This window comes from Anaeromyxobacter paludicola, assembly GCF_023169965.1.
In the GTDB taxonomy this organism is placed as follows: Bacteria; Myxococcota; Myxococcia; order Myxococcales; family Anaeromyxobacteraceae; genus Anaeromyxobacter_B; species Anaeromyxobacter_B paludicola.
Genome location: NZ_AP025592.1, coordinates 170699 through 228102, shown reverse-complemented (window position 1 = coordinate 228102; position 57404 = coordinate 170699). Strand labels below are relative to the sequence as shown.

Below are 57404 nucleotides of genomic sequence, written 5' to 3'. Positions count from 1 at the left end.
CAGCGCGATCTGGCCATCAAGGCGCAAGGTTCACCCCGCGAGCCGACAGGATGTCCCTCGCCTTCTGGAAGCTCGAGAGATCGAGCACCTCGCCGGTGTCGAGCATCAGGTCGAACGCCGCCTCGATTCCGTTGATGAGCTGCATGTGGGCCACCGAGTCCCACTCGGCGGCCACCCGGTAGGCGAGGTCGTCCACCGACCGCGACGGGGGCAGCATCAGGGCCTCGCGAAAGACGGCCCGGAGGACTTCGAGAGAGCCTGCGGATGCGTGGGTCATGGGGTCGCCTGGGAGCCGCCCATCGGGCGGGCGAGAGGGTTGCGGAGCTGGAGGTCGCTGGTCGGGCCCGGCACCGCCGGGCGAAGGGTTGGGGGGGGACCCATCAGCGCGCGGCCTCGGCCAGCCGGGGGGGAGGCCTGGCCGAGGCGGCCGCCGTGCCCCTGGGGCCCTGCGCGCGCGCCTTCCGCGCCAGGATCTCGGCCCCCTGCCCGACCGCCAGCCGGATGAGGTCGCAGACGCCGTCCACGTCCTCGACCGAGAGCCCGGTGCCGGTGGGGAGGATCATCGTCCTGGTCACGAGCCGCTCCGTGACCGGCAGGAGCAGGCCTGCGTTGGGGTAGAGCGAGCGGTAGGGCTCCATGCGATGCACCCCGGGGTAGAAGTACCGGCGGACGAGGACGTTCTCGGCGTGGAGGAGCTCGACCAGCGCGTCGCGGCCGATCCCGGCCGCGTCCTGATCCACCTCGACCACGACGTACTGGTGATTCTGCCGCTCCGCCGGGTCGTAGCCGTGCAGCTGGAGCCCCGGGATCCCGGCCAGCAGCTCGGCGTAGCGCGCGTGGTTGCGCCGGTTGCAGCCGATGAACTCGTCGAGCGACTCGAGCCCGACGAGCCCCATGGCCGCCGAGATCTCGGACATCTTGCCGTTGACGCCGATGTGATCGACCTGATCGTAGCCGGAGAAGCCGAAGTTCTGCATCCAGCGCAAGCGGCGAGCGAGCTGATCGTCGTTGGTGGCGATCGCCCCGCCCTCGAAGGTGTTGAACACCTTGGTCGCGTGGAAGCTGAACACCTCGCAGTCGCCGAAGTTGCCGATCATCCGACCGCGCCGGGAGACCGCGAAGGCATGCGCCGCGTCGAACAGCAGGGCCAGCCGGTGGCGACGCGCCACCTCGCTCAGCCCCTCCACGTCGCAGGCTCGCCCCCAGAGGTGGACGCCGAGGATCCCGGTGGTCCTCGAGGACACCATGCGCTCGACGCGCTCCGGGTCCAGCGTGTGCGTCCTCGGATCCACGTCGCAGAAGATGGGCGTGATCTCCTGCCACTGCAGCGCGTGCGCGGTCGCGGCGAAGGTGAAGCTCGGAACGATCACCTCGCCCTTCAGGCCCAGGGCGCGGATGGCGATCTCCAGGGCCACCGTGCCGTTGCAGACCGCGATGCAGTGGCGCACCCCCATGAGCCTGGCGAGCTTCGACTCGAGCTCCGTCACGAGCGGCCCGTGGTTGGTGAGCCAGCGCCGGTCGAGGATCTCGTCGAGGAGCCCGTGCAGGCGGTCCCGATCTCCGATGTTCGGCTGTCCGACGTGGAGGGGGCGCTCGAAGCTGGGCTTCCCTCCGAAGATCGCGAGCTCGCTGACGTCCTGCTTGGCGCGGCGCTGGGTCTGGCTCACGTGCCTCTTCTCCGTTCCGGCGCCAGTGACTTGGCGGCACGGACCCGCGATGCACGAGCGATGCCGGACGGGTCTTCTCGCCGAAGCGCCCGCCCCTGGCGCGACTTCCTGGCGATCGCCGAGGAGGCGAACGTCACGCATCTGACGCGCCGTCAGCGTCCGGGCGCCCGGGACGGCGGCGATTTGCGCCTGTTCTCGGGCGCTGGCGCGGCGGCAGGGTAGTTGCATTCCGTCCCGCCGTCATGAACGACAGGAGACCTCCCGTGTCCACTGCCCCGCTCGTCTCCTTCATCGTGCTCTCGTACAACTACGAGAAGTACATCGGCCAGACGATCCGGAGCATCCTCGGCCAGACGTTCCAGGACTTCGAGCTCCTGGTCGTGGACGACGTCTCCCAGGACGCCTCGCTCGACGTGATCCGTTCGTTCGACGATCCGCGCATCCGCGTCCACGTGAACGACCGGAACCTGGGCGCGACCGCCAGCTACAACCGCTCCGTATCGCTGGCGCGCGGCGAGTACCTGTCGCTGGTGGACGCGGACGACTGGATCGACCCGCGCAAGACCGAGAAGCAGCTGGCCGCCTTCCGACGCGACCCGTCGCTCGACATCGTCGGCAGCTACGTCTCGGTCGTGGACGTGGACGGCAAGCGCCACCCGCAGGCGGCCGAGATCGAGCAGCCCGGCAACCAGTCGCTCGACTTCAACCACGTCGCCACGTGGAACGTGCGCAACAGCCTGTGCCACTCCTCGACCATCCTGCGCCGCTCGGTGCACGAGAAGGTGGGGCTCAACGAGGAGTCGATGGTCCGCGCCCCGGACTACGAGCTCTGGGTGCGCGCGCTCGCCGGCGGCTGCCGGTTCGGGATGATCCCCGAGCCCCTGACCTTCTACCGGCTGCACGCGCTCGGGGCGACCCACGGCGACCCGCGCGCGACCTACTGGGAGATCTCCTACCTCCTGCTCAAGAACCTGGTGCCGCTCATCGAGCGCCGCGCCCTCCACTCCCAGCTCTCGCTGATGCTCAACTGGGTCTCGACGCACGACCAGTTCGCGCTCATGCCCCCCATCCAGCGCTACCGGCTGCTCGGGATGTTCCTCACCTCGCCGGCGCTCTCCTCCTACGCCGACTTCGAGCGCTTCGTCCTCTCCGACGAAGGCGAGCCGCTGCTCAGCACCGCAGGCCGCCGGCTCCTCTCGCTCTTCCGCGCGGCCCCGGCGCCGCGCCAGGCCCGGAGCCCGGAGCAGGAGCTGGAGCTCGACCTCTCGATGTTCAACCAGCGGGCGCGCGCCCTCGGGCGCTGAAGTCACGCTCCCCCGGAGATCCCCCATGTCGCACCGGACCATCCTCGCCCTGCTGCCCTACCTCGCCAAGGAGGCCCTCATCCTCCGGGTCCTCCGCGCCATGCGAGCCCGCGGCATCGAGGTCATCGTCGCCCACACCTGGCAGGCCCTGGCCTACAGGGTGACCCCGGAGCCGGCGAACGACTTCGCGGCCGCGCGCGCCCTGATGGACCTCACCGGCGTGCAGAACGTGGACTACTGCGACCACCTCGGGCACGCCATCCGGCACCGGAACGTCGGCCTGGTGCTGCAGGTGGGCGCGATCCCCCTCTACCCGTACCTGCCCTACCTCCGCGAGCGCTTCCCGCGCACGCCGATCTTCGACGTGCTCTACAACGAGTTCGGGCACACGGTGAACCACTTCCTGCACGAGCGGTGCATGACCGGCGTGATCGTCGAGAGCCAGTTCATGCGCCGTTACATCGAGCGCTGCTCGTCCAAGGCCGACCCGAACGTGAAGGTGGCGGAGAGCGGCATCGACCTGGAGGCCTTCGCCGTGGACACCCGCCCCCGGACCGGCGCGGGACTCACGATCGGCTACGTCGGCCGGATGTCGGGCGAGAAGAACCCCCTCGGCTTCGTCGAGCTGGCCGAGCGGCTTCACGCGAGCCACCCGTCGGTCTCCTTCCGCATGGTGGGGGGCGGCCCGCTCGCGGACGAGGTCCAGCGGACCATCGAGCGGAGCGGCGCGCGTCAGGCCATCGACTACCGCGGCTACGTGCCCGAGCTCGCCGACGCCTTCGCCGGCCTCGACGTGCTGGTGGTCCCGTCCAGCGGCGACGGCCGCCCCCAGATCGTGATGGAGGCAAACGCCTGCGGGATCCCGGTGATCGCCTCGCCGGTGGGCGGGATCCCGGAGCTGATCGAGGAGGGAAGGAACGGCTATCTCGTCCCGCCCAAGGAGGTCGGCCGCTTCGCGGAGCTGCTCGCCCGCTGGACGGCCGCGCCCGGAGAGCTCGCCGAGCTCAAGCGGTGCTCGCGCGCCATGGCCGAGAGCAAGTTCGACCAGCGGCTGACGCTGGATCGCTACGAGGCCATCTTCCGCGAGCAGCTCGCGGCCGGGTGAGCCGGGGCGTCAGCCTCCGTCCAGCAGCCGCGCCACCGCCCGTGGGAGCGAGAACCGCGGGGCCTCGCCCAGGGCGGCGCGCAGCCGGTCGTTCCTGCCGACGCTGACCGGGACGTCGAACGGGCCCCGGACGAGCCCGGGATCGGTCCGCACCTCGAGCGACACGCCGAGCTGGCGCTGGATCTCGGCCAGCACCTCGCCCGTCCGCACGCCCTCCCCCGAGCAGACGTTGACGATGGGGTCGGAGAGCGCCCCGTGCCCGAGGGCCCAGAGCGCCGCGGCCACGTCCTCGACGTCGAGGTAGTCGCGCACCGTCGAGAGATCCCCCACGGTGACGTGGCGCGCGCCCGAGGCGATGGCGGCCCGCACCTCGCGCGCGAAGCGTGCCGACGCGAGCGTGGGCGGCATCCCCGGGCCGATGGCGTTGAACACCCGCCCCACTACCGTCGGCAACCCGCCCCGCCGCGCCAGCGCGACGAGCCGGGCCTGGGCCAGCTTCGCCACCCCGTACTCGGTCACCGGCCGCTCCCGCGCCCCCTCGTCGATCGGGTCCGGCCCCAGGTCGCCGTACTCGGCCGCGGACCCGGCCGTCACCAGCCGCGGCAGGTAGCCGGGGATGGACCGGAGCGCCGCGAGCAGGTTCCGGAGCGGCGGCAGGTTGAGCGCGAACGGATCCCCCGCCGCGCCGCCGGCGAGGTGGAAGATCACCTGCGGCCGCTCGGCGCGGAGCAGCGCCGCCACCGCCTCGGGACCGGCCGCCAGGTCGAGCTGCCGGTACCCCTCCTCGGCCCGCGGCCGCCGCCCCACCGCGAGGCAGCGCGCGCCTTCGACCACCGCCCGGGAGCGCAGGGCCGCGCCCAGGTAGCCGGTCGCGCCGGTGAGGAGCACGGTCTCAGGCATGAGGCAGGAACTCGGCCCGGCGCTTCTGGAACTCCTCCGACGCCACCTGGAAGTCGTCCACCCGCCCGATGTCGAGCCAGTAGCAGGGCTCCCGGTAGCAGCTCACCCGCTCCCCGGCCGCCACGATCCGCGCCATGAGGTCCGGCATGTCGAGCCGCTTGCCCGGCTCGACGAAGCGCAGGGCGCTCCGGCTCAGCACGTTGATGCCCATGCTCACGTCGAAGTGGAACGTCGGCTTCTCGACGTAGCGGGCCAGCCGCCCCGGCTCGTCCTCCTCGATCACGCCGAAGTCGATCTTCACCTCGCGGCGGTAGACCCCGATCGACGCGGTCGCCCCGGAGGCGACGTGGGCGTCGTAGACCCGCCGGTAGCTCATGGTGGTGAGGAGGTCGCCGTTCATCACCAGGAAGTGATCCTCCAGCCGGTCGGCCAGCAGGGCCAGCGGCCCGGCCGTCCCGAGCGGCTCGTTCTCGAGCGAGTACTCGATGTGCAGCCCCCACCGGCTGCCGTCCCCGCAGAAGAGCCGGATCAGCTCGGCCAGGTGGCCGGTGGTGATGATCACGTCGGTGAAGCCGTGGTGCGCCAGCTGCCGGAGCACGATCTCCACGATGGGCAGATCGTCGAGCGGCATGAGCGGCTTCGGGAAGGTGGTGGTGTAGGGGCGGAGCCGCGTCCCCTTGCCGCCTGCCAGGATCACTGCCTGCATGAGGTCACCGGTTGTAGACGTCGGGCTTGAAGCGATCGAGGTGCGCGCGGACGAACTCCACCGTCTCCCGCAGTCCCTGTTCCAGGGTGTAGCGTGGCGTCCAGCCGGTCAGCGCCTCCGCCTTGCGCCGGTCGGCGAGCAGCGCCATGACCTCGCTCTTCTCGGGGCGCACCCGCGCCTGGTCGACCACGATCTCCTTCTCGATCCCCATGATGCGCAGGATCAGCGCCGCCAGCTCGCCGATGGTCACCGCCGAGCCGCTCCCGACGTTCACCACCTGCCCCACCGCCGCGTCGCTCTCGGCCACCGCGACGAAGCCGGCCACGGTGTCGAGCACGTAGTTGAGGTCCCTCACCGGCGTCAGCGAGCCGAGCCGGATCGCCGGAGACGCCAGGGCCTGCGCGATGATGGTCGGGATCACCGCCCGCGCCGACTGGCGCGGCCCGTAGGTGTTGAAGGGCCGCACGGTCGCCACCGGCAGCCCGAAGGACAGGTGGTAGCTCTCCGCCAGCTTGTCCGCGCCGATCTTGCTCGCCGAGTACGGCGACTGGCCCTGCAGCGGGTGCTGCTCGTCGATCGGGGTGTAGAGCGCGGTGCCGTAGGTCTCCGAGGTGGAGGTGTGCACCAGCCGGGACACCCCCTGCGTGCGGCACGCCTCGAGGACGTTGAGCGTGCCCTGCACGTTGGTCGCCACGAAGCTCGCCGGCGCCAGGTACGAGTACGGGATGGCGATCAGCGCCGCCAGGTGGAACACCGCCTCCTGCCCCTTCACCGCCGAGGCGACGAAGTACGGGTCCTCCACGTTGCCCGAGACCACCTCGAAGGCCCCCCGCACCTCTGGGGAGACCAGCTCGAGGTTCGACTGATCGGCGCGCGCGTCGTAGTGCACCATCGCGCGCACCTTCGCCCCCCGCCGCACCAGCAGCTCGACGAGATGGCTCCCGATGAAGCCGCCCGCCCCGGTGACGAGGACCTTCGCTCCCTGGACTCTCAAGTCAGCACCTCGGTCGCTCCGGCTCGCGCGCCGGCGAGCCCGTGAAATATAGCCCAGTACCGCTCGCGGACCGCCTCGATCCCGAAGCGGGCCACCACGTCGGCGCGGCAGCGCCGCGCCCGCTCGGGGTCGGGCGCGGCCGAGAGGATCGCGTCGATGGCCCGCGCGAAGCCGTCCACGTCGGCGGGGGCGACCACCGCCCCGTTCACGCCCGGCGCGATCACCTCCGGCAGCGCGCCGATCGCCGAGGCGACCACCGGCGTCCCGAGGGCGAGCGCCTCCAGGCAGACGAGCGGGAGCCCGTCGACGTCGGAGGGGATCACCACCACGTCGGCGCGGCGGAGGTAGGGGCGGGGGTCGTCCACGAAGCCGAGCCGCGCCACGGTCGCGCCGAGGCCGAGCTCGGCCGCGCGCGCCTCGACCGCTTGCCGCAGCGGGCCGTCGCCGGTCATGGCGAAGCGGACCCCGCCGCGGCCCCGCAGCCGGTGCGCGATCTCGAGGAAGCGCAGGCAGCCCTTCTCCTCGGAGAGGCGCCCCGCGAACAGGACCACCTGCTCCCCGGGCCGGGTGGCGAGCCCCGGCAGGTCGTCGCGCCGCGGGATCGCGTCCGGGTCGTGGCCGGCGGTGTCGATGCCGTGGTGGACCACCTGGATCCGCTCGGCCCGCTCGCCGCCCTGCAGGAGCGCGCGCCGCACCTCCTCGTTGGCGGCGATGTGGAAGTCGATGTAGCGCGCGAACTGCCGGTTGCTCACGAGGTGGCCGACCGGGTTGTAGAGGTGGTCCACGACCTTCATCTGCGGGAGCTCCGCCTTGATCCGGGGGAGCAGCTCGTAGGTGCGCCGAGAGCCGACCACCATCAGCACGTCGGTCCGGCGGCTCCGGAGCAGCTCCAGGATGGCGTCGGGGTGGGAGGCCGCGGGCAGAATCCTGGCGAGCTCGAAGACGTCGGGGGTGATGCGGGCGTAGCCCGGGGCCGAGGTCCCCATCGCCTCCGGCGCGCCCTGGGTCGAGAAGACCAGCAGGCCGGCGTCGCGGCGCGCGCGGTCGGCGAAGACCTGCTGCATCAGGTGATCGGAGCCGCCCGTCACGAGGTAGGGCATGGCGAGGGCGACGTTGAGCCCGGCGCGCCCGCGGGCCCGCTGCGGGGGCGGAGGCTCCGCTCCCAGCAGCCGGGCGGCGACCGTCTCCACCACCTCGAAGGCGCTGGGACGGCTCGCGCGGGGGACGAGCACGTCGCGGACGCCCGGGATCGGCTCCAGGAACCACTCCTCGCAGCCCGGCCAGGCCACGGCCTCGACCGGATCGAGCGCGTGGACCTGGAGCAGGAGGTTGCGCAGCACGCGGCGGGCGAAGTCTCCCTGCCCCTCCCCCGTGCCGGGCGGCCGGAACCGGTAGACCGCCACCCCGCGATCCGAGGCGAGGGCGTCGGCCCCTGCGAAGCCGACCACGCTGGCGCGATGGCCGGCGCCGACGAGCGCCTGGGCCAGCGCCTGGACCGCCGGGCCGAACCCGGCGCCGACGACCGGCGGATACTCGTGGCAGACGAAGGCGAAGTGCATGCGGGCGCTGCTCCCCTGGCCCGCGCTCGGGCGGGCGCTTCAGAGAGTGCACCGCACATGCCACCCCGGCGCGGCGCGGCCCGGGCCGCTTCCCGTGCCAGTCGGCCTGCGATTGACAGGCTTCTGGCGCAGGCGCGGCCGCCATCGTCAACGCGTTGGCGCGCCGGAAGGCCGCCGCGGCGCGCGCAAGCCCTGGAACGGCGGCCCTTCGGGGTGGCACGCACGCTGCACCGCCTGCGGGCCACGGACCATCGACCACGCCAGGAGAGCTCTCTGTCCCCCCATCCCATCGCCAGCGCCCCGGAGCGCGCCCCCGGGCCGCCGAAGGTGACGGTCGCCATCCGCTGCTACCGGCAGGCCGAGTACCTGGGCGGCGCGGTCGAGAGCGTGCTCCGCCAGTCCTTCCGGGACCACGAGATCGTGATCGTGGACGACGGCAGCCCGGACGACACCCGCGAGGTCGCCGCGGCGCTCGCGAGCGCCCACCCCGGCCGCGCCATCCGGCTCGTCTCGCAGGAGAACCGCGGGCTCTCGGGTGCGCTCGACGCCGGCGCCCGCGCCGCGCGGGGCGAGCTGCTCCTCTTCCTCGACGCCGACGACGAGCTCCTCCCGGACGTCCTCGCCAGGCTGGTCACCGCGCTCGAAGAGAGCCCGGAGTGCGCCATCGCCTACGGGGACGTCCTCCAGTTCGGCGGGCGCGAGGGGCTCCTGCGCGCCGGCACCTTCGAGCTGGGCGCCCTCTCGCGCGGCAACCAGCTTCCCTACTGCTCGCTCTACCGCAGGGAGCTCTGGGCCCGCGCCGGCGGCTACCAGCGCAACATGTCGCTCGGCTACGAGGACTGGGACTTCTGGCTCGCCTGCGCCGAGGCCGGGGCCCGCGCCCGGCGGATCCCCGAGCCGGTGCTCCGCTATCGGGTGAAGGCGGAGAGCGCCGTCACCACCGCCATGAAGCACCACGCGCTCCTCTGCTCCCGGCTGATGCTGAACCACCCGGCGCTCTACGACCCCGAGGAGCTGGCCGCCGCCCGCGCCCGGCTCGCCGCCGGCGCCGCGGCGCTGGAGCGCGAGGCCGCCAGCGGCGGCGACCCCGCCACCGCCCGGCGCGCCCGGGCGCTCCTCGAGGAGCCCGGCCCGGCCGAAGGCTCCCGTCCCACCCCCACCACCCCCGCCCCGCCCTCCCCCGAGGCCTCCGTGAACCCTGTGCACCGCGCCGCCCCGCCCCCCGCCGTCTCCCTCGTCGTGGCCGCGAACGGGCCCTGGGAACAGACCTTCCGGACGCTCATGGCGCTGCTCGAGGACCACGGCGGCGTCGGCGTCGAGATCATCGTGGTGGACAACGGCAGCACCGACGCGAGCCGCCTCGCCCTGCCGAGGCTCGAGAACGTCCGGGTGGTCCGCTGCGAGGCGGCCCAGGGACGCGCCCGCGCCTTCAACCTGGGCTCCTCGGTCGCGACGGGCCGCCACCTCGCCTTCCTGCAGGGCGGGGTCGAGCCGCGGGTCGGCTGGCTCTCCCCGCTGGTCTCGCTCCTCGATGGGAACGAGACGGTGGGCGTGGCGGGCGCCGTGCTGCTCGCGCAGGATGGGGCGGTGGTCTTCAACGGCTGCGCGCTCGCCTACGCCAAGCCCTTCCCGCTCACCCCGGTGGCGCTCGGCGACCGGGGCGGCGCCGTGCTGGAGGTCCCGGCGGTGTCGGACGAGGCCATGCTGGTGCGCGCCGACCTCTTCCGCTCGCTGGGTGGCTTCGACGACCAGTTCTGGGACGGCTGCGAGGACGTGGACCTCTGCCTGCGCGCCCGCGCTGCCGGCAAGGTGGTGCTCATCTCGGGCGAGAGCGCCGTGATCCGCCACGCCGCCCAGGCGGCCGACCCCGGAACCCGCAACCTCTCGCTCCTGAACCGCCGTTGGCTCGGACGCGCGCCCCTCGCCGACGTGGACGGCGTGCGCGGCGCCCCCTCGCGCCCCGCGCGCCCGGGCAGGCCACCGCTGTCGGTGATCATCCCGACCGCGAACTCGCTCACCACGGTGGCCCGCTGCGTGGAGGAGACCTGGGCCGAGCTCGCCCCCGACGACGAGCTCATCCTGGCCGACGCCGCGTCCGAGGACGGCACCCGCCAGTTCGCCGATCTGCTCGCCACCGAGCGTCCGGAGCGGCTGCGCGTCGTGCCGGCCCGGTCGGAGGCGGGGCTCGCCGGCGCGGTCCGCTCCGGCATGCTCGAGTGCTCGCGGGCGTGGGCGGTGCTGTTGCCTGCCCGGGTGAGCCCGCCGCCCGGGTTCCTCGACGAGCTGACGGCGCTGCTCGAGCAGCAGGCCGAGTACGCCGCCATCGCGGTCCAGATCCCGGAGCTGGGGCTCTGCGCGGCCGGCCGCTCCGACGTCCTCGCCGACATCGCCCGCAGCTCCCCCGAGGTCTTCCTCGACGTGAGCCCGGTCGCGCTCGACCTGGCCCTCAAGGCCCGCGGCGAGCGCGTGCTGGTGGCGGGGAGCTAGGCCGTCATGGCGGACACGGCTCGCGCCCCGGCGGTCTCGGTCGTCATCCCCTGCTACCAGCAGGCACAGTACCTCGAGCTCGCGGTGATGAGCGTCCTCGGCCAGACGTTCGCCGACCACGAGGTGATCGTGGTGGACGACGGCAGCCCGGACGAGAGCGCCGCGGTGGCGCGCTCCCTCGCGGCCCGCTTCCCGGCGTGCCGCATCTCCCTCCTCCGGCAGGAGAACGCCGGGCTGGCCGAGGCGCGAAACGCCGGCATCCGGATGGCCCGCGGCCGCTACGTCCTGCCGCTCGACGCCGACGACGCCATCGACGCCACCTTCCTCGAGAAGACGGTCGGCGCGCTGGAGGCCAACCCCGACTGCTCGGTCGCGTTCGTGGACGTGGTCCGCTTCGGCGCCGAGAGCGGCATCTGGAAGATGGGCCCCTGGGACGAGGACACGCTGCGCCGCCGCAACGTGGCGGTCTGCACCTCGCTCTTCCGGCGAGAGGTCTGGGAGACCCTCGGCGGCTACAACCCGAACATGGTGTTCGGGTACGAGGACTACGACTTCTGGGTCGGCTGCATCGAGCGCGGCATGAAGGCGGTGCACGTCCCCGAGCCGCTCTTCTTCTACCGCGTGAAGCAGTCGAGCATGGTCTCCGGAGCGATGCGGAACCACGTCCCGCTCTACTGCCGGGTGATCCTGAACCACCCGCGCTTCTTCCCGCAGGCCGCCGTGGACGAGGCGCGCCGCTACCTCGAGGCGAACCCGCTGCCGGCGCATCGCAGGCTGGTGAAGGCAGCGCCCCGCCCCGCGACGTAGCCCGTCAGGATCGCCACCCCGAGCCCGGTCCCGTCCTGCGCCGGCTCGTGCCCCCCGAGCACGCCGCCGGCCGCGAAGAGGCGCGGGTGGAACGGCCGCCCGTCCTCGCCGAGCGGCCGCAGCTCCGGATCCACCCGCAGCCCGGCCGCGAGGAGCGGCTGCGGCTCGAAGCAGCCGGCGCGCGTGAGCGCCGCGGGGGGGCGGGCGTGGAGCCGCGGCCCGGCCGGATCCTCGCCGCCGGCGTGCACCGGGAGCCCCAGCACCGGCTCGAGCAGGCGGCCGCGCCGGGCCACGCCGCCGCCGGTGTAGCGGCCGGTCGCGAGCACCCAGGCCCCCGCGACGAGCTCGCGCCCGCCGGCGAGGAGCGCGAGCCCCGGCGCCTCGGCGCGCTCCACCGGCCCCTCCACCAGCTCGACCCCGGCCTGCCGCAGCCGCCGCTCCATCGCGTCCTGCAGCCGGAGCCCGGGGACGCTCGGGACGTCGCCCAGGAGCTCGGCCACCGGCAGGCCCGCCGCCGCCGAGAGCCGCTCGGGCACGCGCGCCTCGAGCCGCAGCCCGAGCACCGGCGGGAGGAGCGCGGCGGCCGCGCCGGCGGGGAGCGCCTCGCGCAGCCGGCGGCCGGCCTCCTCCGCGGCCCCGGGCGGCTCGAGCGCCCGCGCCAGCTCGTGCGGGCGCAGGAGCCCCTCCCCCGGCCCGGCGAACAGGTCGAGCTCCACCGCGACCGGCTCGGGCCCGCCGAGCGGCGCGTAGCGCGCGAGCCCGCCGGCGACGAGCCGGGCGTCCCAGCCGAGGTGGCCGCGGAAGCCGGCCACGGCGAGCCGGCCGCGCACCTCGAGCAGGTCGCCCGCGGCCATCGAGCGCTGGCAGAGCGCGGCGCCCAGCGCGGCGCCGTGGGCGGTGGCGAGGAAGCGGTTCCGCTCGAGCGGCGGCGCGAGGAGCGCCTCGAGCTCGCTCGCCGCGAACGCCAGCGCCGCCGGGAGCTCGCGGAGCCCCTCCCCGACCACGGCGTAGGGGTGCTCCGGCCGGCGCGCCCCCAGCCGCCGCGCCGACTCGAGCCAGCCGCGGCGGGCGCGGAGCGGATCGCCCGGGAGGGCGTCGGCGTCCCAGGCCACCCCCACCGCGCCCGAGGAGAGGGCGCTCGCGCCGGGGCTGCGCCGCACCAGGGCCACCCGCGCCCCGCGCTCGCGCGCGGCCAGCGCGGCCACCGCCCCCGCCAGCCCCCCGCCGAGCACCAGGACGTCGAGCGGTGGCGCGGGCTCGCCCGGGCTCACCGGACCACCCCGAGCCCCGCCTGCACGCCGCGCAGGAGCTCCTCCTGCACGAGCTGGTGGGCGTCGAGCACCGGTCGCCGCTCGCGCCAGCCGGCCTCGAGCAGGTCGGCGAGCTCGGCCCGGACCTGGTCGGCGCTCCACCCGAGCTCGCGCCCGGCGAGCTGGGCCGCCACCCGGGCGCAGTCGCTCCCGGCGCAGCCGCCCACGGCGAGGCGGCAGCGGCGCCGCAGGTCCTGGAGCCGCCGCACCTGCTCCTCGCGCACGCAGTGGACCACCTCGGCGGCCAGGATCGCCTCGTCTCGGCAGAGCACCAGCCCGAGCCGCGGGTCGTCGCGCACGAGGGCCAGCACCTCGCGCGCGCGGCTCCCCTGCCGGTAGACGAGGCGGGCCGCGGCGGCGGGCGCGACCCCGTACTCCTCCGCGAGCCGCGCCGGGTCCGGGACCTCGTCGCCGCCCGGGAGCGGCTCCTCGTGCGTGCGGCACGGGCGCGCCGGCCTCCCCACCAGCGCCACCAGCCGGTCCGCCGCCTCCTGCGACTGGGCGCGGTAGCTCGCGAGCTTCCCGCCGGAGATGGAGAGGAGCCCGGCCGCGCCCTCGGCGGCGTGATCGTGGAAGGCGTGCTCGCGCGAGAGCGCGTCCTCGGTGGGACCGTAGGCGTGGATGGTGGTGCGCAGCCCGCACCAGGCCCGGGTCACGCGGGCGCGGCGCACGCCGGGGACGAGCGACTCCACCCCCTCGAGCAGGTACTCCACCTCGTCGTTGGTAGCCTCGAGGTCGTCGGGATCGCCGTAGTAGTCGTCGTCGGTGGTGCCGATGATCGACTCGGTCTCGTGCGGCATGAGGAACATCTGCCGGCCGTCCACGGCGCTGCAGATGACGCCGTAGTTGGAGAAGCGCCGGTCGAGCGAGAGGTGCACCCCCTTGCCCGGCCGCATCGGGACGCGGGCGCCGGCGTGGCGGCGGGCGAAGGCGGGGCTCCAGGCGCCGGTGGCGTTGTAGATCGCGGCCGCGCGCGCCTCGCCCCGCTCGCCGGTGAGGGCGTCCTGCCAGGTGACGCCCATCGCCCGGCCGCCCTCGCGCAGCACCTCGCGGGCCGCCGTCCAGGTGCGGACGACCGCGCCGTGGCGCCGCGCCGAGAGGGCGTTGAGCGCGCAGAGCCGGAAGGCGTCGATCCCCCACTCGTCGAGCGTGACCGCGCCGGCGAGCCCGGGGCGCAGCGAGGGCTCGAGCGCGTAGGTCTCCTCCGCCGAGAGCCGCACCGACGGCTTGCCGCGCTTGAGCGGCTGGTACTTGTCGTAGGTCCCGACGTAGACCTCGGTGGCGTACCAGGTGGCGCGCTCCACCAGCGTCGCCTCCTCGGCCCGCGCGGCGAGCGGCATGAGGAAGGGGATCCGGAACAGCAGGTGCGGCGCGATCCGCTGGATGTAGCCCGAGTCGCGGCAGGCGAGCTCGGTCACGTGCCGGTCGGAGAGCATGTAGCGGATGCCGCCGTGGATCATCCCCGAGCTGTTGCCGCTCGCGCCGACCCCGAAGTCGCGCTTCTCGAGGAGCAGCACCGAGAGGCCGCGCATGGCGAGGTCGCGGGCCGTGCCGGCGCCGTTGGCGCCGCCGCCCAGGACCACCACGTCGTAGCGCTCGGGGGTGCCGGGCACCCCGGAGAGATAGCGCCCGTCCGGTCGGCAGGCCGGACCCGTTCGGGATCAGCCGAGCGCGGCGCGCAGGTACTCCGACTCCGGGCGGGCCTCCATGAGTCGCCGGCCCGCCTCGGCGCGGTGGGCCCGCTCGGCGGGGTCGCCGAGGAGCCGCAGGCAGGTGGCCACCAGCGCCTCGTAGGGGGCGAACGCCACCGCGTCCTCGAAGGCGCGCTCCTCCACCGGGTCGGCGCCGCGCTCCGACACCACGCACCGCCCGTTCGCGAGCAGGTAGGAGACGCGCACCACCTCGAAGACCTTGGCCTCGAAGTAGTGGGGGTTCACCACCAGCTTCGAGCGGGCGATGAAGGCGTCGCGCTCCGGTCCGTAGACGCCGAAGAGCGCCTGCACCCGGGCGCCCGCCGCCGCGAGGGCGTCGAGCACGCGCTTCCGCCGCTCGTTCACCGAGCCGTAGAAGAGCACGTCGATGTCCTCCTCGCGGGCGGGGATGCGGACCAGCGCCGGGGCGAAGCCCACCGGGACCACCCGCGGCCGCGGCAGCCCCATCCGCGCGAGCTCGTCGGCGTTCTTCTCGCTGTAGTCCCAGACGGTGTGCCGCCGGAACAGGTCGAGGAGCGCCGGCGAGAGCCAGGTGCTCGCGCGGTCCACCTGCTCGAGGTTGTAGAGCACGGTGTCGGGCGCGAGCGGGATGGGGTGGCTCGGCAGGAGGTTCGAGCCGAGCAGGACGTGGCGGCGGCCGGGGAGGTCGGCGCGGTCGGTGAGCACGCAGTCGTGGCCGAGCGCGAGGAGCCCGTAGTGCAGGGTCTCGGCGATCTCCCGGAACGCCTGGCTGTGCGGGTAGCCGGGCGGGGAGACCACGGTCACGGCGAAGCGGGACGGAGCCGCTCCCGGCGCAGCGACGGGGCCATCCCCTCCCCCTCCGCGCGGGGGCGAGCCAGGGAGGGGGTGTCCCAGCGCCGCCGCGAGGGCCTCGCCCCGCTCCCGCCGCTCGGCGGCGATCCCCGCGCCCCAGCGGCGCCCCGCCTCGGCGAACAGCGCCCGTGCGTCGGAGGCCGCCCCGAGCGCCGCCGCCGCCGCCGCGGCGAGCAGCCAGCCGTCCGGTCGCGCGTCGAGCAGCGTCTCCAGGGCGGCGAGCGCCTCGGCGGGGCGACCCTCGTCGAGGAGCGCCTCGGCGCGCCCCAGGAGCGGCTCCGGCAGGCCGGGCGCGCGCGCCAGCGCGGCCTCGAAGGCCGCCCGCGCGTCGGCCGGGCGTCCGAGGAGGAGCAGCGCGGCGCCGAGCCGCGCCGCGGCGGCGTGCGAGGCCGAGCCGGGGAGGAAGCGCGAGGGGTCGGGGCGCCCCTCCTGCGCGAGCGCGCCGGAGCAGGCCTCGGCGGCGGCGCGGGCCCGGTCCCGGCGCTCGCCGCTCCCGGGCGGCGCGGCGCGCGCGAGCGCGAGGTGCGCGTCGGCCCGGAGCAGGAGCCCGTCGGAGCTGTCGCCGTCCCGCGCGGCGAGCCGGTCGAGGGTGTCGAGCGCCGCGCCCGGCGCGCCCCGCTGCAGCGCCGCGGCGGCCCGCGCCACCGCCAGCCGGTGCACCACCCGGCCCGGCGGCTGCGCGTCGAGGAGCGCCCAGCCGCGCTCGGCCACCGCCCAGGCGGCGTCGGGATCGCCGGTCTGGAGCAGCTCCACCGCGAGATAGCCGAACGGCGTCACCTCTCCGTCCGCCGCGTCGCACCAGCGGCGCAGGAGGTCCAGGTTCCGGTCCCGCTTGGCGCGCTCGGCGCGCAGGCCGGGCACGGCGCCGTAGTGCACGATGGGCGCGTCCACCACGGCGGCCCGGTGGCCGCGGGCGCCGAGCCAGTCGCCGACGCTCTCGTGGATGGGGCCCCGGTAGGCGATCCCGGGGAGGCGCCGGAAGGCCCGGAGGAGGAGCGCCGGCTCGCCGAGCCGGGCGCGGCCGGAGAGCACCTCCTCCGGCGGGGCGTCGAGCCGGCTCGCGTCGTGGAGCGGCAGGAGGAGCGCCGCCGACCGGTCGGCCTCCACGGCCGCGCGCAGCCGCGGCGCGGCGCCGGGCGCCAGCCGCTCGTCGGCGTCGAGCTGTAGCACCCAGTCGCCGGTGGCGGCGGCGAGCGCGGCGTTGCGCGCCGCCGAGAAGTCGTCGTCCCAGGGGCGCAGGATCACCTTCGCGCCGGCCTCCCGGGCGAGCTCGGCGGTCCGGTCGGCGCTGCCGGTGTCCACGACCACGACCTCGTCGGCGAGGCCGGCCACCGAGGCGAGGCAGCCGGGCAGGAGCCGCTCCTCGTCCCGGACGATGAGGCAGAGCGAGAGGCGTCGGCTCACGGCGAGGCTCCTTCCAGCGCGGCCCAGAGCGCGCGCGCCGCCTCGAGCCGGTGCGGCGAGAGGAAGCCGGCCCCGGCCCGCCGGTGGGCCTCGGCGAGCAGGCTGCGGGCGTCGGCGGCGGCGCCGAGCGCGTGCGCGGCGCGGGCCGCCAGCGCCCAGCCGTCGGGCCGGGCGCCGAGGAGGGGCGAGAGCGACGCGAGCGCGCCGGCCGGGTCGCCCCGCTCCAGGCGGCACTCGGCCAGCCCGAGCGCGGCCTCCGGGAGCCCGGGCCGCAGCCGCAGCGCGTCCTCGAAGGCGCCGGCCGCCTCCTCGGAGCGGCCGGAGAGGAGCAGCGCCAGCCCGAGCTGGGCGGCGGCGGTGTCGCCGCTCGACCCGCCGATCACCTGGTGCGGGTCGACGAGGTCGTGGCGCGCCCGCGCGGCGCGCAGGGCCGCGACCGCGGCGGCGAGGGGGGCCGCGCGGCCGGCCGCCGGGGCGGACAGGGCGAGCTGCAGCGAGGCCACCCCGCGCAGCAGCAGGGCGTCGGCGCCCAGGGCGGAGCGGGCCTCCAGGGCCGCCACGCTCTCGAGGGCCAGGGACGGCTCGCCGCGATCGAGCGCCAGCATGGCCCGCGCGACGAGGAAGTTGTGGAGCGACCGGGTCCGGGGCTGGCCGGGGACGAGGGCCCAGCCGCGGGCCGCCACCTGCCAGGCCTCCTCCCCGCGCCCCTCCGCGCGCAGCTCGAGGCAGAGGTAGCCGAAGGGCGTCACGTCGCCCGAGCCGTCGTCGCAGGCCCGGCGGAGGATGGCGGTGTTCCGCGCCCGCTTGCCGAGCGCCTCCCGGAGCTCCGGCACCGCGCCGAGGTGGACGAGGTCCACGTCCGAGAGCGCGAACCGGGCCCCCGCCTCGGCGAGGGCCTCGTCGATCCGCTCGTGGACCGCGCCGCGCCAGGCCAGGCCCGGCAGCCGCCGGAAGAGGCGCGGCAGGAGCGCGACGTCGCGCAGCCGGGCGGCGCCGGAGAGCACCTCCGCCTCCGGCGCGTCGAGCCGCGCGGCGTCGTGGAGCCGGACCAGGAAGGCGGCGGCGCCGCCCGGCTCGGCGACGGCGCGCCGCAGCGCCGCGGCGGCGCCGCCGGCGAGCCGCTCGTCGGCGTCGAGCTGCAGCACCCAGTCGCCGGTCGCGGCGGCGAGCCCCAGGTTGCGGGGCGCCGAGAAGTCGCCGGTCCAGGGGGCCTCGAGGACGCGGGCCCCCGCCGCCCGGGCGAGCGCCACCGTGCCGTCCCGGCTCCCCGTGTCCACGACGATCACCTCGTCCACCGCCGCCCGCGCCGAGGCGAGGCAGCCCGGGAGGAAGCGCTCCTCGTCCCTGGCGATGAGACAGAGCGAGACGCGGGGCGCGGTCGCCGGGCTCACCGGGACACCTCGCCGGCGAGCGCCTGGGCGCGCTCGCGCCGGTGCGGCGCGGAGAAGCCGGCCGACTGCCGGCGCGCCGCCTCGGCGAGGAGGGCCCGCGCGTCGTCCAGCGCGCCGAGGACCTGGGCCGCGCGGGCCGCCACCGCCCAGCCGTCGGGCGAGGCGTCGAGCAGCGGCTCGAGCTCGCGCAGCGCCTGCGCCGCCTCCCCGAGCTCGGCGCGGGCCTCGGCGAGGCCGAGCGCCGCCTCGCGGTCGCCGGGGCGATCGCCGAGGGCGGCGAGGAGCGCGTCGCGGGCGCCGGCCCAGTCGCGCCGCGCCAGGAGGACGAGGCCGAGCTGGCCGTTCGCCGCGTGCCCCGACGCGCCGCCGAGCGTCCGGCGCTCGTGCGGCGCGCCCGCGGTCGCGAGCGTCGCCTGGAGGGCCCGCGCCGCCTGCTCGAGGACGGCCTGCCGAACGGCGCCGGGCGGCTCGCGGAAGGCGAGCCGGAGCAGCGTGCTGCCCCGCAGGAACATGGCGTCGGGCGAGTCGCCCTCGCGCGCGACCAGCCGGTCCACCGTCTGGAGCGCCCGGTCGAGGTCGCCGTCGTTGTAGGCGAGCGTGGCCCGGGCGGCGCAGAGCTGGTGCGCCGAGATCCCGGGCGGCAGCGCGGCGAGGACCTGCCAGCCGCGCTCGGCGGCCTCCGCCGCCCCGGCCCGATCGCCCGCGCCGGCGAGCTCGAGCGCGAGGTAGCCCCAGAGCCGCACGTCGCCGGGCGCGTCCTCGAGCCGGCGCCGGAGCAGCGCCGCGTTCCGCGCCGACTTCGCGCGGGCGTCGCGGAGGCCGGGCACGGCGCCGAGGTGCACGATCTCGGCGTCGAGGAAGCGGGGGCGCGCCCCCGCCCGGACGAGCGACGGCAGGGGCGACTCGTGGATGGGGCTCTCGTAGCGCACGCCCGGGAGCCGCCGGAAGGCGCGCAGCAGCCACTGCGGCTCGCCCAGGCGGGCGCGGCCGGACAGGACCTCGGCGGGCGCCGCGTCGAGCCGCGAGGCGTTGTGGAGCCGCAGGAGCCCGCGCTCGAAGCCGCCGCCGCGCAGGGCCTGGCGCAGCGCCTCGCCCGAGCCGGGCGCCAGCCGCTCGTCGGCGTCGAGCTGCAGCACCCAGTCGCCGCGCGCCTCGGCCAGGGCGAGGTTCCGGGGGGCGGAGAAGTCGTCGGCCCAGGGCTGCTCGAGGACCCGGGCGCCGGCGGCGCGGGCGAGCGCGGCGGTGCGGTCGCGGCTGCCGGTGTCGACGAGGACGACCTCGTCGACCGCGTCCCGCGCCGAGGCGAGGCAGCCTTCGAGCATCGCCTCCTCGTCGCGGGCGATGACGCAGAGGGTGAGGAGCGGCACGCCCGGGGTGAAGCAAGCCCCAGGCCAGCGCCGGAAGCGCGGCCCAGGGGCGCCCGGGCGCGAGAAACGGCGCGGCCGCGTCAAGCGCCTGACGCGGCCGCGGAGTCAGCCGGGTGGCGTGACGCGCTACTTGGGCTCGACCGTGCTCTTCACGGCCAGCTCGCGGAGCTGCCGGCCGTCCACGTCGCCGGGGGCGCCGGTCATGAGGTCGGTGCCCTTCTGCGTCTTCGGCCAGGCCACCACGTCGCGCAGCGACTCGGCGCCGGTGAGGAGCATGACGAGCCGGTCCATGCCGAGCGCGATGCCGCCGTGCGGGGGCGCGCCCATCTTGAGGGCGTCGAGGAGGAACCCGAACTTGGCGCGGGCGTCCTCGTCGCTGATCCCCATGGCCTTGAAGACCCGCGCCTGCACCTGCGGGTCGTGGAGCCGGATCGAGCCGCCGCCGATCTCGAAGCCGTTGAGCACGAGGTCGTAGCGGTAGCAGTTCACCTTGCCGGGATCGCTCTCGAGGTACTGCAGATCCTCGTCGTGCGGCCGGGTGAAGGCGTGGTGCGCCGCGGCCCAGGTCTTGGACTCCTCGTCGTACTCGAAGAGCGGCGGGTTCACGACCCAGAGGAAGTTCCACTTGCCGCCCGAGCCGTACTCGGGGATGAGCCCGAGCCGCTTCGCGAGGTGGACGCGGAGGTTCGCCATGACGGTGTGGACCACCGCCGGCTTCCCGAACTGGAACAGGAGCAGGTCGCCCGGCTCGGCCTCGCAGGCGGCGTTGATGGCCTGGCGCAGCGCCGGGGTGATGGTCTTCGCGAGCGGCGACTGGGTCCACTCGCCGCCCTCGGCCAGCTTGGCCCGGGCGAGCCCCTTCGCCCCCATCCCCTTCACGTACTCCTCGAGCTTGTCGATCTCGGTGCGGCTGAGCGCCTTGTCGGCCGGGAGGCGCAGGGCCTTCACGATGCCGCCCGCGGCCACCGCGTCGGCCAGCATGGGCACGCCGCCGCCCTGGTTCTCCTTCACCAGCTCGGTGAGCTCGACGTGGTGCAGGTCGAAGCGGAGGTCGGGCTTGTCGTTGCCGTACTTGCCCATCGACTCCTCGAAGGGCATGCGCAGGAAGGGGCGCGGGATCTCGATCCCGAGGACCTCCTTCCAGAGCTTCACCACGAGCCCCTCCATCACGTCGAAGATGTCGTTCTGCTCGACGAAGCTCATCTCGACGTCGATCTGGGTGAACTCGGGCTGGCGGTCGAGCCGGAGGTCCTCGTCGCGGAAGCAGCGGACGATCTGGAAGTACTTGTCGAAGCCCGCCATCATGTAGAGCTGCTTGAAGAGCTGCGGGCTCTCGGCGAGGGCGTAGAACTTGCCGGGGTTGAGGCGGCTCGGGACGAGGAAGTTGCGCGCCCCGCCCGGCGTGTACTTCACCATGAACGGGGTCTCGAGCTCGAGGAAGCCGCGCTCGCTGAAGTAGTTGCGGGTGAGGTGGTTCACCCGCGCGCGGGTCATGAGGGTCTTCTGGAGCGGGGCGCGGCGCAGGTCGAGGTAGCGGTACTGGAGCCGCTTCTCCTCGCCGGTGTCGATGGCGTCCTCGATGGGGAACGGCGTCGGCTCGCAGCGGTTGAAGATCTCGAGCTCGGTGGCGTGGACCTCGATCTCGCCGGTGGCGAGCTTGGGGTTCACGTTGCCGCCGCGGCTCTGGACCACGCCCCGGATGCCCACCACGTACTCGAGCCGGAGCTGCCCGGCGAGCTCGTGCGCGGCGGCCCGGTCCGGGGCCGGCTCGAACACCACCTGGGTGAGCCCCTCGCGATCGCGCAGGTCGATGAAGACCGCGCCGCCGTGGTCGCGGCGGTTCGAGACCCATCCGAAGAGCACCACCTCGCGGCCGATGTCTTCCCGACGGAGTTGACCGCAAGTGTGCGTGCGCTTGAGCTCGGTGATGAAGCGGGGCAAGGCCGTCCCTCCGTGAGATGAGCAGGTCAGCTAACACTCGCTCTCGCGGCCCGTCAAGGAGCTGTGGGCGCGGCTCGGGTGGCCCGTCCGACCGTCAGGCGACTTATTTTCCGGATCGTGCCACGAACATTTACAGCCCGGCCCGTGCGGGCGCTCGTAAACCGGCCCCCCGGGCCCTCCGCCGCTGGCCCCGAGGTTGCACCTCCGCCTCGGCGGGTGGCGAGGGCGAGCGGCGGAAGGAGGCGGCCATGAGGGCGCGGACCGACGGGGTTTCGCTGGATCCGATCTGCGGGAAGCCGGTGGTGGAGCAGGACTCGGCCAGCAGCGAGTACAAGCGGCGCCGCTACTTCTTCTGCTCGAAGCGGTGCAAGGAGCGCTTCGAGAGGCGGGCCGAGCGGCTGCGGCTCCAGGACCTCGCCAGGATGGGGGCCCTCTTCAGCAAGGCCCAGGTCCAGTGGGGAGTCGCCTAGGCGGGGCGGCGCAGGTCCTTCAGCTTCAGCTGTAGCCGACGGCGGCCGTCCCACTCGTCGAAGCCCAGCGAGGCCGCGACCTCCACCTCGCCGTCGCAGAGGGGGAGCCGGTCGCCCATCGAGAAGCCGACCGCGTCCACGCCCCCGAACGCGAGCTTGAGGTGCGCTCCGCCAGCCCCCATGCTCCGGGCCCGGGTGGGACGCGCCCTGAGCGCGAAGAGCGGCTCGGGATGGCCGGCGCCGAAGGGCGCGAGCCGCTCCAGCGCCTCGGCCGCGCGCTCGGTGGCCTCGCCGGCGGCGAGCCGGCCCTCGATGCGGCAGCGGGCCACGAGATCGTCCTCCCCGAGCGCGCCGGCCGCGTGGGCCTCGAAGGCGGCGCGGAAGGCCGGGATCGCTTCCGGCGCCACGGTGACCCCGGCGGCGTGCTTGTGCCCCCCGAAGCGGGCGAGGTGTCGCTCGCAGGAGGCGAGCGCGTCGTAGAGGTGGAAGCCCTCGATGCTGCGGCCGCTCCCCTTCCCCACCCCGTCGTTCACGCCGATGAGGAGGGTGGGCCGGTGGAAGCGCTCCACCACCCGCGAGGCCACGATGCCGATGACGCCCGGGTGCCAGCCCTCGCGCGCCAGCACGAGCCCGCGCGCCCCCTCCGCCACCCGCGCCGCCGCCTCGGTGAGCGCCTCGTCGAGGATCTGCCGCTCGATCTCCTGCCGCGCCCGGTTCTCGTCGTCCAGCTCGCGGGCGAGGGCCGCCGCCTCGGCCGGATCCTCACAGAGGAGCAGCCGCACGCCCCGCCCCGCGTCGTCGAGCCGGCCCGCGGCGTTCACCCTCGGCCCGAGCCGGAACCCGACCTGGCCGGCGGTGACCGGCGCGCCCTCCGGCACCCCGGCCACCTGCTTCAGGGCGCGCAGCCCGGGGCGGCCGGTCTTCGCCAGCGCCTCGAGCCCGTGGCGCACCAGCACCCGGTTGGCGCCGGTGAGCGGGACCACGTCGGCCACCGTGCCGAGGGCGACGAGATCGAGGTACTCGCGCAGGTTCGGCTCGGGCCGCGCCGCCCCGAACCAGCCCGCCTCGCGCAGCCGCTTGCGGAGCGCCATGAGGAGGCAGAAGGTGACGCCCACCGCGGCGAGCACCTTGGACGGGTAGCCGCAGCCGGGCTGGTGCGGGTTCAGGATCGCCGCCGCGGCCGGGAGCGCCACCGGGACGGTGTGGTGATCCACCACCACCACCTCGAGCCCCAGCGCCGCCGCCGCGCGCACCTCCTCCACGCTGGTGATGCCGCAGTCCACCGTGACGAGCAGCTTCACCCCATCGGCGGCGAGCTTCGCCACCGCGCCGGCGTTGAGCCCGTAGCCCTCCACCAGCCGGTGCGGCGTGTAGGTCACCACCTCGCCCCCGGCCGCCCGGAGGAACCGGGTGAGGATCACGGTGGAGGTGACGCCGTCCACGTCGTAGTCGCCGTAGACGCAGACCCGCTCGCGGTCGGCGAGGGCGCGCCGGATGCGGCCGACGGCCTCCTCCATGCCCCGCATCAGGAAGGGGTCGGGCAGGTCGGCGAGCCGCGCGGCGAGGAAGCGCTCGGCCTCCGCCGGATCGGCGAGCCCCCGGCAGGCCAGGGTCCGCGCCGCGAGCGGGTGGAGCGAGAGGGCCCGCTCCAGCCCCTGCGCCGCCGCCTCGTCACAGGGGACCTCCACCCACCGCCGCCGCGCCGGAACGTTCACGGCGCGGGACGCTAGCACGCCTACCTGACAGGGGGCCCCTCCGTCGGAGGGCCGGGGGGCGCTCAGTCGTAGATCCGCAGCTGGACCAGCCCGCCGATCGCGGTCGCGCCGTAGTCGCTCCGGAGCTGGCCGCCCCGGGGCCCTTCGCCGAACGGCAGGTAGGCGTTGGCCGCCACGGTCGCGCTCTGGCCGAGGGTGAAGACCGCGCCGGGCGACAGCACGCCCGAGCCGTCCGACGGGCTCGCGAGCGCGAGCAGGCTCACCGAGAGCTCCTCGGAGAGCTCGGAGGAGGCGAGCAGCGCGACGGCGTGGCGCCCCAGGATCTGGGTGTCGCCGCGCGCGACGCGGGCGGCGAAGGCGGGCGACGCGAGGCGCGCGAGGAGCGTGCGCGGATCGGACACCCCGAACCCGGAGCGGTGGTACTCGCCGAGGAGCGTCACCCCGCGCCAGACGTCGAACCGGTAGGAGGCGCCGGCCACCGCCTTCCAGACGGCCCGCCCGCTCCCGGGCTCGAGCGGCTCGCGCAACTGGAACACGGCCGCCTCGCCGTGCACCTCCGCCTTCGCGACCGCGGCCGAGCTGCTGGCCCCGACGAAGAGGTCGCCGGCGAGCCGGCCGGCGGCGAGCTCGGCGTCCACGTCGCCCAGGTAGCCGCGGAGCCTCCCCGCCACGGCGGTGCCGTCCCAGCTCTCCGCGCCGGCGGCGACCAGCTCGAGCGACGAGCGATCACCGAGCCGGAGCTCGGCCCGCAGCGCGTCCACGCCGCGCCGCCACTCGCGGTCGATCTCGAGCGGCGTGAAGGGCGCGAAGACGTCGATGGCGCTGAAGAGGACGCCCCGCCCCCACCCGATCGCCTGGCGCCCCGCGGTCAGCTCCAGGCCCGGGAGGTGGAGGGCGAGCGCGGCCCGGTCGAGCTCCTGCCAGAGCAGGAAGCCGTCGGAGCGCGACAGCGAGCCCTGGAGCTGCCGGAGCCGGTAGGGCGCGGGCCCCTCCGGAGGCAGGATCCCGGCCCCGCTCGCGCCCGGAGAGGCGACGTCGAGCCGCAGCTCCCATGCGGCGAGCGCGGTGAGCCGCTCCCCCTCGCTCGCCTTGAGCTCGAGCCGGAGCCGCCAGGTGGAGCGGGCGCCCTCGGGCTCGGGATACAGGAGCGGATCGTCCGGCAGGCGGGCGGCGAGGACGGTGGAGCGCAGGGCGGTGCCGAGCTGCAGCCCCTCCGCGAGGTCGCGGGCGCCGGCCGGAGCGGCGGCGAGCAGCGCCAGCGCGAGGGCCGCCCGCGCCGGGGTGAGTCCCGGCGGGCCCCCGCTCACGACCGGCTCCCCTGCCGGCCCGCGACCGGCCCGCTCCCGGCCGGCAGCTCGTACTCCTGCTCAACCTCGTGCGGCTCGTCCCGCGCCACCCGGCCGTCCACCAGCGTGACCACCCGGCCGGCGTGCTTCACCACCCGCGGGTCGTGGGTGGAGAAGACGAAGGTCATCCCGTGGGCGTCCCGCAGGGCGCGCATGAGGTGCATGAGCGACTCGGCGTTCTCGCCGTCGAGGTTGGCGGTCGGCTCGTCGGCCAGCACCAGCCGGGGCCGGGCCGCCACCGCCCGCGCCACGGCCACCCGCTGCTGCTGCCCGCCCGAGAGCTCGCCGGGGCGCCGGTGGGAGAGCTCGGCGAGGCCGAGCTCGGCCAGCACCGCCTCGGCGCGGGCGCGCCGCTCCGCCCCGGGGACGCCCTGCAGCTCGAGCACGAACTCCACGTTCTCGCGGGCGGTGAGCACCGGGACGAGGTTGTAGGCCTGGAACACGAACCCGAGCGCGTGCAGCCGCAGCTCGGCGCGCTCCCTTCGGCTCAGGGCGGCCACCCGCCGGCCGAGCACCCGCAGCTCGCCCTCGGTGGGCACGTCGAGGGCGCCGGCGAGGTTGAGGAAGGTGGTCTTGCCCGAGCCGGAGGGGCCCACGAGCGCGAGGAACTCGCCCTCGGACACCTCCAGGTCCACGCCGCGCAGCGCGCGCACCTCCACCCTCCCCTGGGCGAAGACCTTCGAGACGCCGCGGGCGAGCAGGACGGGCTCGGTCATCGGGCGACCCTCAGGGCGGCGGCGGGATCGGTGCGGGCGGCGAACCAGGCCGGGTAGAGCGACGCCGCCAGGGTCGCGCCCAGCGAGACCAGCAGCGCCTCGGGCAGGATCCAGGGGCCGAGGTCGCCCCGGACCACCGGCTCCACGATCACCCCCTGGAAGGCGTAGGACGCGCCCATCCAGCGGCTGAAGTCGAGCCCGCGCGCGGCGAAGCGCCAGCAGAGCGGGAGCGCCAGCGCGAGCCCCGCCACCGCCCCGGCGACCCCCAGCGCCAGCGCCTCCAGCACCACCAGCCGCACCATCCGGGCCGCGCTCATCCCCATGGCCGAGAGCACCGCGAACTCCCGCCGGCGCTCGAGCACCGCCGCGAGCTGCGCGCTCGCGACGCCGAGCAGCACCACCAGGAGCACCACCCCGGTCACCAGGCGCGAGGTGGCGGCGTCCTGCCGGAGGTGGTCGCGGAACTCGGGCGAGAGCTCGCCCCAGGTGAGCACCTCGTCCCCCGGCGCCACCGCGGCCGCCAGCGCCGGCCGGAGCGGCTCGGAGGCCTTCCAGTCCCGCAGCAGCAAGGTCACCTCGCTCGCGCCGGGGAGCCCGGTCAGCCGCTCCACGTCGGCGAGCGCCACCTGGCAGATGCCGGCGTCGATCTCCTCGCTCCCGGTGGCGACCACGCCCACGATCCGGAGCATGAGCCCCTCGATGCGCCCGCCCCGGCCCACCGCGGTGGCGAGGACCTCGTCGCCCAGCCCGGCCCGGAGCCGCTCGGCGAGCGCCGCGCCGACCACCGCGGCGCCCTCCTCGCCCGGCGCGAGGTAGCGGCCGCGCGCGATCCGGCGGACGAAGCGGTAGGTGGCGGGCTCGGTCTCGGCGTCCACCCCTGCGAGCTCCACCGGGGCGACGTGGGTGCCCATGGCGAGCAGCGCCTCGGCCCGGGCCCGCGGGGTGGCGGCGGCGACGCCGGGCAGCCCGCGGGCGGCGGCGAGGTCCCGGCGCCAGTCGGCGAGCCGCAGCCGCGGGTCGCGCGCCAGCCGCCAGCCGGCCGGGGCGACGCGCAGGTGGCCTGCGCCGCTCTCGGCGCCGGCGCGGGCGTACATCTCGCGGGTGCCGCGGTTGAAGCTGTCGGTGAGGATGGCGAGCGCGCAGCCGACGGCGACCCCGAGCACCGACAGCGCGGTGCGCCGGAGGTTGCGGCGGACGCTGCGGACGGCGTAGCGGCCGGCGACCCAGGCCATCCCGTCACCCCCTCATGGCCCGCGCCGGCTCGAGCCGGGCGGCCCGGGCGGCCGGCCAGCCGGCCGCGAGCAGCGAGGTGACCGCCACCGCGCCGAACGACTGGACCAGCTCGACCCAGCCCAGGCTCGGGTAGAAGCGCATCGACATCCGCAGGCCGGCGAACGAGAGCTGCGCGGGCCCGCCGCCCATGAGCCGGGCGAGATCGAAGCCGCGGGCGTGCGTGAGCGCCACCAGGGCGCCGCCGAGGGCCGTCCCCAGCGCGGCGCCGGTGAGCCCGAGGGCGAGCGCCTCGGCCACCACGAGGCCGACCACCCGCCGCGGCGTGACCCCGAGCGCGAGCAGCATCCCGAGCTCGTGGGTGCGCTCGAAGGTGGCCATCAGCATGGTGTTCGCCACCCCCGCGGCGGCGGCGACGAAGACCAGCAAGAGGATGAACAGCCCCGAGGCGCGCACCAGGGCCACGATCGACACCAGCCCCGGGTCGAGCGACTTCCAGTCGAGCACCTCCGCGCCGGCGAGCTCCGGCAGGCGGGCGGCGCGCGCGGCCACCTCGGGCGCCTTCGCCGGGTCGCGGGCGTGGATCACGAGCTCGTGGGCCGCGTCGCCCAGCGCGAAGAGCTCCTGCGCGGCCGGCAGCGACATCACCACCCCGAGCCGGTTCACCTCGTCCACCGAGGTGTCGAGCAGGCCGGCCACCCGGACCAGGTCGTTCGCCAGCGAGCCGTCGGCGGCCTGGCCCACCAGCGCCAGCGTGGCGCCGGGCCGGATCCCCATCTTCTCGGCCAGGAGCCGCCCCACCAGCACCTCCCGCCCGGCGAGCGCGCCGGGGGCCGCGCCGGCGAGGAGCCCGTGCCGGTGCGCCTCGGCGGCGGGATCGAGCCCCACCACCACCACCGCGTGCCCGTCCTCGCCCAGCGCCGCCAGGGCCGGCGCCCAGACCCGGGCCGAGGCCTGGGCCACCTCCGGCAGCCCGCGGATCGCCGCCAGGGCCCGGCCGGCGCGCGGCAGGACGAGGTCCACCGACCGCTCCCGCCGCCACCCGGGCGCGTGGGCCTGGGCGTGGCCGAGCATGGGGCCGGTGATCACCGCCACCATCCAGTCGCCGTAGCCGCGCATGATGCCGTCGTAGAAGAGCACCAGCGCCTGCGAGAGGCCGATGGCGGCCAGCGCCAGCGCGGTGCGGCGCCGGTTCCGCCAGAGGCTGCGCCACGCGATGCGGACGGTGCCGGGCACGAGGGGCTCCTAGCGGGTCCGCTCCAGGCGGGAGAGGCTGAAGGTCTCGGCGGCGACCGGGACGTCGAGCTCCAGCTCCAGGTAGCGCAGCTCGGTGCGCCGGCCGGGGTCGTCCTCCGGCAGCAGGGTGAGCCGCGCCGGGAGCCGCCGGCCCCCGAGCGCGCGGACGTCGTCGAAGGTGAGGGTGCGCGCGCGCCGGCCCTTGCGGTCGTAGAAGACCTCCCGCACCGGCAGCCGCTCGTCCGAGACGAAGGTCTCGATCCGCTGCCAGCGGCCGACCACCCCCGGGCGGACGTCGGAGACGAGCTTCCAGCCGGGCGGGTCGGCGGTGCGCGCCTCGATCCGGGTGGTGAAGTCCTTGCGCAGCGAGGACTCCTTCACGAGATCGTCGTTGGTGAAGTCGGTGCCCATCCAGGACCCGAGCATCATCGAGGGGGGCACGCGGATGGTGCGGGCGATGCGCGGCAGCCAGTTCCAGAGGTTCTCACCCACCTTGAGCGTGGCGGTGCCGGCCTCCCGCGGCGGCGCCTCGATGACCACCAGGGCCCGGTCCTCGCCGATGGTCCAGGCCTTGAGCCGCAGCGAGCGCTGGACGCGGGGGCCGGTCACCGAGAGCTCCATCCGCCCGATGGAGCTCCTCGAGCGGTAGAGGTCGTCGAGGTGGTGGAGCAGCGCGTCGAGGTCCGGAGGGGCCGGGGCCGGCGCCGCCAGCGCGACGGCGGGCAAGAACGCGGCGATCGCGCGCGCGAGCAGCAAGCCGGCTTCCCCCGGGCCGGCATGTTACGCCCCGCGACCTCCCGCGGGCGCGCCCAGGCAGGGCTCAAGCCGCTCCTCCCCTCCCCCGCAAGGCGGGGGAGGGACCGGGAGCGGGCCGCTACAGGCTCTTCGCGTCGATCACGAACCGGTAGCGGACGTCGCCCTTCATCATCCGCTCGTAGGCCTCGTTGATCTTCGCGGCGGGGATCACCTCCACGTCGGCGACGATCCCGTGCTGGCCGCAGTAGTCGAGCATCTCCTGCGTCTCGCGGATGCCGCCGATGAGCGAGCCGGCCAGGCTCTTGCGCCCGCCGATGAGCGAGAAGGCGTCCACCGGCTCGGGCGCGGGGGGCACGCCCACCACCACCATGGTGCCGTCCACCTTCACCATGCCGAGGTACTTGTTGTAGTCGTGCGGCGCCGAGATGGTGTCCACGATGAGGTCGAAGCGCCCGGCCAGCTTCGTGAAGGTCTCGTCGTCGCGGGTGAGGGCGAACTCGTGCGCGCCGAGGCGGCGGGCGTCGGCCTCCTTCGAGCGCGAGGTGCTGAGCATCGTGACCTCCGCGCCCAGGGAGGCGGCGAGCTTCACCGCCATGTGGCCGAGGCCGCCCAGGCCCACCACGCCGACCCGCTGACCCTTCTCCACCTTCCAGTGGCGAAGCGGCGACCAGGTGGTGATGCCGGCGCAGAGCAGCGGCGCGACCGCCGAGAGCTCGAGGCTCGATGGGACCCTCAGCGCGAACTTCTCCGTGACCACCACCTCCGACGAGTAGCCGCCGTAGGTGGGCGTCTTCCGGTCCATCTCGGTGCCGTTGTAGGTGAAGGCGGCGCCCTGCTCGCAGAACTGCTCGAGGTCCCTCCGGCAGCTCTGGCAGGTGCGGCAGGAGTCCACCATGCAGCCGACGCCGGCGAGGTCGCCCTCCTTGAACCGCTCCACGCGCCGGCCGACCTTCGTCACCCGCCCGACGATCTCGTGGCCGGGGACCATGGGGAAGACGGAGCCGCCCCACTCGTCGCGGACCTGGTGGAGGTCGGAGTGGCAGACGCCGCAGTAGGCGATCTCGATGCGGACGTCGTGATCCCCGACCTCGCGGCGGGCGATCTCCCAGGGTGCGAGCGGGGCCTTCGCGGCCTGGGCGGCGTAGCACTTCACCTTGGACATGGGTCTCTCCTCGTCAGGGGTCAGCGTTCGTTTGCCGGGGACCCAGGTCTAGGACGGTGCGGGGCGCGCCGCAATGGGTTCGCGCCCGCCCGGCGACGGCGGGAGGGGTCCCGGGCAGCCGGTCAGGTGCAAACTAAAAGGGCCGCCTCGTGGGAGGCGGCCCTCGGGAAGCGCGACGGGCGCTCGGCTAGACCGACTTCGCCTGCGCCTCGTGCGGCCGCGGCGCGGCGGCCTTCTTCTTCTCGGCCCGCTCCTCCAGCCAGATGGTCATCGGAGCGGCGATGAACCAGGTGGAGTAGGTGCCCGAGATGATGCCGATGAGCATGGCGGCGGAGAAGTCGAAGATGGTCCCGACGCCGTAGATGAGGAGGCCCACCAGCGAGAGCGCGGTCGCGAACGAGGTGAGGAAGGTTCGACCGAGCACCTCGTTGATCGAGAGGTTCACGAGGTCCGCCAGGTTCTTGCCCTTGAGCTTGGCCTGGTTCTCACGGATGCGGTCGTAGACCACCACGGTGTCGTTCACCGAGTAGCCCACCACCGTCAGGATCACGGCGACCGCGGTGAGGTTGAACTCGCGGCCGGAGAAGGCGAAGTAGCCGAGCGTGATGATGGCGTCGTGGAGGAGCGCGATGATCACGCCGGGGCTGAAGCGGAAGTCGAACCGCAGGCCCACGTAGATGACGATGAGCCCCATGGCGTAGAGGATCGCCTTGAAGCCCTGGTTGCGCAGCTCGCGGCCGACGGCCGGGCCGACGTACTCGACGCGCCGGACGTCCGGCTTGGCGTCGGAGAACTTGGCCTGGAGCTCGTTCTCCACCTTGTCGCGGATGCCCTGGGTGATCACCGCGAACGAGCGGGTACCGGCGGTGAGGCCGGCCTCCTCGCGCACCTCGCGCACCTTCACGCCGGTGGACTCGACCACCGCCCGGAGCTCGTCGGAGGTCGGGTTCCGCGTGAACTGGAAGTCGATCTTGTCGCCGACCTCCGAGTTGAAGTGCGGCTCGCCCGAGACCGGCAGCTTCGCCTTCACCGCCTGGATGACGCGGTTCACGTCGTCCTGGCTCATGAGGGCGATGCGGCCGACGCGGATGAGGTAGCTGTGCTCCGACTCGGGGCCGTAGGTCTGGACCGAGGCGTCCTTGAAGCCCAGCTCCTCCACGCTGCGGCGGATGTCGGCCGCATCGACGCCGCGGTCGAACTTGACCTCCATCTCGGTGCCGCCGGCGAAGTCCACGCCGAAGTTGAGGCCGTGGACGGCGTTCAGGGAGAACACGATCACCGCCAGGTTGGCGATGAGCGACAGCGCCACGGCGATGTGGCGCTTGCCGACGAAGTCGAACTTCGTGTCGTGCGGGATGATGTCGAAGGTCTTGAATTGCATCAGACGCTCAGCCTCGCCGTGTCGCGGCGGGTGAAGAAGTCCATGATGGCGCGCGTCACCACGATGGAGGTGAACATCGAGGCGACGAGGCCGATGATGAGGGTCACGGCGAAGCCGCGGACCGGGCCGGAGCCGTACTGCATCAGCACCACGGCGGCCACGAGCGTGGTCACGTGGCCATCGACGATGGTCCAGAAGACCTTGTCGTAGCCCTGGTCCACCGCCTGCCGCACGGTGCGGCCGGCGCGCAGCTCCTCGCGGATGCGCTCGTTGATGAGCACGTTCGCGTCCACCGCCATGCCGAGCGTGAGGACGAAGCCGGCGATGCCCGGCAGCGTGAGCGTGGTGCCGATGATGGCCATGATGGCGAGCACCAGCAGGCCGTTGAGCGCGAGCGCCACGTCGGCGATGAGGCCGGTGGCCCGGTAGTAGAGGATCATGAAGAAGATCACCAGGAGCAGCCCGACGAGCGCCGCGGTGGTGCCCTTGCGGATGAGCTCGGGCCCGAGGGTGGCGCCCACGGTGCGCTCCTCGAAGATGGTGACGGGGGCCGGGAGCGCGCCCGCCTTGAGCACGAGCGCGATCTCGTTGGCCTCCTCGAACATCTGCTGGTAGGGGCGGCCGGAGCCGAGGGTGATCTGGCCGTTGGTGGAGATCTTGCCCTGGATGTACGGCGCGGTCTCGACCTTGCCGTCGAGCACGGTGGCCATGCGCCGGTGCAGGTTGTTGGTGGTCAGCTTCTCCATGAGCCGCCCGCCCTCGGGCGACATCGTGAAGACCACCACCGGCTTGCCGGCCCCCTGCGAGTTGTCCACCGCGGCGCGAGCGTCGGCGATGTAGTCGCCGGTGAGCTCGGTCTTGGCGCGGAGCAGGTAGGTCCGGTAGTAACGGTCGCGGATCGGCCCCTGGCCGACGGTGCCCTCGCCGATGCCGAGCTCGTGGTCGTGGTCGAGCTTCGACTTGGCGTGCTTCTCGATGGCGGCGTCGAGCTCGCTGCGGTTGTTGGCGGCGAGGAAGGTGACCTGGCGGGTGCCGCCCGAGGGCAGCTCCACCGTCTCCACGCTCCAGCAGCCCTCGGCCGGCAGCGGCATCTTGAAGCCCGCCTCGCTGCCCTGGCAGGCCGGGAGCTCGGAGCGGACCGCGTCGAGCAGCGACGACTCGTCGTCGGCGATCTTGAACTCGAGCTGGGCGGTGCGGCCGAGCAGCTCCTTCGCCTTCTCGGGGTCCTTGAAGCCCGGGAGCTGGATCTGGATCTGGTTGTTCGACTTGCGCTTGATGTCGGGCTCGGAGACGCCCCACTTGTCCACGCGGTTGCGGATGGTCTTCTCGGCCTGCTCCACCGCCTTGGCCTGGAAGTCCTGCAGCACCTTGGTCTTGAACGCGAGCCAGGTCGCGCCCTGCGGCGCGCCGGAGGGCGCGTACATCTCCGAGTTGTACTGGTCGAGGACCGTCTTCTCGGCGCGGGCCGGCTCCGAGGTCTTCACCTCGATGACGCGGCCGTCGCCGGCGGGCTGGGCCGACTCCACCGGCACGCCCTTCTCCTTCAGGTACTCGGCGATCTCGTCGGCGCGGCGGGCCACCTTGGCCTTCACGGCGCGATCCACGTCCACGCCCATGGCGAGGTGGATGCCGCCCTGCAGGTCGAGGCCGAGGTTGAGGTGCCGGCGGGCGTTCGGCGCCCACTTCGGCACCGACTCCTCGTAGGCCGGGCCGTTGCGCTCGCCCGGCGGGAGCTTGAAGTAGAACCAGCTCGGGACCAGCTGGTAGACGGAGAAGAGCGCGACCGCGGCGATGAGCCCGATGCGCCAGAGCCAGGAGCGTTCCATCACTTCTTCGCCTCCCCCTTCGCCTCGACGGTCTTGGACGCCTCGGCCGCCGGCTTCTCCGCCCAGGCGCCCGCGATCTGCGGCTTGAGGACGCGCAGCTTGTTGCCGGCGCCCGTGTCGAGCGTCACGGTGCGGTCCTCGACCAGCACCACCCGCCCGATGATCCCTCCCTGGGTGACCACCTCGTCGCCCTTCTTGAGCTCCGCCAGGTACTGCTGGTGCTTCTTCTGCTGCTTGGCCTGGGGGCGGAAGAAGATGAAGTAGAAGACGACGATGATGGCGATGAAGGGCAGGAAGCTGACGATGGGGTTGGGCGCCGCCTCGGCCCCCGCGGTCTGCGAGAGGAACGCCCTGAAGATGGGGTGCATGGATTCTCCCGGTAAAACTTCAAAAAGCGCTGACATTTAGCAGGATTTCAGCGGCGCTCGCAAGCGGTTCGAGAGCGGTCGCCTCCCCGCCTACTCCGGCCCGCTCCGCCACGCGGCGAGCCGCTCCTGGCGGAAGGCCGCGAACCGCCCGGCCTCGATGGCGGCGCGCGCCTCCGCCATCAGGGTCAGGTAGTGGTGGACGTTGTGCAGCGTGTTGAGCCGGAGCCCGAGCAGCTCCCCGGCCCGGAACAGGTGGCGCAGGTAGGCGCGGCTGAAGTTCCGGCAGGTGTAGCAGCCGCAGGCGGGGTCGGGGGGGCGCGGGTCGTCGGCGTAGCGGGCGTTGCGGATGGTGAGCCGGCCGCGCGAGGTGAAGAGGAGCCCGTTCCGCGCGCAGCGGGTCGGCAGCACGCAGTCGAACATGTCCACGCCGGCGGCGATTCCGGCGAGGAGGTCCTCCGGCGTGCCGACGCCCATGAGGTAGCGGGGCTTGCCGGCCGGGAGGAGGGGCGCGTCGCGGGCGACCCCCTCCCACATCTGCTCCGGCTCCTCGCCCACGGCGTAGCCGCCGAGCGCGTAGCCCGGCAGCTCGAGCGCGGCCGCCTCCTCGATGGCGCGCCGCCGCAGGTCGGGGAAGAGGCCGCCCTGGGCGATGCCGAAGAGGGCGCAGGGGGTCCGCGCCTGCGGCCCCTCGTCGGCCTTGCGGGCCTCGGCCTCCGTCCAGGCGTCGCGGCAGCGCAGGAGCCAGCGCTGCGTCCGGGCGAGCGAGCGCTCGTGGTAGGCCCGGTCGGCGAGCGACGGCGGGCACTCGTCGAACGCCATGATCACGTCGGCCCCGAGCGCCTCCTGGATCTCGACGGCCCGCTCCGGCGAGAGGAAGTGCTTGCCGCCGTCGAGGTGGCTGCGGAACTCCACTCCCTCCTCGACGATCTTCACCAGGCTGCCCTTGCCGGCCCCCTCCTCGCCGCCCTTCCCCTCCCCCAGGCTGAACACCTGGAAGCCGCCGGAGTCGGTGAGGAGCGCCCCCTGCCAGCTCATGAACCGGTGCAGCCCGCCGAGCCGGGCGATCCGCTCGTGCCCGGGGCGCAGGTACAGGTGGTAGGTGTTGCCGAGGATGATCCCGGCGCCGAGCCCGGTGAGCTCGTCCGGCGAGAGGGTCTTCACGGTGGCGGCGGTGCCGACCGGCATGAACACCGGCGTCTCGAGCGTGCCGTGGGGCGTCTCGAGCCGGCCGCGGCGGGCCTCGCCGTCCTGGCGCAGGAGCTGGTAGCGGATCACGGGCACCTTCTACACCAGCAGCATGGCGTCGCCGTAGCTGAAGAACCGGTAGCGGGACTCCACCGCCGCCCGGTAGGCGCCGAGGACGCGCTCGCTCCCCGCGAAGGCGCAGACCAGCATGAGCAGCGTCGAGCGCGGCAGGTGGAGGTTGGTGACGAGCGCGTCCACCGCCCGGAAGCGGTGGCCGGGGGTGATGAAGATGGAGGTCCGCCCCGGCCCGGCCCGCAGGCCGTCCTCCGAGGCGGCGCTCTCGAGCGTCCGCACGCTGGTGGTGCCGACCGCCACCACCCGGCCGCCGCGGGCCCGGGCGGCGGCGAAGGCGCGCGCGGCCGCCTCGGGCACCTCGTACCGCTCCTCGTGCATCCGGTGCTCCTCGACGGTGTCGCTCCGGATGGGCAGGAAGGTGCCGGGGCCGACGTGCAGGGTGACGCAGGTCCGCTCCACGCCGCGCGCCGCGAGCCGCGCCAGGAGCTCGGGCGTGAAGTGGAGGCCGGCGGTGGGGGCGGCGGCGCTCCCCGGCACCCGCGCCACCACCGTCTGGTAGCGCTCGGCGTCGGCGGGGCCGGGCGCGCGCCGGATGTACGGCGGGAGCGGCAGCGAGCCCTCCCGCGCGATCGCCGCCTCGAGCGCGGCCCCCTCGCGGTCGAAGCGGACCCGGTAGAACCCGCCGCCGAGCACCTCCTCGAGCACCGCCGAGAAGGCCTGGAAGGCGATCCGCGCGCCGGGCCGGAGCGGCTTCGAGGCCTGCCCCATCGCCTTCCAGCGCGCGCTCCCCGGCGCGTCCGGCTCGAGGAGCAGCACCTCCACCTTGCCGCCGCTCTCCTTCGCCCCGGTGAGCCGGGCCGGGATGACGCGCGTGTCGTTCATCACGAGGAGGTCGCCCGGCGCGAGGAGCGCGTCGAGCTCGCGGAAGGCGCGGTGGGCGAGCGCCGCCGCCGGGTCGCGCGGGACCACCATCAGGCGCGAGGCGTCGCGCGGGGAGACCGGCTCCTGCGCGATGAGCTCCTCCGGGAGCGCGTAGTCGAAGTCGGAGACCTTCACGGCGTCATCCCTAGTACATCCTCAGGAGCTCGGTGCCGGGGTAGTACCAGGCGAGGATGTCCCGGTAGCCCGCCCCCTCTCGCGCCATGCCGGCGGCGCCCCACTGGCACATCCCTGCGCCGTGGCCGGAGCCCTTGCCGTCGAAGCGGAAGGCGCGCCCGTCCCGCTCCACCTCGAACCAGAGCGACGGGAGCCGCTCGTAGCCGAGCCGCTGCCGGAGCGCTACCGCCGCGAGCGCCACCCGCCGGCTCCCGGCCGAGACCTCCACCCGCGCGGCGCGGCCAGAGGCGGTCCGGGCCGTGATCCGCGCCTCGGTGGCCGGGCGCCCCAGGCCGGCGGCCCGCCCCAGCTCGGCGGCGTCGAACCGCGCGGTCCAGCGGGCCTTGGGCGCCTCCTTGCAGCGCCCGCACTCGACGGAGCGGAGGTAGGGCAGGTCGCGCCCGAGGGCGTCCTGGCCACGCTCGGTCCGCCCTCCGCAGGTCGAGTGGAAGTAGGCCTCGACCGGCAGGTGGTCCTTCGCGAGCACCTCGCCCGCGGTGGCCTGGGCCGCCCGCAGGGCGCGCGGATCGAGCGGGCCGCCCTTGTAGACCTGGTCGAGCACCGAGGCGCCGAGGTGCCAGAGGCGGCCCGCCTGCTCCGCCTCGATCTTCTTGCCGACGGCGTAGGTGCGCGCCGCCACCGCCTGCGCCTCGAGCGCCGCCGGCGGGAACGAGAGCGGCATCTCGCCGGCGAGCACCGCCGCCACGTAGCGCTCCATGGGCAGGTCGTGGATCACCTCCAGGCCGGCGGCGCCGCGGCGCACCTCCACCTCGGCCTCGACCGACGCCTCCCCGACCCGCAGCGGCCCCGCGGCCCGGAAGCGCACGCCCGGGGCGGCGAGCGGCGCCCGGTCGAGCCGGAGCTCCCCCTTCTCGAGCGCCACCCGCGCGCGGCCGTCCTTGACCGGCTGCGGCGCCGCCCCCTCGCGCAGCGGCTCGGCGGTGAGCCCCTCGCCCGAGATCTCGACCCGGGACAGGCCGGTCGCGACCGCGATGCGGACCATCTCCTCGGCGCGGGCGGGCAGCGCGAGGAGGACGAGCAGCGCGAGGAGGGGCCTCACCTTCCGCTACGCCCCGTTCCCTTCGGGGGTGGCCTTGGCGCCGCGCAGCTTGTGCCAGACGAAGAGCGCGACCGCGATGACGCCGGCCCCGACGATGGCGGCGTCGAAGCGGTGGAACATCGACTTGAGCCAGGGGCTCTTGTCCCACTGCTCGCCGAGCTTGTAGCCCACCCAGGCGAGCCCGTAGCACCAGGGGAACGAGCCGACGAAGGTGAAGGCGATGAACTTCGGCATGTTCATCCGCGACACGCCGGCCGGGAAGGCGATGAAGGTGCGGACCACCGGCAGGAGCCGCCCCACCAGCACCACCCACTGCCCCCAGCGCGCGAAGAGCCGGTCGGCGAGGTCGAGCTCGTGGTGGGAGAGGAGCACGTACTTGCCGTACTTCTCGATCACCGGCCGGCCGCCGTACTGACCGAGGTAGTAGGCCGGGACGGAGCCGAGCACGCAGCCGACCGCGCCCCAGAAGGCGGCGCCGAGGAGCGTCATCTTCCCGGTGAAGACCAGGTAGCCGGCGAACGGCATGATGATCTCGGACGGGAGCGGGATGCAGGCGCTCTCGATGGCCATGAGCAGGGCCACGCCCCAGTAGCCCATGCCGCCGATGACGCCGGTGGTGAACACGGCCAGCGCTTCGATGATCTTCTGGATCACGCGTCGTCTCCGTAGAACACGGCGTCGTACGGGCAGCCGCAGTCCGCCTCGGGGGGATCGGGGTAGAAGGCGCGCCGGCCCTCGTAGCTGCGGAACCAGTGGCCCCCGGCGTCCGCTCCGCCCGCGTCCGCACGCCCGAGCAGCCAGGAGGGCTGCACGGTGACCTTGCCGAGCCCGCCCGGCAGGTCCACCGCCAGGTGCGGGATCGCGAGCCCGCTCGTCCGGCCGCGGAGCTCCTCGAGGATGCCGAGGCCGCAGGAGAGCGGGGTGCGGAGGTGCCCCGTGCCCTCGGCGAGGTCGCCCTGGTGCAGGTAGTAGGGGCGGACCCGGAAGGTGAGGAGCTTCTCGTTGAGGGTCCGCACGTTCCGCGCCGTCGAGTTCACCCCGCGCAGGAGCACCGACTGGTTCTCGACCGGCACCCCCGCGTCCACGAGCAGCCCGCAGGCCTCCGCCGCGTCGGGGGTGCACTCCTTGGCGTGGTTGAAGTGGGTGACCACGAAGAGCGGGGCGAAGCGGCGCAGGAGCCGCGCGAGCTCGGGGGTCACGCGCATCGGGTTCGTGACCGGGGCCCGGGTGGCGAGCCGGAGGATCTGGACGTGCGGGACCTCGCGGAGCAGGCCGAGCAGCCACTCGAGCCGCTCGTCGGCGAGGACGAGGGGATCGCCGCCCGAGACGAGCACGTCGCGCACCTCGGGGTGGGCGCGCACGTAGGCCACCCCCTCCTCCATGGCGCTCCGGTCGAACCCGCCCTCCTCGCCGCCGGTGATGCGGCGCCGGGTGCAGTGGCGGCAGTAGACCGAGCAGGTGTCGCCGGCGAGGAAGAGGACGCGGTCGCGGTACTTGTGGACCACGGACCGCGCCGGGCGGTGCGCGTCCTCCCCGAGCGGATCGCGCAGGTCGCCGGGCGCGCCGGCCGCCTCGGCCGCGACCGGGATGGCCTGGCGGCGGATCGGGCAGGAGGGGTGGTCGGCGTCGATGAGCGAGGCGTAGTAGGGGGTGACGCCGAGCCGGAAGGAGGCCCGGGTGAGCTCGAGCCCGCGCCGCTCCGCCTCGGTGAGCGGGAACAGCCGGGCGAGCGCCTCGGGCGTGCGCAGGGCGTGGCGCTGCTGCCAGCGCCAATCGCGCCACTCGGCCTCGGCCACGCCGGGGAATCGTTCGCGCCAGTCGTTCATCGGGGGTCGCCGCGCGCCCGGGCCGCGAGGCCGGACGGGCGGCGGGAAGCTACTTGCCGGGGTCGGTGAAGTCAACGGAGCCGGCCGCCCGGCCGGCCGGGGTGGAGCGCTCCCTTGACCGCCGGGTGCCCCGTCTATATGTCAACGGAAGGATTGCCTCGCTCGTGGTGGGGACGGTGATGGCCAGCCTTCCGGTCGTGACGGACGCGCCGCTCCCGGCGCGGGAAGCCTCCAACTCGGCGGGCGAGATCTCGCCGGTCCCGCCCGTGCCGGCCGCCAGCCTCCGGCCGCCGCGCTCGGTCACGAGCCGCTTCCCTCCGGGCCCGCGCTCGATCTGGTCCGGCGTCCCCGAGACGCTCTGGAACGACTGGCACTGGCAGCAGCGCGAGCGCGTCACCCGGCTCGATCAGCTCGAGCGGGTGATCCGGGTGACCGACGGCGAGCGGCGCGCCTGCGTCGGCACCGAGCACGAGTTCCACATGGGCATCACGCCGTACTACGCGGCGCTGATGGATCCCGAGGATCCGGCCTGCCCGGTCCGCGCCCAGGCGGTGCCGGCCGAGGGGGAGCTGCACCTCGACCCCTCCGACCTCGCCGACCCGCTCGCCGAGGAGCGCGACATGCCGGTGCGGGGGCTCACGCACCGCTACCCGGACCGCGTGCTCTTCTACACGACGCACAACTGCCCGGTGTACTGCCGCCACTGCACGCGCAAGCGCAAGGTGGCCGACCCGACGAGCGCCGCGGCCAAGGCGCAGCACGAGGCCGCCTTCGCCTACATCGCGGCGCACCCCGAGATCCGGGACGTCGTCATCTCGGGCGGCGACCCGCTCTCCCTCTCGGACGAGCGGCTCGACTACATCCTCGGCCGGCTGCGGGCCATCCCGCACGTCGAGATCTTCCGGCTCGGCACGCGCAACCTCGTCACCCTGCCCCAGCGCGTCACCGACGACCTCTGCTACGTGCTGCGGCACCACCACCCGGTCTACGTGAACACGCACTTCAACCACCCCAAGGAGTGCACCGCCGAGGCCTTCGAGGCGGCGCGCCGGCTCGCCGACGCCGGCTGCGTCCTCGGGAACCAGATGGTGCTGCTCAAGGGCGTGAACGACGCGCCCGCCACCGTGAAGGAGCTCAACCACAAGCTCCTCCTCATGCGGATCCGCCCCTACTACATCTACCAGTGCGACCTCGCGCGCGGCATCAGCCACTTCCGCACGCCGGTGCAGGCCGGGCTCGACATCCTGCGGGCGCTGCGCGGGCACACCTCGGGCCTGGCGGTCCCGTACTTCGTGGTGGACGCGCCGAACGGCGGCGGGAAGATCCCGATGAACCCCGACTACGTGGTCTCCCACGACGGGAAGCGGTGGGTCCTGCGGAACTACGAGGGCAAGGACTTCACCTACGAGGAGCCGTAGGCGCGCGACCGCCGCGAGGTTCGCCTGGCCGCCCCTCCCCGACCCTCCCCGCCCGGCGGGAAGGGAGTCTCCCCCACGGCTCTCCTGAGCGTGCCCTGCCTTCCCCTCTCCCGCGGAGCGGGGGAGGGATAGGGAGGGGTCGGGACGCGGGGGGAAGTGGGGACCTACCCGACGGCGGTAACCTCGATCTCGAGCCGGGCGCCCTTCGGGAGCGCGGCCACCTGGACCGTGGAGCGGGCCGGGAACTCGCCGGGGAAGTGGCGCCCGTAGACCTCGTTCATCCGCGCGAAGTCGGCGAGGTCCACCATGAACACGGTGGTCTTCACCACGTTCGCGAAGCCCATCCCGGCCGCGGCGAGCACCGCCCCGACGTTCGCGAGCACGCGCTCGGCCTGGACGGCGATGTCGCCCTGCACGAGCTCGCCCGTGGCCGGGTCGAGCGGGATCTGGCCGGAGGCGTGGAGCACGCGGCCGGGCTGCTCCACGAGCACCGCCTGGCTGTAGGGGCCGATGGCCTTGGGGGCGGACGCCGAGGCGACGATGGTCTTTTTCATGGTCGCGCGAGGATAGCGCGCGGCGGCGGCCGGCGCAGCGGGAACGCGCCCGCGCGGGCGGCGGAAAGGCCCCGGCTAGACGCGCTCCACCGAGTAGACCCCGTCGATCCGCTCGATGCTGCGCATCACCTGGTTGAGCTGCTTCACGTCGCCGATCCCCACCTCGAACTCGTTCACCGCCCGGTCGCCGGTGGTGCGGCAGTTGGCCTGCGCGATGTTCACGCCGGCGTCGCTGAAGGTCTGCGAGATCTTGGCGAGCAGGCCGGGCTTGTCGCCGGTGATGACCCGGAGCGACACCGGCCGCTTCACGTCGGCGGCGCGGGCGTCCCAGGCCACGTCCACCCGGCGGAGCGGGTCCATGGTGAGGACCTTGTCGCAGCCGACGGTGTGCACCGTCACGCCGCGCCCGCGGGTGATGAAGCCCATGATGGCGTCGCCCGGCACCGGGTTGCAGCACTTGCCGTAGCGGACGAGCACGTCGTCGATGCCGCTGATGCGCACCCCGCCGGTGGGCGGCCGGCGCGCCACCTTGCGGAAGAGCTCGGTGAGCCGGTTCGCCGGCGTCTCCTCCGGCGGCGGTGCGGCCAGCTTCTCGGGTGGGAGGAGCTGGGCCAGGATCTGCTGCGAGCTCACCTTGCCGTAGCCGAGCGCCACGAGGAGGTCGTCGCCGGTGCGGTAGCCGAGCGCCTTCGCGGCCGCGTCGAGCTCGCCGCCCTTGGCGAGCTTGTTGAGCGTGAGGCCGAAGCGGCGCAGCTCGCGCTCCGCCACCTCCTTGCCGATCTCCTGGGAGCGCTGGTGCTCCGCCTGGCGGATGAAGCCGCGGATGCGGGTCTGGGCGCGGCTGGTCTTGACGAAGGTGAGCCAGTCCTTCGACGGGTGGGAGTTGGGCGAGGTGAGGATCTCGACCGTGTCGCCGTTCTTGAGCTTGTAGCGGAGCGGGACGATCTTCCCGTTCACCTTGGCGCCGACGCAGTGCTCGCCGACCTGCGAGTGGATCCCGAAGGCGAAGTCCACCGGGGTGGCGCCGCGCGGGAGGCTCTTCACGTCGCCCTTGGGAGTGAAGACGAACACCTCGTCGGCGAAGAGGTCCACCTTCACCGTCTCGAGGAACTCGGTCGGATCGGTGAGGTCGCGCTGCCACTCGAGGAGCTGCCTCAGCCACCCGAACTTCTGGGCGTCCTTGCCGCTCATCCCCTCCGCGCCCTTGCCCTCCTTGTAGGCCCAGTGGGCCGCGACGCCCTCCTCGGCGATGCGGTGCATCTCGCGGGTGCGGATCTGGATCTCGATGCGCTCCCCCTGCGGCCCGATCACCGTGGTGTGGAGCGACTGGTACATGTTCGGCTTGGGGATGGCGATGTAGTCCTTGAACCGCCCCGGCACCGGCTTCCAGAGGGCGTGGATCATCCCCAGCGTCTCGTAGCACTGGGCCACCGAGTCCACGATCACGCGGAAGGCGATGACGTCGTGGATCTGCGCGAAGTCCACGTCCTGCTGCCGCATCTTCCGGTAGATGGAGTGGATGTGCTTGATGCGGCCGTAGACCTCGGCCGGGATCCCCGCCTCGTCCACCTTCTGCCGGACGATCCCCACCACCTCGGCGATGAACTTGTCGCGCTCCCGGGCGCGGGCGGCGAGCTTCTGGGCCAGGTCCTGGTACTCGGTCGGCTTCAGGTACTTGAAGGAGAGGTCCTCGAGCTCGCTCTTCACCTGCTGCATGCCGAGCCGGTTCGCGAGCGGGGCGTAGATGTCGAGCGTCTCCTGCGCGATCCGCTCCTGCTTCTCCGGCTTCATGTGGTCGAGCGTCCGCATGTTGTGCGTGCGGTCGGCGAGCTTGACGAGGAGGACGCGGATGTCCTTCGCCATCGCCACCACCATCTTGCGGAAGTTCTCGGCCTGCTTCTCCTCCTGGGTGTTGCCGGCGGTGAACTGGGAGAGCTTCGTGACCCCGTCCACCAGCTCGGCGATCTCCCCGCCGAAGATGTCCGAGATCTCCTCCTTGGTCGCGAGGGTGTCCTCGATGGTGTCGTGGAGGAGCCCGGTGACGATGGAGGCCTCGTCGAGCCGGAGCTCGGCGAGGATGCCGGCCACCTCGAGCGGGTGGACGAGGTAGGGCTCGCCCGATTTCCGCAGCTGCCCCTGATGGACCTTCGCCGAGTAGACGTAGGCCTTCTTGATGAGGTCGAGGTCGGGGTCCGGGTGATACGCGCTCACCCGGTCGAGGATGTCGTTGAGGCGCAGCAAGAGTGGACGAGCCTATCCGCCGGGGGTTTGCCCGGGCAAGGGGCTTCCAGTGTGGTAACGCACCGCGACAGGGTGCGCCAGCGCCCGCCCGCCGCGATATCGCCGCGCGGCTACCCGACCATGCCGACGGCGCAGGACCGGGCGCCGTGCGCGCCGATGACGAGGGCCTGCTCGATGTCGGCGGTCTTGGAAGGGCCCGACACGAACACGCCGAAGCCCCTCCCGGAGAAGGAGATCCGCGCGTAGGCGTCCTGCATGGTGTGCACGAGGGCGCCGGCCGGGACCACGATCGCGAGGTGCTGGGGGACGACGAAGAGGCCGCGCAGCGGCAGCCTGTCGCCGGCCACCCAGACCGCGCCGTTCTCGGCCACCCCGAGCTCGCCGGGCAGGACGGCGTAGTCGAGCCCCTCGAGCGCGTGGGGGTCGGCCGCCTGCGAGAGGTCGAGGTCGGAGCGACCCACCCCCGGCACGAGCGAGACCATCCGCCGCGCGCTCGCGAAGGGCTCCAGGCCGGCGAGCTGGGCGGAGAGCCCGGCCGCGTCGGGGGCCCGGAAGAAGCGGCCGCCCACCGCGACGAGCGCCTCGGCGAACTGCCGCTCCGGGTCGGCGTAGCGGATGGGCGCCGGGTGCGGCGGGGCGGGCACGGCCGGCGCGCCGGCGCGCCGCAGGGCCTCGAGGATGGCGCGCCTGCTATCCATCGTCCCTCCCGTAGAGCTCGCGGAAGCTCTTCTTCGGGGCGGGCGGCAGCTCGCGCTGGCGGCCCCAGGCGTTCCAGCGGCCGTAGAGGAGCGCCCGCGGCAGGTGGCGCAGGAGGAACCGCCCCACCCGCCCGCCGAGCCGGTAGAGCGCCGGGTGGCGGAAGACGAAGCTCGCGAGCTTCATGGCGAGCCGCTTGCCGGCCGGGAGCCGCCCCTGCGCCACCAGCTCGCCGCGCCAGGCGAGGAGCTGGTGATGGAGGTCGATCCGCACCGGGCAGACGTCGGAGCAGGAGCCGCACAGGCTCGAGGCGAACGGGAGCGTGGCGTGGCGGGCCGGGTCCCGCGCCGGCGAGAGGATCGAGCCGATGGGGCCCGGGATGACCGCCCCGTAGCTGTAGCCGCCGCTGCGCCGGAACACCGGGCAGGTGTTCATGCAGGCGCCGCAGCGGATGCAGGAGAGCGCGCGGCGATGGGGCGGCGCGGCGAGGAGCGCGCTGCGCCCGTTGTCCACGACGACCACGTGCAGCTCGCCGCCCGCCATCGGCCCGTGGAAGTGGCTCGTGTAGGTGGTCACCGGCTGGCCGGTGGCCGAGCGCGCCAGGAGCCGCGTGAAGACGCCGAGGTCGGCGAGCCTCGGGACGAGCTTCTCCACGCCCATGCAGGCGATGTGGATGGGCGGGAGCGAGGTGCCCATGTCGGCGTTCCCCTCGTTGGTGCAGACCACCACCCCGCCCGTCTCCGCCACCGCGAAGTTCACGCCGGTGAGCCCGGCCTGCGCCGCGAGGAACTTCTCGCGCAGGTGGCCGCGGGCGGCCTCGGTGAGGTAGGCCGGGTCGCTCGCCCCGGCCGCGGTGCCGAGCTGCTCGTGGAAGAGGACGCCGATCTCCTCCTTCTTCTTGTGGATGGCCGGCAGCACGATGTGCGAGGGCCGCTCGTGGGCGAGCTGCACGATCCGCTCGCCCAGGTCGGTGTCCACCACCTCGATCCCGCGCGCCTCGAGGTACGGGTTGAGCTCGCACTCCTCGGTGAGCATCGACTTGCTCTTCACGAGCCGGGTGACCCCGCGCGCGGCGAGGATGCCGTGCACGATCCGGTTGTGCTCCTCGGCGTCGCGCGCCCAGTGGACCACCGCGCCGGCGGCGGTGGCGTTCCGCTCGAACTCCTCGAGGTAGTCGGCGAGCCGGGAGGCGGTGTGGGCCTTGATCTTCTCGGCGCAGGCGCGCAGCGCCTCCCACTCCGGCAGCGCGCGGGCCTGGCGATCGCGCTTCAGCCGCACGAACCAGAGGGCCTGGTCGTGCCAGTGGGCGCGGGCGTCGTCGGCGGCGAAGCGGGCGGCGGCCTCGGGGTGTCCGGCCTGTGCCATGGCGCTAGCCCTCCGCCCCGGCGAGGAGCTCCGCCACGTGCATCACCTTGACCGGCCGCCGGTCGCGCCGGATGAGCCCCTCGAGGTGCATGAGGCAGCTCGCGTCGGTGCCGGTGATCACCTCGGCCCCGGCCCGCTCGTGATCGGCGATCCGGTCGCGCCCCATCATGCAGGAGACGGCCTCCTCGTTCACGGCGAAGGTGCCGCCGAAGCCGCAGCACTCGTCCTGCCGCGTGAGGTCCACGAGGGTGATCCCGTCGAGCGAGGCGAGGAGCTGGCGGACCTTGTCGAACGGCGCCACCACCCGCTCGCTGCCCTGGGCCAGCCGGAGCTCCCGCAGCCCGTGGCAGCTCTGGTGCAGCCCCACCCGGTGCGGGAAGCGGCCGCCGGCCCGCTCCACCCCGAGCACGTCCACGAGGTACTCGCAGAGCTCGAAGGTGTTGCGGCGCAGGTGGTCGAAGCCGGGCTTCCCCTCGAGGAACCGGGCGTAGTGGTTGCGCACCATCGAGACGCAGCTCCCCGACGGCGCCACCACGTGCTCGTACCGGCCGAAGATGCGCAGGAAGCGCTCCGCCAGGGGCCGCGTCTCCTCGTCGCAGCCCGAGTTGGCCATCGGCTGGCCGCAGCAGGTCTGGTCGCGGGGGTAGTGGAGCTTCACGCCGTGGCGCTGGAGCAGCCGCACCGCCGCGAGCCCCACCTGCGGGTAGCTCTGGTCCACGTAGCACGGGATGAAGAGGCCCACCTCGGGCATGGCGCGCTCCCGTCAGCGCGCGGCCCGGGGGCGCGCGCAGCGATCGACCAGGTACACGATGGACTGGTAGGGGATGCCGGCGTGCAGCGTGAGGCCGATCTCGCAGGTGCGGCTGTTGGAGTAGCCGGCGCGGACGTCGGGCGGCAGCCCGGGGCGGAGCTGGGCCAGCGCGGAGGCGTTGAGCTCGGGGTGGCTGAGCCCGCGGTCGCCGGCGAAGGCGCAGCAGCCGACGCCCGGCGGCACCACCACCTCGGCGGCGCAGGCCCGCGCCACCGCCACCAGCTTCTCGGCGAGCCCCATCTTCTGGGCGCTGCAGGTGACGTGGACCGCCACCTTCTCCCGGCTGCGCGTGAGCTCGAGCCGCGGCAGGAGGTGGTCGTGGATGAGCTCCACCGGCTCGAGCAGCGTGAGCCCGGCGAGCCCCTTCCTCATCCGGTGGAGGCAGGGGCTCGTGTCGCAGAGCACCGGCAGCTCCCCTCCCCGGCTCGCCTCCTCGAGGGCGCGTCCGAGCTCGGAGAGCTTCTCGGCGCCGAGCGCGGGGTAGCCCTTGCTGTCGAAGGCCATGCCGCAGCAGAGCGCGTCGAGCCCCTTCGGGTAGACCGCCTCGTAGCCGGCCTTCTCGAGGAGCGAGCGCGTCGCCTCGTGCAGCGAGCGCTGGTCCGGGTCGGCCCGGGCCGGCCCCATGGTGCGGACCACGCAGGAGGGGAAGTAGACCACCTGCCGGTCCGCGGCGCGGGGCGCGGCGCGCCGGACGCGGCTCGACCGGCCGGGCAGGGCCGGGTTCCACTGCGGCAGGCGGCCGCCGGAGGCGGAGCGGAGCGCCCGGGTCACGCCGCCCATGAGCCGGTCGCCGAGCACCACCTGGCCCGCGGCGGCGAGGGAGAGCGTGGCGCGCCCGGCGGCGGTGGCGCCGGCGAGGTGGTGGGCCAGCACCGCGGCCGCGCCGCCCCCCGCCGCGTGGCGGGCCGCCCGGAGCGACTTGATCATCTCGCCGGTGTCGATCGAGACCGGGCAGGCGGTGGCGCAGAGGCCGTCGGTGGCGCAGGTCTCGTCGGCGTCGTAGCGGTAGTCCTCGAGGAGCCGGAGGCGGCGGGCCTCGTCGTCGCCGGTGGCCTCGAGCCGGGAGATCTCGCGGAGCACCGCGATGCGCTGGCGGGGCGTGGTGGTGAGCTCCCGCGACGGGCACTTCACCTCGCAGAAGCCGCACTCGATGCAGCGGTCCACGACGTCGTGCGCCTTCGGCAGCGGCTTCAGGCTGCGCAGGTGCGCCTGCGGGTCGGCGTTGAGGATGACGCCCGGGTTGAGGAGGCCGCGGGGGTCGAAGAGCGCCTTCACCGCCTTCATGATCCCGTAGGCGCGGGCGCCCCACTCCAGCTCCACGAAGGGGGCGATGTTGCGGCCGGTGCCGTGCTCGCCCTTGAGCGAGCCGCCGAAGTCGAGGGCCACCATCCGGCAGACCTCGTCCATGAAGGCGCGGTAGCGCTCCACCTCGGCCGCGGTGGCGAAGTCCTGGGTGAAGACGAAGTGGAGGTTCCCGTCGAGGGCGTGGCCGAAGATGATCCCCTCGTCGTAGCCGTGGCGCCGCATCAGCGCCTGCAGCGAGAGCGTGCCCTCGGCGAGCCGCTCGATGGGGAAGACCACGTCCTCGATGACCACGGTGGTCCCGACCCGGCGGGCCGCGCCCACGGCCGGGAAGAGGCCCCGGCGCACGTCCCAGAGCCGCTCGAACTCGGCCTTCACCGAGGTGAACGCCACCTCGCCCACCCGGGCCACGCCGGCGAGCAGGGTGGTGGCGCGGCGCGCCTTCTCGGCCAGCTCCGCCGCGTCGGCGCCCCGCACCTCGACGAGGAGCGCGGCCGCGCCCGGCCCGAGCCCGGCCAGGCCGGGCGGCATCCCGGCCTTCGCCTCCACCGACCGGATCGAGGCCCGGTCCATCAGCTCCACCGCCGAGACCTGCCCGTCCTGCTTCAGGAGGGTGGTGGCCTCGCAGGCCGAGCCGATGTCCGGGAAGAGCACCAGCGCCGAGGCCCGGTGCGCCTGCTCCTCCACCGTGCGGTAGGTGATCTCGGCGAGGAACGCGAGCGTGCCCTCCGAGCCGATGAGGAGGTGCAGCAGGACGTCGAACGGGTCGTCGAAGTCCACGAAGCTGTTGAGCCCGTACCCGGTGGTGTTCTTCACCGCGTACTTGCGCCGGATGAGGGCGAGCAGCTGCGGGTCCTTGCGGATCGCGTCGCGGAGCTCGGCGAGCCCGCGCACGATCTCCGGGTGGGCCTCGGCGAAGGCGCGGCGCGAGGCCGGGTCGGCGGTGTCGAGCTCGGTGCCGTCGGCGAGGAGCAGCACCGCCGAGTCCACCGTGCGGTAGCTGTTCTGGGCCGTGCCGCAGCACATCCCGCTCGCGTTGTTGGCGGCGATCCCGCCCACCATGCAGGAGTGGATGGAGGCCGGGTCGGGGCCGAGCTTGCGCCCCAGCGGCGCGAGGAGCTGGTTCGCCTCGCCGCCGATGACCCCCGGCTCGAGCGCCACGCGGGCGCCGCCGTCGAGCACGCGGCGGCCGCGGAAGCCGCCCGCGAGCACCACCAGGATCGAGTCGCTCACCGCCTGCCCGGAGAGGCTGGTGCCGGCGGCGCGGAAGGTGACCGGGAGCCCGCGCGCCGAGGCGAGGGCGAGGATGCGCGCCACCTCGTCGCGGCTGCGCGCCTTCACCACCACCTTCGGCGTGAGCCGGTAGAAGCTGGCGTCGGTCCCGTAGGCCAGGACCCGCAGCGGATCGGTGAAGACGCGCTCCTCCGGCACGAACGCCCGGACGGCGTCGTGGAAGGAGCGGTAATCCGGAGAGAGGTCGAGGTGATCGGCGCGCCGAGGACGGACGCTCATGCGCGCGAGTCTAGCGGGGGGTGGCGACAGGCCACAAGCAGGGCGCTCATCCCCGCCGGGGGGCTACCCGAAGGACTTCTCCTTCTGCTCCTGCTCTTCCTTGCAGCGGATGCAGAGGGTGGTGACCGGGCGGGCCTCCAGCCGCTTCGCCGAGATCTCCTCCTCGCACTTCTCGCAGACGCCGAAGGTGCCGTTCTCGATGCGAGCCAGCGCCTTGTCGATCTTGGCGAGGAGGAACTTCTCCCGGTCGCGGAGCCGGAAGATCATCGACTGCGTGTACTCGCTCGAGGCGAGGTCGATCTCGTCCGGCAGATCGTCGGTGTCGAAGCTCGCCTCCTCCGTCAGGGTCTTCTTGGCCGAGACGAGGAGCTGGCGCTTCGACTCCTCGAGCATGGTCTTGAACCGCTTCAGATCCTTCTTGTTCAAGCGGCTACCCTCGCAATCGAAAAACCGGTGGTCCGAAAAAAAGGAACCGGCACCCTAGGCCAGGCGAAAGGGCCCTGTCAAGGTGCGGTCCGACCCCCCGGCTCCTCGCCAGCGGCGAGTGGACAACAGTCTACTCCTGCCCCATTCTCGCGCCCATGGCCGAGTCGAGGTTGGACCGCGCGTTCGTCCGGGCGGCGCTGCAGCTCACGGCCGGGCCCGAGGTCGACAAGCTGCTGGTCATCTCCGACCGGCCCCTCCCGCCCAACGAGCTGAAGCGGCGCCCCGTCCGGCGCAAGCTCGTCTACGCGGTCACCAGCGAGGCGCTGCGGCGCCACCTCGCCGCCGAGGACCAGGCCTCGGTGGTCATCCCGCCGTACGACTACGACCGGGTGGAGCGGATCCAGGTCGCGCTCGTCTCGGCCCGCAGCGCCGGCCTCGCCAAGCGCGGCGACGTGGTGCTCGCCCTGACCGGGGTCGGCAAGGTGATGGACACCCTGGTGCGCCTCGAGATCGGCTCGGAGCGCGCCACCCGCGCCAGCGCCGACTCGCTGGGGCTCCCGCCGGAGTTCAGCTCCCAGGTGGTGGACGCGCTGGTGCACGTGGCGATGGAGATCGGCGCCCAGGGCTACGAGGGGCACCCCACCGGCACCATCCTCGTGGTCGGCGACTCGACCGCGGTGATGGAGAAGAGCCGGCAGCTCAACCTCAACCCCTTCCAGGGCATCAGCGAGGGGGAGCGGAACGCGCTCGACCCGGCCATCCAGGACGCCATCAAGACCTTCGCCGTGCTCGACGGCGCCTTCGTGATCCGCGAGGACGGGGTGGTGCTCGCCGCGGGCCGCTACCTGCAGACCGCCTCCAAGGAGGTCCGGGTGCAGATGGGGCTCGGCGCCCGCCACACCTCGGCCGCCGCGATGACGCTCGAGACCCGGGCCATCGCCATCACGGTCTCGCAGACCAGCGGCACCGTCCGCGTCTTCAAGGCGGGCGAGGTGGTGCTCGAGCTCCACCAGATCGCCCGGCGCATGTGACGAAGGAATCCCGCCAGGCGCTCGCGCTGGTCCTCGCCGCCACCGCGCTCCACCTCCTCTACGCCGGGCTCCTGCCGCTCTCGCCCCAGGAGGCGTATTACTGGCAGTACGCCCGCCACCCGGCGCTCTCCTACTTCGACCACCCGCCCCTCGCCGCCTGGACCATCGCCCTGGCCACCCGGCTCGCCGGCGCCACCGAGCGCGGGGTGCGGCTCGCGGCGGCGGTCCACTCGGTCCTCTTCTGCGCCTTCTTCTTCCTGGCCGGCCGGCGGCTCTTCGGCCCCCGGGCCGCGCTCGCGGCGCTGGCGGCCGCGCTCGCCACGCCCCTCCTCTCGCTCGGCCAGGTGGTCATCACCCCGGACGGCCCGCTCCTCGCCGGGTGGATGGGGGCGCTCTACTTCGGGCTGCGGGCCCTCGACGGCTCGGGGGCGTGGCTCCTCGCGGCCGGGCTCGCCGCCGGCGCCGCCGCGCTCGGCAAGTACACCGGGCTGCTCCTCCTGCCGCAGCTCCTGGCGCTGCTCCTCCTCGACGCGCGCGGCCGCAGGCTCCTGCGCGGCCCCTGGCCCTGGCTCGGCGCGCTCCTCGCCCTCGCGGTCTTCTCGCCGGTGGTGGCCTGGAACGCCGCGCACGGCTGGCAGAGCTTCCGGTTCCAGCTCGCCGACCGCGCCGCCGGGATGGTCACCTTCCGGCCCGACCGCTTCGCCGGGTTCCTCGGGCTGCAGGCGGCGCTGGTGTCGCCGCTCCTCTTCGGGCTGCTCCTCGCCGCCGGGGTCACGGCGGCCCGCCGCTGGCGCGACCCGTCGCTCCGCGCCGCCGCGCTCTGGTCGCTGCCGCTCCTCGGGATCCTGGTCGCCGTCTCCCCGTTCATGTGGGTGAAGGGCAACTGGGGCGCGCCGGTCTGGCCCACCGCCCTCCTCGCCGGCGCGGCCCTGGCGCTCCAGGACTGGGCGCGCTGGCGGAGGCCCGCCCTCGCCGCGGTGGCGGTCGCCGCCGGGGTCGCCGCCTACGCCCACCTCGCGCCGCTCCTGCCGGAGCTCCCCTTCAGCGCCCGCAGCGACACCACCCGCGGCTGGGGCGAGCTCTCGAGCCGGGTGGACGCGGAGCGGCGCCGGCTGGGCGGCGAGCCCTTCGTGCTCGGCTGCAGCTACAAGCCGGCCTCGGAGCTGGCCTTCTACCTGCCGGACCGGCCGCAGACGCTCTCGCTCGAGGCCCTCGGCGGGCCGGGGCTGGCCTACCAGGCCTGGTTCGATCCCGCCCGGCTCCGCGGCAAGGACGGCGTGGTGGTGCTCGATCCCCGCGACGGGAGGCGCTGCCCGGGGCTCGAGGCCGCCTGCGCCCGGCTCGAGCCCCTGCCGCCGCTCACCGTGCTCCGCGGCGAGGCGCAGGTGACGCGGTTCGAGCTCTGGCGCTGCCGGGACGCGCGCGCTCCCGGCAGGCGCTCGTGAGCGCGCAGGCGGCGCAGTGCTCCGGCCCGCGCCGCGCCGGGCAGGCGCCGCTCATCCCGAGGTGACAGAGGGCGAAGTCGTGGCGGACCGGGTCCTCGGGGTCGAGGAGCCGCAGCCCCGCCGTGACCTCCTCGGCGGTGCGCCAGGAGAGGTCGCGCCGGCGCGTGAGCCCGAGCTGGCGCGCCATCCGCGCGAGGTGGGTGTCGAGCGGGACCACCAGGGCGGCCGCCGGCACCTCGGCGCGCCAGTGGCCCAGGTCCACGCCGTCGGGACCGCGCACCATCCAGCGCAGGTAGAGGTTCCAGCGCTTGCAGGCGCCGGCCTTCGCGGCGTCGGGGAGGAGGTGGGCGAGGCCGCGCGGTCCGCGGGCCTCGAGGAGCGCCACGGCCGGGGGCGCCGCCCGCAGCTCCGCGGCGAAGGCGGCGAGCGCCGCGCGCACCGGCGACGCGGCCCCGCCCCCGGCGGCGGCGCGGTAGAGGGCGCCGAAGCGGGCGCCGAGCGAGCCGTGGGCGAGCCGCAGCGCGCCCGCCGCCGCGACCAGCGCGGCCGCGTCCGGCGGGCGGTTGAAGCGGTACCTGAAGGCCGGGAAGCGGTCCGCCGACGGCGCCCGCGCGAACCGCTCCGCGAAGTCGGCCGGCCGCGGCCCCATCTCGCCGAGCAGGTAGGCGACCTGCGGCCGGAACAGGTCGGCGCGGCCGTAGGCGAGCGCCGAGGCGACGAGCCCCGCCACCTCGGCGTCGGCCGGGTCGGCGTAGCGCCGGGGGAACTCGAGGGGATCGGCGGCGATGCGGGCCGCGCGATCGAGGGTGTCCTCGAGCGCGAGGAGCAGCGGCCGCAGGCGGCGCGCGGCGGGGCGCGTGAGCGGGGTGGCGCGGGGCATCGCCTCGGGCTCTTACTGACCCTTCGCCCCTCCCCCCGCCTTCCCGAGCTCGTAGCAGAGGTGCGGGAGCTCCGGCGCGATGAGCTTCTCCCAGCCGAGCCGCACCGCGGGTCGGGAGCCGGGGAGCGAAAAGACGGCCCGGCCGCGCCAGATCCCGGCCACGGCGCGGGAGAGCATCGCGGCGCTCCCGATCTCCTGGTACGAGAGCATCCGGAAGAGCTCGCCGAAGCCGTCGAGCCGCTTCTCGAGGAGGCCGGCCACCGCCTCGTAGGTCCGGTCGCGCGCGGCGATGCCGGTGCCCCCGTTCACCACCACCGCCTGGGCCCCGGCCGCCTCGGCGTCGGCGAGCGCGGCCCGGATCTGGTCGGGCTCGTCCTTCACCACCCGGTAGCCGGCGAGCGCGTGGCCCGCCGCGGCGAGCGCCTCGCGCAGGAAACGCCCGCTCTCGTCCTCCGCCTCGCCCCGGGTGTCGGAGGCGGTGACGACGTAGACCCGCACCGTCCTCGGCCCGGCCGCCCGGTGTTCCTCGTGTGCCATGCGCGTGCTCGCTCCTCTCCCCGTCGCTATACGAGGGGGAGCGATGCTCGACAAGCTCGGCGTGGCCCGCGCCCTCCGGGAGCTGTCCGCGCTCCTCCAGGTGCAGGGCGAGAATCCCTTCAAGGTGCGGGCCTACGAGACCGCGGCGCGGTCCCTCGAGGACAGCCCCGACGACCTCGCGGCGCTGGTGCGCGACGGGCGGCTGCGCGAGCTCCCGGGGGTCGGCGCGGCCATCGAGAAGAAGATCTCCGAGCTCCACGCCACCGGCCACACGCCGCTGCTCGACCGGCTCCACGCCGAGCTGCCGCCGGGGATCCTCGAGCTCGTGGAGGTGCCGGAGCTCGGGCCGCGCAAGATCGGGCAGCTCCACGCCGAGCTGGGGGTGGACGGGATCGCCGCGCTCGAGGCCGCCTGCGTCGCCGGCCGGGTGCGCGAGCTCCGGGGGTTCGGGGAGAAGACCGAGCGGAAGATCCTGGAGGGGATCCGCCGGCTCCGGGAGCGGCCCGCCCGGCGCATGCTGCTCCCGGAGGCGCTCTCGCTCGGCGAGCGGCTCCTGGCGCACCTGCGGCGCGCGCCGGGCTGCCTCCGGGCGGAGCTCGCCGGCTCCCTCCGCCGCGGGCGCGAGACGGTGGGCGACCTCGACCTCGTCGCCGCGGCCGAGGCGCCGGGCCCGGTCCTCGACCAGCTCCTCGCCTGGCCCGGCGTGGAGGCGGTGCTGGGGCGCGGCGAGGCCGGCCTCTCGGTCCGGCTCGCCGAGGGGGCGCAGGTGGATCTGCGGGTCTCGCCGCCCGGCGGCTTCCCGGCGCTGCTCCACCACCTGACGGGGTCGAAGGCCCACCACGTCCGGCTGCGCGGCCTCGCGCGCGACCGGGGGCTCACCCTGAGCGAGCGGGGGCTCGAGCGGCTCGACGGCGGCGGCGCCCTGCCGGCGGGGAGCGAGGAGGAGCTCTACGCGGCGCTCGGGCTGGCCTTCGTGCCGCCGGAGCTGCGCGAGGACCGGGGCGAGATCGAGGCCGCCCGGGACGGCGCCCTGCCGGACCTCGTCCGGGAGGAGGACGTCCGCGGCCTGGTCCACTGCCACACCCGCTTCTCCGACGGGCGCGCCACGCTCGAGGAGCTGGCCCGGGCCGCCGACGCGCTCGGGATGGAGTACCTCACGGTCACCGACCACTCGCCGGCCGCGTCCTACGCCGGGGGCGTGGGGCTCGACCGGCTGCAGGCGCAGTGGGACGAGATCGCGCGGGTGCAGGCGCTCGTGAAGGTGCGCCTCCTGCGCGGCACCGAGTCGGACATCCTCGAGGACGGCGCGCTCGACTACCCGGACCGGATCCTGGAGCAGCTCGACGTGGTGGTGGCGAGCGTGCACAGCCGGTTCCGCCAGGGCGAGGACGAGATGACGCGGCGGCTGGTGCGGGCGATGCGCCTGCCGTTCTTCAAGATCTGGGGGCACGCGCTCGGGCGGCTGCTCCTGGAGCGCGAGCCGTTCGCCTGCCGCATGGAGGAGGTGCTCGACGCGGCCGCCGAGTCGGGCAAGGCGGCGGTGGAGGTGAACGGCGACCCGAAGCGGCTCGAGATGACGCCGGAGCACCTGCGGCTCGCCCGCGCCCGCGGGCTCCCGGTGGTCCTGTCGGTGGACGCCCACTCGGTGGCCGCGCTCGGCCACCTGCGCTGGGCCGTCGCGACCGCCCGCCGCGGCTGGGTGACCCGCGACGCGGTGCTGAACGCGCGCCCCCTCGCCGAGTTCGCCCGCGCGGTGCGGCCGGCCGGGTGATGGGGTAAGGTCCGTCGTCCGGTGGCCTTCCTCAAGAACAGACGCGTCCAGGTGGTGGGGCTCCTCTCGCTCGCCTCGGGCATGCCCCTCGGCTGGACCTTCACCACGCTCCAGTTCTGGCTGGTGTCGCTCGGCATCCCCAAGGGGACCATCGGGCTCCTCTCGGCGGTCTCGCTCCCCTGGAGCCTCAAGTTCCTCTGGTCGCCGCTCGTGGACCGGTACGCGCTCCCCTGGCCCGGCCGGCGCCGCAGCTGGGTGGTGCTCTCGCAGCTCGCGCTCGCGGCCATGTTCGGCGTCCTCGCGCTCTACGCGCTCCGGCTCTCCGGGCTCCGGGACGCGGGCGCGCCGCTCGCCACCCCGGCCGTCGCCGCGACGGTGGGGCTCCTCGCGCTCGGCGTGACCTTCCTCTCCGCCACGCAGGACATCGCCTACGACGCCTACTGCGTCGAGGCGCTCCACCCCGACGAGCAGGGGCCGGCCTCCGGCCTCAAGGTGATGTACTACCGGCTGGGGATGCTGGTGGCGGGCGCCCTCGCGGTCTCGGCGTCCGACTGGCTGCCGTGGCCGGTGCTGTTCGGGATCCTGGCGCTGCTCTTCGCCGCCTTCACCGGCGTCACGCTCCTCGCGCCGGAGCCGGAGCGGCCGGCGGCGCCGCCGCGCTCGCTGGCGCGCGCCGTCTGGGAGCCGCTCGCCGCCTTCTTCCGGCGGCCGGGCGCGCTCACCGTGCTGCTCTTCCTCGTGCTCTACAAGTACGGGGACAACCTCGCCGGCACCATGGTGAACCCGTTCCTGAAGGACCTCTGCTTCCGGAACGCCGAGGCCGGCGCGGCGGTGAAGACGCTCGGCACCGTCGCCACCATCGCCGGCGCCGGGCTCGGGGCGGCGGTGATGAGCCGCATCGGGCTCGGGCGGGCGCTCTGGATCTTCGGCCTCCTGCAGGCCGGCGCCAACCTGCTCTACGCCGGCGCCGCCCTCTCGCGCGGCGCCCCCATGGACGTGGCGCTCTGCGCCTCGCTGCCGCCGCTCTCGGCCGCCACGCGCGCCTGGGTGTACGTGGCCATCGCGAGCGAGTGGGGGGCGCAGGGGATGGCCACCTCGGCGCTGCTGGCGCTCATCCTGCGCGCCTGCGACAAGCGCTACAGCGCGACGCAGTACGCGCTCCTCTCGAGCCTGTTCGGGCTCGGCCGCACCCTCTCCGGCATCCCCTCCGGCTACCTGGCGCAGCGGCTCGGCTATCCCGCCTTCTTCGCGCTGGCGGTGGCGGCGGCGGTCCCGGGCCTGCTCCTCCTGCAGCGGATCGCGCCGCTCGGGCAGCGGGAGGTGCCCGGGGCGGAGGCGCAGCCGGAGGCTTGAGCGGTGGCGCAGCGCGGCTCCCCGCGGCGGACCGCCCGGGGGGTCCGCAGCCGCCAACTTGTCGCACGCGCTCCGCGGTCCCGCCACCTGGCGCCGTCTAAGAAGGACGCCGCGTTCACCGCCGGTTCCCTTCCTCCGCCCTCGTCAGGGAGTTCCAGACATGAGATCGCGCCTCGCCTGGGTCGTCGCGCTCGCCGCCGCCGCTCCGCTCGCCGGCTGCTCCACCTCCTCGGCCTCCGCGCCGGATCCGACCCGGACCATCATCATGGTCTGGGACGGGCTGCGGCCCGACGCGATCGACGCGGCCACCACGCCGAACCTCTACGCCCTCCGCCAGGCGGGGACCTGGTTCGCGGACAACCACTCCACGTTCCCCACCTTCACGATGATGAACGGCTCCTCGTTCGCGACCGGGGCCTTCCCGAAGACGAGCGGCTTCTACGGCAACACCTTCTGGACCCCGCCCCAGGGCAGCGCCGCCACCGTCCCGGCCGGCAACTCCGCCGGGGGCACGGCGCAGGACTACCAGGACCCGGTGTTCACGGAGGACTACCAGGTCCTGAGCACGCTCCAGTCCTACTACGGCGACCAGCTCCTGCTCGTGAAGAGCCTCTTCGCCACCGCCCAGGCGGCCGGGCTCGTCACCGCGACCATCGGCAAGTCGGGCGCCGCCTACATCCAGGACCTCGGGCGCGGCGGCTACTTCCTCGACGAGAACACGGTGATGCCGCGGAGCCTCGTGACCGAGCTCCAGGCCGCCGGCCTCGCCGTCCCGGCCAACACCGTGAAGGGCTACTCCGGCGCCGACGCCGTCACCCTCGCGGCCGCCAACGGCACCCCCACCGCGCGCGCCGGCTACGTCACCTTCAACACCACCGCCTACGACCCGGCCGGCTCGATCGCGATCGCCTCGCGCGACGCGACCGACACCACCCAGGGTGCGCCGGAGGACGCGGCCAACAAGTACATGCTCGGCGTCTTCACGCAGTACCTCCTGCCCAACAAGAAGCCGATGCTGTCGCTCATCTGGTTCCGCACCCCCGACAACGTCGAGCACGGCTACGGCCCGGGCACCGCCAACAGCCAGGCCGGCCTGCGCTCGCAGGACGCCCGGCTCGGGGAACTCCTCGCCGCGCTCAAGGCCAACG

Annotated in this window: 48 protein-coding genes (2 of these 48 running past the window's edge); 11 read left to right on the top strand and 37 right to left on the bottom strand. The window is 74.4% G+C overall.

The annotated features are described in order from the left end of the window. The 3 genes from AMPC_RS01030 to AMPC_RS01020 all read right to left on the bottom strand — a co-directional run. Positions 1-27: the 5' portion of an SDR family NAD(P)-dependent oxidoreductase gene (locus AMPC_RS01030; protein WP_248343696.1), read on the bottom strand. It extends 720 nt beyond the left edge of the window; the window shows 27 of its 747 coding nt (coding positions 1-27); the start codon lies at positions 25-27; its stop codon lies off the left edge, out of view. Beyond that, positions 17-217 (bottom strand): hypothetical protein, encoded by a 201-nt coding sequence (locus AMPC_RS01025; protein ID WP_248343695.1) that lies wholly within the window; start codon positions 215-217, stop codon positions 17-19. The genes AMPC_RS01030 and AMPC_RS01025 overlap by 11 nt, the downstream gene beginning before the upstream one ends. Positions 218-380: 163 nt before the next feature. Beyond that, complete coding sequence (locus AMPC_RS01020; RefSeq protein ID WP_248343694.1) at positions 381-1667, bottom strand: aminotransferase class I/II-fold pyridoxal phosphate-dependent enzyme; 1287 nt, start codon at positions 1665-1667, stop codon at positions 381-383. A gap of 263 nt (positions 1668-1930) precedes the next feature. Between AMPC_RS01020 and AMPC_RS01015 the strand changes: the two genes are divergently transcribed. Both AMPC_RS01015 and AMPC_RS01010 read left to right on the top strand, forming a co-directional pair. Further along, on the top strand, positions 1931-2971 hold the full coding sequence (locus AMPC_RS01015; RefSeq protein ID WP_248343693.1) for a glycosyltransferase family 2 protein: 1041 nt from the start codon (positions 1931-1933) through the stop codon (positions 2969-2971). A gap of 25 nt (positions 2972-2996) precedes the next feature. After that, positions 2997-4076, top strand: coding sequence for a glycosyltransferase (locus tag AMPC_RS01010; RefSeq protein WP_248343692.1), 1080 nt, complete (start codon positions 2997-2999; stop codon positions 4074-4076). Between the two features lie 9 nt (positions 4077-4085). On the opposite strand, the gene AMPC_RS01005 is transcribed toward AMPC_RS01010, so the two are convergent. The 4 genes from AMPC_RS01005 to AMPC_RS00990 are packed head-to-tail and all read right to left on the bottom strand — an operon-like array spanning position 4086 to position 8235. Further along, positions 4086-4976 (bottom strand): NAD-dependent epimerase/dehydratase family protein, encoded by an 891-nt coding sequence (locus AMPC_RS01005; protein WP_248343691.1) that lies wholly within the window; start codon positions 4974-4976, stop codon positions 4086-4088. After that, entirely contained in the window at positions 4969-5682 is a 714-nt protein-coding gene (locus AMPC_RS01000) for a sugar phosphate nucleotidyltransferase (RefSeq protein WP_248343690.1), read from the bottom strand. The genes AMPC_RS01005 and AMPC_RS01000 overlap by 8 nt, the downstream gene beginning before the upstream one ends. A 4-nt stretch (positions 5683-5686) precedes the next feature. Further along, positions 5687-6676, bottom strand: a complete 990-nt coding sequence (locus tag AMPC_RS00995) for a GDP-mannose 4,6-dehydratase (protein ID WP_248343689.1) — start codon at positions 6674-6676, stop codon at positions 5687-5689. Then, on the bottom strand, positions 6673-8235 hold the full coding sequence (locus tag AMPC_RS00990; RefSeq protein ID WP_248343688.1) for a glycosyltransferase: 1563 nt from the start codon (positions 8233-8235) through the stop codon (positions 6673-6675). The genes AMPC_RS00995 and AMPC_RS00990 overlap by 4 nt, the downstream gene beginning before the upstream one ends. 327 nt (positions 8236-8562) lie before the next feature. Between AMPC_RS00990 and AMPC_RS00985 the strand changes: the two genes are divergently transcribed. After that, positions 8563-10722, top strand: a complete 2160-nt coding sequence (locus tag AMPC_RS00985) for a glycosyltransferase (RefSeq protein ID WP_248343687.1) — start codon at positions 8563-8565, stop codon at positions 10720-10722. Between the two features lie 6 nt (positions 10723-10728). Beyond that, complete coding sequence (locus tag AMPC_RS00980; protein ID WP_248343686.1) at positions 10729-11529, top strand: glycosyltransferase family 2 protein; 801 nt, start codon at positions 10729-10731, stop codon at positions 11527-11529. Here the strand turns inward: AMPC_RS00980 and AMPC_RS00975 are convergent. The 6 genes from AMPC_RS00975 to aspS form a co-directional block, all read right to left on the bottom strand. Next, complete coding sequence (locus tag AMPC_RS00975) at positions 11460-12800, bottom strand: FAD-binding protein (RefSeq protein WP_248343685.1); 1341 nt, start codon at positions 12798-12800, stop codon at positions 11460-11462. The genes AMPC_RS00980 and AMPC_RS00975 overlap by 70 nt on opposite strands. After that, positions 12797-14452, bottom strand: a complete 1656-nt coding sequence (locus AMPC_RS00970; protein WP_248343684.1) for a glycerol-3-phosphate dehydrogenase/oxidase — start codon at positions 14450-14452, stop codon at positions 12797-12799. The genes AMPC_RS00975 and AMPC_RS00970 overlap by 4 nt, the downstream gene beginning before the upstream one ends. 48 nt (positions 14453-14500) lie before the next feature. Beyond that, positions 14501-16768, bottom strand: a complete 2268-nt coding sequence (locus AMPC_RS00965) for a glycosyltransferase (protein WP_248343683.1) — start codon at positions 16766-16768, stop codon at positions 14501-14503. Then, positions 16765-18159, bottom strand: coding sequence for a glycosyltransferase (locus AMPC_RS00960; RefSeq protein WP_248343682.1), 1395 nt, complete (start codon positions 18157-18159; stop codon positions 16765-16767). Before AMPC_RS00960 ends, AMPC_RS00965 begins: the two co-directional genes overlap by 4 nt. Next, the gene (locus tag AMPC_RS00955) at positions 18156-19526 is read right to left on the bottom strand and encodes a tetratricopeptide repeat-containing glycosyltransferase (protein WP_248343681.1); all 1371 of its coding nucleotides are present in this window, start codon (positions 19524-19526) and stop codon (positions 18156-18158) included. The genes AMPC_RS00960 and AMPC_RS00955 overlap by 4 nt, the downstream gene beginning before the upstream one ends. A 126-nt stretch (positions 19527-19652) precedes the next feature. Then, positions 19653-21467 carry an aspartate--tRNA ligase gene (aspS, locus tag AMPC_RS00950; RefSeq protein WP_248343680.1) on the bottom strand — a complete coding sequence of 605 codons (1815 nt, stop codon included), beginning with the start codon at positions 21465-21467 and terminating at the stop codon, positions 19653-19655. A gap of 248 nt (positions 21468-21715) precedes the next feature. Between aspS and AMPC_RS00945 the strand changes: the two genes are divergently transcribed. After that, positions 21716-21937: a YHS domain-containing protein gene (locus tag AMPC_RS00945; protein ID WP_248343679.1), complete on the top strand. Its 222-nt coding sequence runs from the start codon at positions 21716-21718 to the stop codon at positions 21935-21937. Here AMPC_RS00945 and recJ read toward each other — a convergent pair. From recJ to AMPC_RS00870, 15 genes are all read right to left on the bottom strand, one after another. Then, a complete protein-coding gene (gene recJ, locus AMPC_RS00940; protein WP_404800626.1) occupies positions 21934-23652 on the bottom strand; it encodes a single-stranded-DNA-specific exonuclease RecJ in 1719 nt (572 codons plus the stop codon). The genes AMPC_RS00945 and recJ overlap by 4 nt on opposite strands. 62 nt (positions 23653-23714) lie before the next feature. Continuing rightward, entirely contained in the window at positions 23715-24959 is a 1245-nt protein-coding gene (locus AMPC_RS00935) for a hypothetical protein (RefSeq protein ID WP_248343678.1), read from the bottom strand. Beyond that, positions 24956-25714, bottom strand: coding sequence for an ABC transporter ATP-binding protein (locus AMPC_RS00930; protein WP_248343677.1), 759 nt, complete (start codon positions 25712-25714; stop codon positions 24956-24958). The genes AMPC_RS00935 and AMPC_RS00930 overlap by 4 nt, the downstream gene beginning before the upstream one ends. Next, positions 25711-26946 carry an ABC transporter permease gene (locus AMPC_RS00925; protein ID WP_248343676.1) on the bottom strand — a complete coding sequence of 412 codons (1236 nt, stop codon included), beginning with the start codon at positions 26944-26946 and terminating at the stop codon, positions 25711-25713. The genes AMPC_RS00930 and AMPC_RS00925 overlap by 4 nt, the downstream gene beginning before the upstream one ends. A gap of 4 nt (positions 26947-26950) precedes the next feature. After that, positions 26951-28180, bottom strand: coding sequence for an ABC transporter permease (locus tag AMPC_RS00920; protein WP_248343674.1), 1230 nt, complete (start codon positions 28178-28180; stop codon positions 26951-26953). Positions 28181-28189: 9 nt separating this feature from the next. Continuing rightward, on the bottom strand, positions 28190-28936 hold the full coding sequence (locus tag AMPC_RS00915; protein ID WP_248343672.1) for an outer membrane lipoprotein-sorting protein: 747 nt from the start codon (positions 28934-28936) through the stop codon (positions 28190-28192). A gap of 118 nt (positions 28937-29054) precedes the next feature. Continuing rightward, positions 29055-30098, bottom strand: coding sequence for an NAD(P)-dependent alcohol dehydrogenase (locus AMPC_RS00910; protein WP_248343670.1), 1044 nt, complete (start codon positions 30096-30098; stop codon positions 29055-29057). Between the two features lie 187 nt (positions 30099-30285). After that, complete coding sequence (gene secF / locus AMPC_RS00905) at positions 30286-31479, bottom strand: protein translocase subunit SecF (RefSeq protein WP_248343668.1); 1194 nt, start codon at positions 31477-31479, stop codon at positions 30286-30288. Beyond that, entirely contained in the window at positions 31479-33305 is a 1827-nt protein-coding gene (secD, locus tag AMPC_RS00900; RefSeq protein ID WP_248343666.1) for a protein translocase subunit SecD, read from the bottom strand. Before secD ends, secF begins: the two co-directional genes overlap by 1 nt. After that, complete coding sequence (yajC, locus tag AMPC_RS00895) at positions 33305-33673, bottom strand: preprotein translocase subunit YajC (protein WP_248343664.1); 369 nt, start codon at positions 33671-33673, stop codon at positions 33305-33307. The genes secD and yajC overlap by 1 nt, the downstream gene beginning before the upstream one ends. A gap of 90 nt (positions 33674-33763) precedes the next feature. Continuing rightward, positions 33764-34948 carry a tRNA guanosine(34) transglycosylase Tgt gene (gene tgt, locus AMPC_RS00890; RefSeq protein WP_248343657.1) on the bottom strand — a complete coding sequence of 395 codons (1185 nt, stop codon included), beginning with the start codon at positions 34946-34948 and terminating at the stop codon, positions 33764-33766. Positions 34949-34957: 9 nt separating this feature from the next. Continuing rightward, positions 34958-35989 carry a tRNA preQ1(34) S-adenosylmethionine ribosyltransferase-isomerase QueA gene (queA, locus tag AMPC_RS00885; protein WP_248343653.1) on the bottom strand — a complete coding sequence of 344 codons (1032 nt, stop codon included), beginning with the start codon at positions 35987-35989 and terminating at the stop codon, positions 34958-34960. Positions 35990-35999: 10 nt separating this feature from the next. Beyond that, on the bottom strand, positions 36000-37088 hold the full coding sequence (locus AMPC_RS00880) for a SpoIID/LytB domain-containing protein (protein WP_248343651.1): 1089 nt from the start codon (positions 37086-37088) through the stop codon (positions 36000-36002). 6 nt (positions 37089-37094) lie between these two features. Next, positions 37095-37742 carry a DedA family protein gene (locus AMPC_RS00875; protein WP_248343650.1) on the bottom strand — a complete coding sequence of 216 codons (648 nt, stop codon included), beginning with the start codon at positions 37740-37742 and terminating at the stop codon, positions 37095-37097. Further along, the gene (locus tag AMPC_RS00870; protein ID WP_248343649.1) at positions 37739-38914 is read right to left on the bottom strand and encodes a KamA family radical SAM protein; all 1176 of its coding nucleotides are present in this window, start codon (positions 38912-38914) and stop codon (positions 37739-37741) included. Before AMPC_RS00870 ends, AMPC_RS00875 begins: the two co-directional genes overlap by 4 nt. A 179-nt stretch (positions 38915-39093) precedes the next feature. Between AMPC_RS00870 and AMPC_RS00865 the strand changes: the two genes are divergently transcribed. Further along, the gene (locus tag AMPC_RS00865; RefSeq protein WP_248343645.1) at positions 39094-40332 is read left to right on the top strand and encodes a KamA family radical SAM protein; all 1239 of its coding nucleotides are present in this window, start codon (positions 39094-39096) and stop codon (positions 40330-40332) included. A 164-nt stretch (positions 40333-40496) separates the two neighbouring features. Here AMPC_RS00865 and AMPC_RS00860 read toward each other — a convergent pair whose 3' ends face one another. The 7 genes from AMPC_RS00860 to AMPC_RS00830 form a co-directional block, all read right to left on the bottom strand. Beyond that, entirely contained in the window at positions 40497-40886 is a 390-nt protein-coding gene (locus AMPC_RS00860) for a RidA family protein (protein WP_248343642.1), read from the bottom strand. 75 nt (positions 40887-40961) lie between these two features. Then, entirely contained in the window at positions 40962-43127 is a 2166-nt protein-coding gene (locus AMPC_RS00855) for a RelA/SpoT family protein (RefSeq protein ID WP_248343640.1), read from the bottom strand. Positions 43128-43237: 110 nt separating this feature from the next. Next, a complete protein-coding gene (locus AMPC_RS00850) occupies positions 43238-43825 on the bottom strand; it encodes a LutC/YkgG family protein (protein WP_248343639.1) in 588 nt (195 codons plus the stop codon). Next, complete coding sequence (locus AMPC_RS00845; RefSeq protein ID WP_248343635.1) at positions 43818-45188, bottom strand: lactate utilization protein B; 1371 nt, start codon at positions 45186-45188, stop codon at positions 43818-43820. The genes AMPC_RS00850 and AMPC_RS00845 overlap by 8 nt, the downstream gene beginning before the upstream one ends. Positions 45189-45192: 4 nt before the next feature. Beyond that, positions 45193-45939 carry a (Fe-S)-binding protein gene (locus tag AMPC_RS00840; protein WP_248343634.1) on the bottom strand — a complete coding sequence of 249 codons (747 nt, stop codon included), beginning with the start codon at positions 45937-45939 and terminating at the stop codon, positions 45193-45195. A gap of 12 nt (positions 45940-45951) precedes the next feature. After that, entirely contained in the window at positions 45952-48813 is a 2862-nt protein-coding gene (locus AMPC_RS00835; protein WP_248343633.1) for an FAD-binding and (Fe-S)-binding domain-containing protein, read from the bottom strand. 63 nt (positions 48814-48876) lie between these two features. Then, positions 48877-49239, bottom strand: a complete 363-nt coding sequence (locus tag AMPC_RS00830) for a TraR/DksA family transcriptional regulator (protein WP_248343631.1) — start codon at positions 49237-49239, stop codon at positions 48877-48879. Between the two features lie 155 nt (positions 49240-49394). Between AMPC_RS00830 and AMPC_RS00825 the strand changes: the two genes are divergently transcribed. Both AMPC_RS00825 and AMPC_RS00820 read left to right on the top strand, forming a co-directional pair. Further along, positions 49395-50270 carry a DNA integrity scanning protein DisA nucleotide-binding domain protein gene (locus AMPC_RS00825; RefSeq protein ID WP_248343630.1) on the top strand — a complete coding sequence of 292 codons (876 nt, stop codon included), beginning with the start codon at positions 49395-49397 and terminating at the stop codon, positions 50268-50270. Beyond that, complete coding sequence (locus AMPC_RS00820; RefSeq protein ID WP_248343628.1) at positions 50267-51715, top strand: glycosyltransferase family 39 protein; 1449 nt, start codon at positions 50267-50269, stop codon at positions 51713-51715. The genes AMPC_RS00825 and AMPC_RS00820 overlap by 4 nt, the downstream gene beginning before the upstream one ends. Here the strand turns inward: AMPC_RS00820 and AMPC_RS00815 are convergent. After that, complete coding sequence (locus AMPC_RS00815) at positions 51630-52595, bottom strand: TIGR02757 family protein (RefSeq protein ID WP_248343627.1); 966 nt, start codon at positions 52593-52595, stop codon at positions 51630-51632. The genes AMPC_RS00820 and AMPC_RS00815 overlap by 86 nt on opposite strands. Positions 52596-52607: 12 nt before the next feature. Continuing rightward, positions 52608-53132 carry a MogA/MoaB family molybdenum cofactor biosynthesis protein gene (locus AMPC_RS00810; protein WP_248343626.1) on the bottom strand — a complete coding sequence of 175 codons (525 nt, stop codon included), beginning with the start codon at positions 53130-53132 and terminating at the stop codon, positions 52608-52610. 43 nt (positions 53133-53175) lie between these two features. Here AMPC_RS00810 and polX point away from each other — a divergent pair, with 43 nt between their 5' ends. The 3 genes from polX to AMPC_RS00795 all read left to right on the top strand — a co-directional run. Next, positions 53176-54903, top strand: coding sequence for a DNA polymerase/3'-5' exonuclease PolX (gene polX / locus AMPC_RS00805; RefSeq protein ID WP_248343624.1), 1728 nt, complete (start codon positions 53176-53178; stop codon positions 54901-54903). Positions 54904-54924: 21 nt separating this feature from the next. Beyond that, on the top strand, positions 54925-56256 hold the full coding sequence (locus tag AMPC_RS00800) for an AmpG family muropeptide MFS transporter (RefSeq protein ID WP_248343622.1): 1332 nt from the start codon (positions 54925-54927) through the stop codon (positions 56254-56256). 160 nt (positions 56257-56416) lie between these two features. Next, positions 56417-57404, top strand: the 5' end (the start) of a protein-coding gene (locus AMPC_RS00795) for an alkaline phosphatase family protein (RefSeq protein ID WP_248343621.1). 1145 nt of this gene lie beyond the right edge of the window; 988 of the gene's 2133 nt are visible here — the first part of the coding sequence; it begins with the start codon at positions 56417-56419; its stop codon lies beyond the right edge, outside the window.

What these genes read in the sequence shown, in the direction of transcription:
- AMPC_RS01025 (WP_248343695.1), bottom strand. Translation starts at nt 217, where the DNA reads ATGCTGCCCCCGTCGCGGTCGGTGGACGACCTCGCCTACCGGGTGGCC.
- AMPC_RS01010 (WP_248343692.1), top strand. Translation starts at nt 2,997, where the DNA reads ATGTCGCACCGGACCATCCTCGCCCTGCTGCCCTACCTCGCCAAGGAG.
- AMPC_RS01005 (WP_248343691.1), bottom strand. Translation starts at nt 4,976, where the DNA reads ATGCCTGAGACCGTGCTCCTCACCGGCGCGACCGGCTACCTGGGCGCG.
- AMPC_RS01000 (WP_248343690.1), bottom strand. Translation starts at nt 5,682, where the DNA reads ATGCAGGCAGTGATCCTGGCAGGCGGCAAGGGGACGCGGCTCCGCCCC.
- AMPC_RS00990 (WP_248343688.1), bottom strand. Translation starts at nt 8,235, where the DNA reads ATGCACTTCGCCTTCGTCTGCCACGAGTATCCGCCGGTCGTCGGCGCC.
- AMPC_RS00980 (WP_248343686.1), top strand. Translation starts at nt 10,729, where the DNA reads ATGGCGGACACGGCTCGCGCCCCGGCGGTCTCGGTCGTCATCCCCTGC.
- AMPC_RS00945 (WP_248343679.1), top strand. Translation starts at nt 21,716, where the DNA reads ATGAGGGCGCGGACCGACGGGGTTTCGCTGGATCCGATCTGCGGGAAG.
- AMPC_RS00930 (WP_248343677.1), bottom strand. Translation starts at nt 25,714, where the DNA reads ATGACCGAGCCCGTCCTGCTCGCCCGCGGCGTCTCGAAGGTCTTCGCC.
- AMPC_RS00925 (WP_248343676.1), bottom strand. Translation starts at nt 26,946, where the DNA reads ATGGCCTGGGTCGCCGGCCGCTACGCCGTCCGCAGCGTCCGCCGCAAC.
- AMPC_RS00910 (WP_248343670.1), bottom strand. Translation starts at nt 30,098, where the DNA reads ATGTCCAAGGTGAAGTGCTACGCCGCCCAGGCCGCGAAGGCCCCGCTC.
- secF (WP_248343668.1), bottom strand. Translation starts at nt 31,479, where the DNA reads ATGCAATTCAAGACCTTCGACATCATCCCGCACGACACGAAGTTCGAC.
- secD (WP_248343666.1), bottom strand. Translation starts at nt 33,305, where the DNA reads ATGGAACGCTCCTGGCTCTGGCGCATCGGGCTCATCGCCGCGGTCGCG.
- yajC (WP_248343664.1), bottom strand. Translation starts at nt 33,673, where the DNA reads ATGCACCCCATCTTCAGGGCGTTCCTCTCGCAGACCGCGGGGGCCGAG.
- AMPC_RS00870 (WP_248343649.1), bottom strand. Translation starts at nt 38,914, where the DNA reads ATGAACGACTGGCGCGAACGATTCCCCGGCGTGGCCGAGGCCGAGTGG.
- AMPC_RS00865 (WP_248343645.1), top strand. Translation starts at nt 39,094, where the DNA reads ATGGCCAGCCTTCCGGTCGTGACGGACGCGCCGCTCCCGGCGCGGGAA.
- AMPC_RS00860 (WP_248343642.1), bottom strand. Translation starts at nt 40,886, where the DNA reads ATGAAAAAGACCATCGTCGCCTCGGCGTCCGCCCCCAAGGCCATCGGC.
- AMPC_RS00850 (WP_248343639.1), bottom strand. Translation starts at nt 43,825, where the DNA reads ATGGATAGCAGGCGCGCCATCCTCGAGGCCCTGCGGCGCGCCGGCGCG.
- AMPC_RS00845 (WP_248343635.1), bottom strand. Translation starts at nt 45,188, where the DNA reads ATGGCACAGGCCGGACACCCCGAGGCCGCCGCCCGCTTCGCCGCCGAC.
- AMPC_RS00840 (WP_248343634.1), bottom strand. Translation starts at nt 45,939, where the DNA reads ATGCCCGAGGTGGGCCTCTTCATCCCGTGCTACGTGGACCAGAGCTAC.
- AMPC_RS00835 (WP_248343633.1), bottom strand. Translation starts at nt 48,813, where the DNA reads ATGAGCGTCCGTCCTCGGCGCGCCGATCACCTCGACCTCTCTCCGGAT.
- AMPC_RS00825 (WP_248343630.1), top strand. Translation starts at nt 49,395, where the DNA reads ATGGCCGAGTCGAGGTTGGACCGCGCGTTCGTCCGGGCGGCGCTGCAG.
- AMPC_RS00815 (WP_248343627.1), bottom strand. Translation starts at nt 52,595, where the DNA reads ATGCCCCGCGCCACCCCGCTCACGCGCCCCGCCGCGCGCCGCCTGCGG.
- AMPC_RS00810 (WP_248343626.1), bottom strand. Translation starts at nt 53,132, where the DNA reads ATGGCACACGAGGAACACCGGGCGGCCGGGCCGAGGACGGTGCGGGTC.
- polX (WP_248343624.1), top strand. Translation starts at nt 53,176, where the DNA reads ATGCTCGACAAGCTCGGCGTGGCCCGCGCCCTCCGGGAGCTGTCCGCG.